At 45.6% G+C, this 54,631-nt stretch carries 74 protein-coding genes, 1 tRNA gene and 2 pseudogenes (1 of these 77 cut by a window edge); 9 read left to right on the plus strand and 68 right to left on the minus strand.

Annotated features, from left to right (window positions below; translation table 11 throughout):
- The first annotated feature begins 531 nt into the window (after positions 1–531).
- Positions 532–1,365 carry a septum site-determining protein MinD gene (gene minD / locus PQ479_RS14955; RefSeq protein WP_047988355.1) on the plus strand — a complete coding sequence of 278 codons (834 nt, stop codon included), beginning with the start codon at positions 532–534 and terminating at the stop codon, positions 1,363–1,365.
- A gap of 49 nt (positions 1,366–1,414) precedes the next feature.
- On the opposite strand, the gene wrbA is transcribed toward minD, so the two are convergent.
- The 3 genes from wrbA to PQ479_RS14970 form a co-directional block, all read right to left on the minus strand.
- Positions 1,415–2,029, minus strand: a complete 615-nt coding sequence (wrbA, locus tag PQ479_RS14960; RefSeq protein ID WP_047988354.1) for an NAD(P)H:quinone oxidoreductase — start codon at positions 2,027–2,029, stop codon at positions 1,415–1,417.
- A gap of 113 nt (positions 2,030–2,142) precedes the next feature.
- On the minus strand, positions 2,143–2,979 hold the full coding sequence (locus PQ479_RS14965; RefSeq protein WP_047988353.1) for a hypothetical protein: 837 nt from the start codon (positions 2,977–2,979) through the stop codon (positions 2,143–2,145).
- Positions 2,972–3,700: a hypothetical protein gene (locus tag PQ479_RS14970; RefSeq protein ID WP_047988352.1), complete on the minus strand. Its 729-nt coding sequence runs from the start codon at positions 3,698–3,700 to the stop codon at positions 2,972–2,974. Before PQ479_RS14970 ends, PQ479_RS14965 begins: the two co-directional genes overlap by 8 nt.
- 163 nt (positions 3,701–3,863) lie before the next feature.
- Between PQ479_RS14970 and PQ479_RS14975 the strand changes: the two genes are divergently transcribed.
- Positions 3,864–4,910 carry an FUSC family protein gene (locus tag PQ479_RS14975; protein WP_053070367.1) on the plus strand — a complete coding sequence of 349 codons (1,047 nt, stop codon included), beginning with the start codon at positions 3,864–3,866 and terminating at the stop codon, positions 4,908–4,910.
- A gap of 481 nt (positions 4,911–5,391) precedes the next feature.
- Positions 5,392–7,032, plus strand: coding sequence for a PAS domain-containing sensor histidine kinase (locus PQ479_RS14980; RefSeq protein WP_047988351.1), 1,641 nt, complete (start codon positions 5,392–5,394; stop codon positions 7,030–7,032).
- 68 nt (positions 7,033–7,100) lie between these two features.
- Here PQ479_RS14980 and PQ479_RS14985 read toward each other — a convergent pair whose 3' ends face one another.
- From PQ479_RS14985 to PQ479_RS15015, 7 genes are all read right to left on the minus strand, one after another.
- On the minus strand, positions 7,101–7,931 hold the full coding sequence (locus PQ479_RS14985; protein WP_047988350.1) for a MetQ/NlpA family ABC transporter substrate-binding protein: 831 nt from the start codon (positions 7,929–7,931) through the stop codon (positions 7,101–7,103).
- Positions 7,932–7,945: 14 nt separating this feature from the next.
- Positions 7,946–8,659 carry a methionine ABC transporter permease gene (locus PQ479_RS14990; RefSeq protein WP_047988349.1) on the minus strand — a complete coding sequence of 238 codons (714 nt, stop codon included), beginning with the start codon at positions 8,657–8,659 and terminating at the stop codon, positions 7,946–7,948.
- A complete protein-coding gene (locus tag PQ479_RS14995) occupies positions 8,649–9,398 on the minus strand; it encodes a methionine ABC transporter ATP-binding protein (RefSeq protein WP_083991287.1) in 750 nt (249 codons plus the stop codon). Before PQ479_RS14995 ends, PQ479_RS14990 begins: the two co-directional genes overlap by 11 nt.
- Before the next feature lie 474 nt (positions 9,399–9,872).
- The gene (locus PQ479_RS15000; protein WP_047988348.1) at positions 9,873–10,385 is read right to left on the minus strand and encodes an RDD family protein; all 513 of its coding nucleotides are present in this window, start codon (positions 10,383–10,385) and stop codon (positions 9,873–9,875) included.
- Positions 10,386–10,920: 535 nt separating this feature from the next.
- Positions 10,921–11,124 carry a hypothetical protein gene (locus tag PQ479_RS15005; protein ID WP_273717068.1) on the minus strand — a complete coding sequence of 68 codons (204 nt, stop codon included), beginning with the start codon at positions 11,122–11,124 and terminating at the stop codon, positions 10,921–10,923.
- Between the two features lie 101 nt (positions 11,125–11,225).
- Positions 11,226–11,307, minus strand: a tRNA-Leu gene (locus PQ479_RS15010).
- A 191-nt stretch (positions 11,308–11,498) separates the two neighbouring features.
- Positions 11,499–11,723, minus strand: a complete 225-nt coding sequence (locus PQ479_RS15015) for a hypothetical protein (RefSeq protein WP_047988347.1) — start codon at positions 11,721–11,723, stop codon at positions 11,499–11,501.
- A gap of 277 nt (positions 11,724–12,000) precedes the next feature.
- Between PQ479_RS15015 and PQ479_RS15020 the strand changes: the two genes are divergently transcribed.
- Genes PQ479_RS15020 through PQ479_RS15035 form a run of 4 tightly spaced genes read left to right on the plus strand, consistent with a single transcriptional unit; the run spans position 12,001 to position 14,388 of the window.
- Positions 12,001–12,264, plus strand: coding sequence for a hypothetical protein (locus tag PQ479_RS15020; RefSeq protein ID WP_273717069.1), 264 nt, complete (start codon positions 12,001–12,003; stop codon positions 12,262–12,264).
- A 13-nt stretch (positions 12,265–12,277) separates the two neighbouring features.
- The gene (locus PQ479_RS15025) at positions 12,278–13,420 is read left to right on the plus strand and encodes an FtsK/SpoIIIE domain-containing protein (RefSeq protein WP_047988345.1); all 1,143 of its coding nucleotides are present in this window, start codon (positions 12,278–12,280) and stop codon (positions 13,418–13,420) included.
- The gene (locus tag PQ479_RS15030) at positions 13,413–14,003 is read left to right on the plus strand and encodes a replication-relaxation family protein (protein ID WP_047988344.1); all 591 of its coding nucleotides are present in this window, start codon (positions 13,413–13,415) and stop codon (positions 14,001–14,003) included. Before PQ479_RS15025 ends, PQ479_RS15030 begins: the two co-directional genes overlap by 8 nt.
- 55 nt (positions 14,004–14,058) lie before the next feature.
- On the plus strand, positions 14,059–14,388 hold the full coding sequence (locus tag PQ479_RS15035) for a YolD-like family protein (protein WP_047988343.1): 330 nt from the start codon (positions 14,059–14,061) through the stop codon (positions 14,386–14,388).
- Between the two features lie 28 nt (positions 14,389–14,416).
- Here PQ479_RS15035 and PQ479_RS15040 read toward each other — a convergent pair whose 3' ends face one another.
- The 33 genes from PQ479_RS15040 to PQ479_RS15200 form a co-directional block, all read right to left on the minus strand.
- Positions 14,417–14,683 (minus strand): phage holin, encoded by a 267-nt coding sequence (locus tag PQ479_RS15040; protein ID WP_047988342.1) that lies wholly within the window; start codon positions 14,681–14,683, stop codon positions 14,417–14,419.
- A gap of 11 nt (positions 14,684–14,694) precedes the next feature.
- The gene (locus PQ479_RS15045) at positions 14,695–15,666 is read right to left on the minus strand and encodes an N-acetylmuramoyl-L-alanine amidase (RefSeq protein ID WP_053070365.1); all 972 of its coding nucleotides are present in this window, start codon (positions 15,664–15,666) and stop codon (positions 14,695–14,697) included.
- A gap of 17 nt (positions 15,667–15,683) precedes the next feature.
- Positions 15,684–16,019, minus strand: coding sequence for a hypothetical protein (locus tag PQ479_RS15050; RefSeq protein ID WP_047988341.1), 336 nt, complete (start codon positions 16,017–16,019; stop codon positions 15,684–15,686).
- Positions 16,020–16,097: 78 nt separating this feature from the next.
- Complete coding sequence (locus PQ479_RS15055) at positions 16,098–16,229, minus strand: hypothetical protein (protein ID WP_273717070.1); 132 nt, start codon at positions 16,227–16,229, stop codon at positions 16,098–16,100.
- 36 nt (positions 16,230–16,265) lie between these two features.
- Positions 16,266–16,457 carry a hypothetical protein gene (locus tag PQ479_RS15060; RefSeq protein ID WP_053070364.1) on the minus strand — a complete coding sequence of 64 codons (192 nt, stop codon included), beginning with the start codon at positions 16,455–16,457 and terminating at the stop codon, positions 16,266–16,268.
- Complete coding sequence (locus PQ479_RS15065) at positions 16,457–18,547, minus strand: phage tail spike protein (RefSeq protein WP_337957116.1); 2,091 nt, start codon at positions 18,545–18,547, stop codon at positions 16,457–16,459. The genes PQ479_RS15060 and PQ479_RS15065 overlap by 1 nt, the downstream gene beginning before the upstream one ends.
- On the minus strand, positions 18,495–20,312 hold the full coding sequence (locus PQ479_RS15070) for a metallophosphoesterase family protein (protein ID WP_047988339.1): 1,818 nt from the start codon (positions 20,310–20,312) through the stop codon (positions 18,495–18,497). The genes PQ479_RS15065 and PQ479_RS15070 overlap by 53 nt, the downstream gene beginning before the upstream one ends.
- A 10-nt stretch (positions 20,313–20,322) precedes the next feature.
- Positions 20,323–21,141: a phage tail domain-containing protein gene (locus tag PQ479_RS15075; RefSeq protein ID WP_047988338.1), complete on the minus strand. Its 819-nt coding sequence runs from the start codon at positions 21,139–21,141 to the stop codon at positions 20,323–20,325.
- A complete protein-coding gene (locus tag PQ479_RS15080; protein WP_047988337.1) occupies positions 21,134–23,422 on the minus strand; it encodes a phage tail protein in 2,289 nt (762 codons plus the stop codon). The genes PQ479_RS15075 and PQ479_RS15080 overlap by 8 nt, the downstream gene beginning before the upstream one ends.
- Positions 23,415–23,714, minus strand: coding sequence for a phage tail assembly chaperone (locus PQ479_RS15085; protein WP_047988336.1), 300 nt, complete (start codon positions 23,712–23,714; stop codon positions 23,415–23,417). The genes PQ479_RS15080 and PQ479_RS15085 overlap by 8 nt, the downstream gene beginning before the upstream one ends.
- Positions 23,715–23,740: 26 nt before the next feature.
- A complete protein-coding gene (locus PQ479_RS15090) occupies positions 23,741–24,112 on the minus strand; it encodes a tail assembly chaperone (protein WP_047988335.1) in 372 nt (123 codons plus the stop codon).
- A 60-nt stretch (positions 24,113–24,172) separates the two neighbouring features.
- Positions 24,173–24,616, minus strand: coding sequence for a phage major tail protein, TP901-1 family (locus tag PQ479_RS15095; protein WP_083991210.1), 444 nt, complete (start codon positions 24,614–24,616; stop codon positions 24,173–24,175).
- 2 nt (positions 24,617–24,618) lie between these two features.
- Positions 24,619–25,053: a hypothetical protein gene (locus PQ479_RS15100; RefSeq protein ID WP_047988333.1), complete on the minus strand. Its 435-nt coding sequence runs from the start codon at positions 25,051–25,053 to the stop codon at positions 24,619–24,621.
- Positions 25,053–25,400: an HK97 gp10 family phage protein gene (locus tag PQ479_RS15105; protein ID WP_053070363.1), complete on the minus strand. Its 348-nt coding sequence runs from the start codon at positions 25,398–25,400 to the stop codon at positions 25,053–25,055. The genes PQ479_RS15100 and PQ479_RS15105 overlap by 1 nt, the downstream gene beginning before the upstream one ends.
- A complete protein-coding gene (locus tag PQ479_RS15110) occupies positions 25,397–25,792 on the minus strand; it encodes a hypothetical protein (RefSeq protein WP_047988332.1) in 396 nt (131 codons plus the stop codon). The genes PQ479_RS15105 and PQ479_RS15110 overlap by 4 nt, the downstream gene beginning before the upstream one ends.
- On the minus strand, positions 25,792–26,592 hold the full coding sequence (locus tag PQ479_RS15115) for a hypothetical protein (RefSeq protein ID WP_273717071.1): 801 nt from the start codon (positions 26,590–26,592) through the stop codon (positions 25,792–25,794). Before PQ479_RS15115 ends, PQ479_RS15110 begins: the two co-directional genes overlap by 1 nt.
- Positions 26,589–26,963, minus strand: a complete 375-nt coding sequence (locus PQ479_RS15120; protein ID WP_273717072.1) for a hypothetical protein — start codon at positions 26,961–26,963, stop codon at positions 26,589–26,591. Before PQ479_RS15120 ends, PQ479_RS15115 begins: the two co-directional genes overlap by 4 nt.
- A 12-nt stretch (positions 26,964–26,975) precedes the next feature.
- Positions 26,976–27,155 carry a hypothetical protein gene (locus PQ479_RS15125; RefSeq protein ID WP_047988330.1) on the minus strand — a complete coding sequence of 60 codons (180 nt, stop codon included), beginning with the start codon at positions 27,153–27,155 and terminating at the stop codon, positions 26,976–26,978.
- On the minus strand, positions 27,155–28,168 hold the full coding sequence (locus tag PQ479_RS15130) for a major capsid protein (protein WP_047988329.1): 1,014 nt from the start codon (positions 28,166–28,168) through the stop codon (positions 27,155–27,157). Before PQ479_RS15130 ends, PQ479_RS15125 begins: the two co-directional genes overlap by 1 nt.
- A 68-nt stretch (positions 28,169–28,236) precedes the next feature.
- Positions 28,237–28,608 carry a hypothetical protein gene (locus PQ479_RS15135; RefSeq protein WP_047988328.1) on the minus strand — a complete coding sequence of 124 codons (372 nt, stop codon included), beginning with the start codon at positions 28,606–28,608 and terminating at the stop codon, positions 28,237–28,239.
- A 45-nt stretch (positions 28,609–28,653) separates the two neighbouring features.
- Entirely contained in the window at positions 28,654–29,229 is a 576-nt protein-coding gene (locus PQ479_RS15140; protein ID WP_047988327.1) for a hypothetical protein, read from the minus strand.
- 15 nt (positions 29,230–29,244) lie between these two features.
- Positions 29,245–30,819, minus strand: coding sequence for a phage portal protein (locus PQ479_RS15145; protein ID WP_047988326.1), 1,575 nt, complete (start codon positions 30,817–30,819; stop codon positions 29,245–29,247).
- Positions 30,820–30,833: 14 nt separating this feature from the next.
- Positions 30,834–32,546, minus strand: a complete 1,713-nt coding sequence (gene terL, locus PQ479_RS15150) for a phage terminase large subunit (protein ID WP_047988325.1) — start codon at positions 32,544–32,546, stop codon at positions 30,834–30,836.
- Complete coding sequence (locus PQ479_RS15155; RefSeq protein ID WP_053070361.1) at positions 32,547–32,999, minus strand: phBC6A51 family helix-turn-helix protein; 453 nt, start codon at positions 32,997–32,999, stop codon at positions 32,547–32,549.
- 766 nt (positions 33,000–33,765) lie between these two features.
- Entirely contained in the window at positions 33,766–33,957 is a 192-nt protein-coding gene (locus PQ479_RS15160; protein ID WP_047988324.1) for a hypothetical protein, read from the minus strand.
- A gap of 295 nt (positions 33,958–34,252) precedes the next feature.
- Positions 34,253–34,618 (minus strand): helix-turn-helix domain-containing protein, encoded by a 366-nt coding sequence (locus PQ479_RS15165; protein ID WP_047988323.1) that lies wholly within the window; start codon positions 34,616–34,618, stop codon positions 34,253–34,255.
- Positions 34,619–34,652: 34 nt separating this feature from the next.
- The gene (locus PQ479_RS15170; protein WP_047988322.1) at positions 34,653–34,853 is read right to left on the minus strand and encodes a hypothetical protein; all 201 of its coding nucleotides are present in this window, start codon (positions 34,851–34,853) and stop codon (positions 34,653–34,655) included.
- A gap of 54 nt (positions 34,854–34,907) precedes the next feature.
- Positions 34,908–35,099, minus strand: a complete 192-nt coding sequence (locus tag PQ479_RS15175) for a hypothetical protein (protein ID WP_047988321.1) — start codon at positions 35,097–35,099, stop codon at positions 34,908–34,910.
- A 217-nt stretch (positions 35,100–35,316) separates the two neighbouring features.
- Positions 35,317–35,835: a BC1881 family protein gene (locus PQ479_RS15180; RefSeq protein WP_053070360.1), complete on the minus strand. Its 519-nt coding sequence runs from the start codon at positions 35,833–35,835 to the stop codon at positions 35,317–35,319.
- 250 nt (positions 35,836–36,085) lie between these two features.
- Entirely contained in the window at positions 36,086–36,568 is a 483-nt protein-coding gene (locus PQ479_RS15185; RefSeq protein ID WP_053070359.1) for a hypothetical protein, read from the minus strand.
- On the minus strand, positions 36,565–37,029 hold the full coding sequence (locus PQ479_RS15190) for a hypothetical protein (protein ID WP_047988319.1): 465 nt from the start codon (positions 37,027–37,029) through the stop codon (positions 36,565–36,567). The genes PQ479_RS15185 and PQ479_RS15190 overlap by 4 nt, the downstream gene beginning before the upstream one ends.
- Entirely contained in the window at positions 37,026–37,418 is a 393-nt protein-coding gene (locus tag PQ479_RS15195; RefSeq protein ID WP_047988318.1) for a sigma factor-like helix-turn-helix DNA-binding protein, read from the minus strand. Before PQ479_RS15195 ends, PQ479_RS15190 begins: the two co-directional genes overlap by 4 nt.
- A 4-nt stretch (positions 37,419–37,422) precedes the next feature.
- Complete coding sequence (locus PQ479_RS15200) at positions 37,423–38,940, minus strand: DUF4942 domain-containing protein (RefSeq protein ID WP_273717073.1); 1,518 nt, start codon at positions 38,938–38,940, stop codon at positions 37,423–37,425.
- 169 nt (positions 38,941–39,109) lie between these two features.
- Here PQ479_RS15200 and PQ479_RS15205 point away from each other — a divergent pair, with 169 nt between their 5' ends.
- A complete protein-coding gene (locus PQ479_RS15205) occupies positions 39,110–39,346 on the plus strand; it encodes a hypothetical protein (protein WP_047988316.1) in 237 nt (78 codons plus the stop codon).
- A 190-nt stretch (positions 39,347–39,536) separates the two neighbouring features.
- A complete protein-coding gene (locus PQ479_RS15210; RefSeq protein ID WP_273717074.1) occupies positions 39,537–39,932 on the plus strand; it encodes a hypothetical protein in 396 nt (131 codons plus the stop codon).
- Here PQ479_RS15210 and PQ479_RS15215 read toward each other — a convergent pair.
- The 25 genes and pseudogenes from PQ479_RS15215 to PQ479_RS15335 all read right to left on the minus strand — a co-directional run.
- A complete protein-coding gene (locus PQ479_RS15215; protein ID WP_047988314.1) occupies positions 39,893–41,212 on the minus strand; it encodes a DNA cytosine methyltransferase in 1,320 nt (439 codons plus the stop codon). The genes PQ479_RS15210 and PQ479_RS15215 overlap by 40 nt on opposite strands.
- Positions 41,213–41,764, minus strand: a complete 552-nt coding sequence (locus PQ479_RS15220) for a nucleoside/nucleotide kinase family protein (protein WP_047988313.1) — start codon at positions 41,762–41,764, stop codon at positions 41,213–41,215.
- The gene (locus tag PQ479_RS15225) at positions 41,764–41,925 is read right to left on the minus strand and encodes a hypothetical protein (RefSeq protein ID WP_273717075.1); all 162 of its coding nucleotides are present in this window, start codon (positions 41,923–41,925) and stop codon (positions 41,764–41,766) included. Before PQ479_RS15225 ends, PQ479_RS15220 begins: the two co-directional genes overlap by 1 nt.
- Positions 41,922–42,329 (minus strand): hypothetical protein, encoded by a 408-nt coding sequence (locus tag PQ479_RS15230; RefSeq protein ID WP_053070358.1) that lies wholly within the window; start codon positions 42,327–42,329, stop codon positions 41,922–41,924. The genes PQ479_RS15225 and PQ479_RS15230 overlap by 4 nt, the downstream gene beginning before the upstream one ends.
- Positions 42,330–42,347: 18 nt before the next feature.
- Positions 42,348–42,836 carry a 3D domain-containing protein gene (locus PQ479_RS15235; protein WP_053070357.1) on the minus strand — a complete coding sequence of 163 codons (489 nt, stop codon included), beginning with the start codon at positions 42,834–42,836 and terminating at the stop codon, positions 42,348–42,350.
- A 51-nt stretch (positions 42,837–42,887) separates the two neighbouring features.
- Positions 42,888–43,145 carry a hypothetical protein gene (locus PQ479_RS15240; RefSeq protein WP_047988312.1) on the minus strand — a complete coding sequence of 86 codons (258 nt, stop codon included), beginning with the start codon at positions 43,143–43,145 and terminating at the stop codon, positions 42,888–42,890.
- Positions 43,145–43,456: a MazG-like family protein gene (locus PQ479_RS15245; RefSeq protein WP_047989487.1), complete on the minus strand. Its 312-nt coding sequence runs from the start codon at positions 43,454–43,456 to the stop codon at positions 43,145–43,147. The genes PQ479_RS15240 and PQ479_RS15245 overlap by 1 nt, the downstream gene beginning before the upstream one ends.
- 251 nt (positions 43,457–43,707) lie before the next feature.
- Complete coding sequence (locus PQ479_RS15250; RefSeq protein WP_047988310.1) at positions 43,708–44,127, minus strand: DNA N-6-adenine-methyltransferase; 420 nt, start codon at positions 44,125–44,127, stop codon at positions 43,708–43,710.
- Between the two features lie 8 nt (positions 44,128–44,135).
- Positions 44,136–44,789 carry a PhoH family protein gene (locus PQ479_RS15255; RefSeq protein WP_047988309.1) on the minus strand — a complete coding sequence of 218 codons (654 nt, stop codon included), beginning with the start codon at positions 44,787–44,789 and terminating at the stop codon, positions 44,136–44,138.
- 14 nt (positions 44,790–44,803) lie between these two features.
- Positions 44,804–45,781 carry a class 1b ribonucleoside-diphosphate reductase subunit beta gene (gene nrdF, locus PQ479_RS15260; RefSeq protein ID WP_047988308.1) on the minus strand — a complete coding sequence of 326 codons (978 nt, stop codon included), beginning with the start codon at positions 45,779–45,781 and terminating at the stop codon, positions 44,804–44,806.
- A gap of 18 nt (positions 45,782–45,799) precedes the next feature.
- Positions 45,800–46,180, minus strand: a pseudogene (locus tag PQ479_RS15265) (ribonucleoside-diphosphate reductase subunit alpha); the annotation flags it as partial.
- A 72-nt stretch (positions 46,181–46,252) separates the two neighbouring features.
- Entirely contained in the window at positions 46,253–46,804 is a 552-nt protein-coding gene (locus PQ479_RS15270) for an HNH endonuclease (RefSeq protein ID WP_273717076.1), read from the minus strand.
- Positions 46,805–47,288: 484 nt separating this feature from the next.
- A pseudogene (gene nrdE, locus PQ479_RS15275) lies at positions 47,289–48,962 on the minus strand (class 1b ribonucleoside-diphosphate reductase subunit alpha); the annotation flags it as partial.
- A 16-nt stretch (positions 48,963–48,978) separates the two neighbouring features.
- Positions 48,979–49,347, minus strand: coding sequence for a class Ib ribonucleoside-diphosphate reductase assembly flavoprotein NrdI (gene nrdI, locus PQ479_RS15280; RefSeq protein WP_047988305.1), 369 nt, complete (start codon positions 49,345–49,347; stop codon positions 48,979–48,981).
- Between the two features lie 169 nt (positions 49,348–49,516).
- Positions 49,517–49,900, minus strand: a complete 384-nt coding sequence (locus PQ479_RS15285) for a DUF7448 domain-containing protein (RefSeq protein WP_047988304.1) — start codon at positions 49,898–49,900, stop codon at positions 49,517–49,519.
- Entirely contained in the window at positions 49,897–50,058 is a 162-nt protein-coding gene (locus tag PQ479_RS15290; protein WP_273717078.1) for a hypothetical protein, read from the minus strand. The genes PQ479_RS15285 and PQ479_RS15290 overlap by 4 nt, the downstream gene beginning before the upstream one ends.
- Complete coding sequence (locus PQ479_RS15295) at positions 50,058–50,249, minus strand: hypothetical protein (RefSeq protein WP_047988303.1); 192 nt, start codon at positions 50,247–50,249, stop codon at positions 50,058–50,060. Before PQ479_RS15295 ends, PQ479_RS15290 begins: the two co-directional genes overlap by 1 nt.
- Positions 50,246–50,440 (minus strand): hypothetical protein, encoded by a 195-nt coding sequence (locus PQ479_RS15300; RefSeq protein WP_047988302.1) that lies wholly within the window; start codon positions 50,438–50,440, stop codon positions 50,246–50,248. Before PQ479_RS15300 ends, PQ479_RS15295 begins: the two co-directional genes overlap by 4 nt.
- Positions 50,437–50,661, minus strand: a complete 225-nt coding sequence (locus tag PQ479_RS15305) for a hypothetical protein (RefSeq protein WP_047988301.1) — start codon at positions 50,659–50,661, stop codon at positions 50,437–50,439. The genes PQ479_RS15300 and PQ479_RS15305 overlap by 4 nt, the downstream gene beginning before the upstream one ends.
- A 1-nt stretch (position 50,662) precedes the next feature.
- On the minus strand, positions 50,663–50,794 hold the full coding sequence (locus PQ479_RS15310) for a hypothetical protein (RefSeq protein ID WP_273717079.1): 132 nt from the start codon (positions 50,792–50,794) through the stop codon (positions 50,663–50,665).
- Positions 50,795–50,796: 2 nt separating this feature from the next.
- Complete coding sequence (locus PQ479_RS15315; RefSeq protein ID WP_053070356.1) at positions 50,797–51,312, minus strand: crossover junction endodeoxyribonuclease RuvC; 516 nt, start codon at positions 51,310–51,312, stop codon at positions 50,797–50,799.
- Entirely contained in the window at positions 51,309–51,485 is a 177-nt protein-coding gene (locus PQ479_RS15320; RefSeq protein ID WP_273717080.1) for a hypothetical protein, read from the minus strand. The genes PQ479_RS15315 and PQ479_RS15320 overlap by 4 nt, the downstream gene beginning before the upstream one ends.
- On the minus strand, positions 51,485–52,147 hold the full coding sequence (locus PQ479_RS15325; RefSeq protein ID WP_337957117.1) for a hypothetical protein: 663 nt from the start codon (positions 52,145–52,147) through the stop codon (positions 51,485–51,487). Before PQ479_RS15325 ends, PQ479_RS15320 begins: the two co-directional genes overlap by 1 nt.
- A 355-nt stretch (positions 52,148–52,502) precedes the next feature.
- Positions 52,503–53,555 (minus strand): DNA polymerase, encoded by a 1,053-nt coding sequence (locus tag PQ479_RS15330; protein ID WP_047988298.1) that lies wholly within the window; start codon positions 53,553–53,555, stop codon positions 52,503–52,505.
- Positions 53,552–54,631, minus strand: the 3' portion of a protein-coding gene (locus tag PQ479_RS15335) for a DNA polymerase (protein WP_047989485.1). The gene runs 471 nt beyond the window's last position; 1,080 of the gene's 1,551 nt are visible here — the last part of the coding sequence; the start codon falls outside the window, past its right edge; it ends in the stop codon at positions 53,552–53,554. The genes PQ479_RS15330 and PQ479_RS15335 overlap by 4 nt, the downstream gene beginning before the upstream one ends.

Here is a 54,631-nt window from a genome sequence, read left to right on the forward strand (position 1 = left end):
CATTAAACGCCTCTTTGTGCAGTTACTCGCTCTTCTTTCTTCCGTATCTGCACATTAACTGCCTCTTTGTACAGGTACTCTCCCTTTTCTCTTCCGTATCTGCACATTAAACGCTTCTTTATGCAGATACTCGCTCCTTCCTCTTCCTTATCTGAACTTTAAACTCTGACAGCTCCTATCTATCAATAAATACTATTGCTTAACCTTCTCTTATACCTCCCTAACTAAATTTTAAACTACACCACCAACTACCTATAAATCTCGCAGTCTTTTACCCAAATGTCCCGATTACTAAGTATCACTTACAGGATATTTTTTACATTAAATACAATTACTTATACACAAAAAGGACTTATGACCTGTGAATTTGTTGCAAATTACAGGCTGAATTGCTTTGTTCTTCTTTCAATTTGTCTTATATGCTTAATAACGATGAAGTTTTTATTACTCAATAACTATAGTCTCTGTAAATACTTCTGCCCTACGATAATGCTTATTTAACCATACATGATGTTGAAAGGAGACTGTATGATGACAAAAACAATTGCCATCACCTCTGGAAAAGGTGGTGTTGGAAAAACAACAACAACCGCTAACCTTGGAACAGCTTTAGCCTTAATGGGTCATAAAGTTTGTTTAGTTGATGCAGACTTTGGTTTACGGAATTTGGATATTCCCCTTGGTCTTACAAACAGAATTATCTTTGATGTAATCGATTATTTATCAGGAAAGTGTGAAAGTATACAGCAGGTTATCATCAAGGATAAGCAGCTTACACAATTATCACTCATACCAGGTAGTCGAACAGCAACAGAACAAGATTATGAAAAAGAACAATTTCAACAAGCTATTGAGGAGCTTCAAACTGCCGCTATATACGATTATATTCTGATTGACTCTCCAGCTGGAATTGAAAAAGGTTTTGAAGCTGCCATCTCTGTAGCATCGGAGGCTCTTATTATTACAACGCCCGATCGTGCTTCTGTACAAGACGCTGATCGTGTAATAGGTCTGATAGAAAAGCAATATCAAATTCCATATAAATTAATTCTTAACTATTATAACGAAGCACAAATAAAGAAAAATTATCGCTTATCAGAAACTCTAATTGAAGAGCAATTAAATATTCCAATTGTAGGAATGATACCCGAGGATGAAAGAATCATTAAAGCGACAAACGAGGGGAAAGCAATCGCCTTATATAGCCATATGGAAAGCGGATTAAGATTTAGACATATCGCACGCAATCTTGTTTTTAACCAAACGAAGGTATTCCGATTACCTCCTACTAACCACGATTATCGTCGAAAAACCAAATTATTTACGATTTTTCAACCAACAAAAAAACAATATATTCGCTCATAAAAAGCCGGCCTGAATGACTCAGATCGGCTTTTTTGTTTTAATTTAAAAATTAGGATTGATTGCCTTGCTTGACCCAATTAGCAACAGTCACGGTTCTTTTCGCTTGGTATTTCACTGCCTCTTGGACATCTTCTGCCATATTACCTTCTTGGTCAACTGTGACACTTACACCATAAGGGTTACCTCCAGAAGAGAATTGTATGGCATCTGTAAATCCTGGTGAAGCAATCAAAGCTCCCCAGTGATGCATGGTCGTATATAATGAAAGGATTGTTGCCTCTTGACCACCATGAGCATTGCTGGCTGATGACATGGCACTTACAACCTTGTTTGCAAGTTTGCCCTGCGCCCATAATCCGCCTGTCATATCCAAAAATTGCTTCATTTGTGATGGGACATTTCCAAAGCGCGTTGGCACACTAAAAATGATCGCGTCAGCCCATTCTAAATCATCATTAGTTGCAACTGGAACATTATGAGCTTGCTCATAATGAGCTTTCCAGGCAGGATTAGATTCAATCGCAGCCATAGGTGCCAACTCTTCCACCTTTAACACCTTTACGGTTGCTCCAGCATTTTTTGCACCTTCCTCAGCCCATTGCGCTAACTGATAGTTCGTCCCAGTTGAACTATAATAAATAACGGCTACATTAACATTTCCCACTTTTGTTCGACTCCTTTTAACTAAGTAGTATCTTTCTTTTCCTTTTATCAAATAAAACAGTTTTCGTACGTAGTTTAACCAACCCTTTAAAAAATATAAAAAAAAGAGAAGGTCTATTTCCTTCTCTCATAAATGCCACTTTCAAAATTGTTATCACGATGCCACTGCTCGATATCAATAAAATGAGTAAAGTTAATCTCAAAAAAGTGATAATCGGAATTCTTAATAAACGAAGGGTTTGTCTTAGACTCAATTAAGTCATAACCAATCGCTTGATCTCGCTCATTAAAGACAGTATAGGTGATCATTGAGTACAGTGAATCAAAACCAACGACTGACGAGAATTCATCTACTCCTTCATAGCCAATTTGGTTCATCATATATTGCCATTCAGTAGGCAATTCCAAGATACCTGTCGAGTCCTCTAACTCTAGTTCTACTAAAAGTTGTACGTGAGGATCATACGTAAAATAAGTATTATACGAGCTAGAATAATTCCGCTTTTGGATCAAATAAACTTCTAGTGATAACTCCCCACCCTCTTGCCATTGTTGATGTTCTTGATTAAAATTCCATATTAAAAAGTGATTTTCTCCATCCTTATCACCCCACACTATTGGGCTGTGTGTCGATGTTGCCTCAATCATATTCCAATCACCTTTTTCCCATACCCACAAGGTTTGGTAAATAGGGAGTTCCTTTCCCCCGTCCATATAAAAACGAATTAGTAAACGTTCCTCATCCAACCCCACGATTTCTAGTTCCTTTACATGTTCAAGAGGTACATGCTCTCTATAATCAACCTTGTTATACGCGGCAACCTTCTCATGAATTTCTCCTTCACTCAACTCAGTTGGTGCTTGATTACCTTGAACGAAGAGAACTAGAAATAAAGTTACTGCTACTAAAGATATAATTGCTCCAATGATTAGACCGTTTTTCTTATTCATTTGTATCACCTCCGACCAAAACAGGCGTCTCGCTACGGAAATACAAATGCTCACTTTCCAACTGAATCAATAAGCCCTGTCCGTCTCTCTCAACAAATACTTGTGGATATAATCCACTTCCCTCCTTAGACTTTACGCCTATTAAAAGGTAAGGAAATGCTTCTACTCTATCCTTTTCATCAATGAGATCACCATCACCATCTTCCCATATCGCCCCCGTATAGAAAGCAGCTCCATCTAAAGCCGTTCTACGCCAACCTGCTTCAAATAAGACATGACGCTCAAGTGAAACCTGCTCCCCAGAAGGGTGCGTAATAATTAACTCTAATTCAGAGTCAGCTTGAATATAGGTCTGTAACTCATCTTTTTGATAGATCCCCTCATACAAGGGTGGTTCTATTAATGACAGAGCTAAAAAGACGAAATTAACAGCAAAACCTGCCCATAAATAGCGACGATAACGAAGCCACTTCTCTCTCTTTTTCCATGTAACCAAATAAAAAATTCCTACCCCAAGTGGCAAAATAGGAAATGAATAACGGTTAAAGGCCGATGTTTCAATTTGAAAGTCAAAAGAAAATAAACCGATAAAACCGAGTAACCATGCAAACCATAAAGATGGCGAATCTTGATGCTTCATATAAACAACCGTTATAATAATTAAAAATAAAAGCCACCCTAAAATGGTTAAACCCCATTCTACAAAAAGAATATCCCCCACATATGTACCTCCCTACCACTCATATATTTATATACCCGGAAATATTACCATATATTATGAAAATTTAATATATTGATTTTTAAAAATATAAGGGTATATTGACTTTTAAATTTGATATTATTCCACTACAATTAGAGAATACGCAAGAAATAGGAGAATGCCCATGATCATTAGATGGTTAAAACCTTTAATTGGAAAAAGACTTTTAAAAACTGGCTTAGCTGTCTTTATCACAGCTTGGATTTGCCAAGCTCTTGGTTTTCCTGTTGTTTTCGCGGTCATTGCTGCTATTGTTACGGTGGAGCCAACCGTCTATGCTTCAATCAAAAAAGGCATGATCCGTTTACCTGCTGCCGCAATTGGTGCTGCTATTGCCATGAGTTTTGATTTTCTCTTCGGTCAGGTCCCCATTACATTTGCCTTATCCGCTTTTCTTACCATTTATATTTGTCATCGCCTAGGCTGGCATGATGCCATCATTGTTTCTACTTTAACGGCTGTTGCGATGATTCCGATGGCAGATGATCACTTTTTTATGGCTTTTTTAACTCGTGTTGCGACGACAACGATTGGCATTACCGTATCAACCTTAGTGAATCTCGTCATTTGGTCGCCTAACTTTATCAATGATATCCGTCAAACGCAGAAAGAGCTCATTTTTGATACAAAATTACTCATTGATAAAAGTTTAGCCAATCAAAATCTAACCAAAAAAACAACCGCTAAACTATTCAAGCAGCTTAAACTCATTGATGAAAAAATGGAGCAAATGAAGGAGTATCTCCTTCTGCAGCGTGATGTCCACCGCTATAAGAAAGATAACGATGACGATCTTGCCTTAAATGATATACAGAGGCAAGTTAATGTAATGAATCAAATTACGTCGCATACTAAAAATATCATTGCTTATGCCAACCGGGAAAACTTACATAAAGATGATGCTATAAAACTTCAAAATGCATGGTCACTTATCAAAGATAGCTTTTATGAAAACTCCTTACGTATACATGGTGAGAATGTTCAGCAAGTTCGAGAGATTTTATACCCGCTCATTTATGAGAGTAAAAACGATGAAGTTCTAATTTCAAAAAGAACCTCGATTGCTATTGAGCTTTTAGCTATTTATCATTTGCTCATTGAATACCAAGAAGCTAGGCAGGCAGAGCAAAATAAAAAAGCAAATAAAGGTAAAGTACTTACTAGTGGATGATGAATAGACGAAAGCATACAATGCTTTCGTCTTTTTATATGAAAGTTACTTATGGGCGATAGTTTGTGCCGTGTAGTTAGCTCGTCATCCATCTCGCGATCAATGACCTTAGTAGGACAGTACCACCTGTTTGTTCAGGCATACTCCTAATGGTGATCGCGTTGTAAACGTGCCAACAGTTTGAACGTCGCCACTACTTTCATCTTTGTTGGTGACGGAGCTAGTTTTGGCTCCACCATGTGGGTTTTATATGAAAGTTACTGCTGATACTCATATGCGGAGCTTTGATCTCCGCACATCGTTTTTAATTAACCTTCATACAAAATATTAGGAAGGAAAAGCTATCCATGTAATTTATAAAATAGAAATCCCTATTTCCGTAAAATAGATCGAAGTTTCTCTCAATTTTTAGAGAGTTCGTGCTAAAATAAGTAAGGAATTATGGATTGAGGGATTTTGGAAATGGAAAGGAAATTGGTAGATGTCTTATAAAAAGAAAATGTTGCTATTCTATATTACCTTCGGAGTACTTTGGATCGTGCTAACCGATTATCTCTTGTACTTTTTAAATATAGAGACGTACATCAATATACAAAAAGTGAAAGGGATTATTTTTGTCATATTAACAGTGATTTTCATTTATCACATTCTTGGAAAAAGAGAAGAAGTGAAGCTATTAAAAAACGAAAAAGAACGCTTAACAACTCTGATTAATTCGATGGTCGACTTTGTTAACTTTAAAGATGGTCAAGGACGTTGGATTGAAACGAATGAATTCGGATTAAAGCTTTTTCAACTTGAAGGTGTTGATTATCGGGGAAAAACAGATAAAGAGCTCGCTAAGTATACGGAATTCTATCACGATGCTTTAGTTAGCTGTGTTGAATCCGATGAACAAACATGGCAGTCAAAAAAAGTAACGTGCGTTGATGAAGCGATACCACAACCTGACGGATCCATTAAAACATTTGAAACAATTAAAGTCCCACTTTTTGAAAAGAATGGATCAAGAAAAGGACTTGTTGTTATAGGTAGGGACGTCACAGAGAGAAATAGGGCAAATCAACTAGTAAAAGAAAGTGAAATCAAGTATCGTTCCCTTTTCAAATATAACCCTGAGCTTGTTTTTATCATTAATGTCAAAGGTGAATTAACAGAAGTTAATCCACAATTTGAACCTTTAACTGGTTATAATGCTCACTATGCGATTGGGCAGCATATTTTACATTATGTCGAGAGTGAGGATCGTGAGCGGATTGAGTATGCACTCGATCTCGTTCAATCTCAAAAAAAATCTGAACATGTCCAAGAAATAAAAATAAGTCACAAGGATGGAAAGCCATTAATTGTTCACTGTACATTTGTTCCTATTCTAAATGGAAATGATATACGAGGAATTATTGGATATACCACAGATGTGACAGAACGCCTTGCAACAGAAGAAAAATTACGAACGACGGAAAAACTTGCCGTTGTTGGAGAACTTGCCGCAGGAATTGCTCATGAAATCCGTAATCCACTCACTTCTTTAAAAGGTTTTGTTCAGTTGTTCAAAATTGAAAGTAAGGATGACAATTATATACACAATGTCATGTTAGATGAGCTTGAGCGTATTAATACCATCGTTAGTGAATTACTTGTTTTAGCTCGTCCTCAGGAATTAACGTTTACTCACAAAAACATTCATGACATGATGGATAATGTTTTAATGCTGCTTCATTCTGAAATGAATTTGCATGGAGTTTCTGTAGAAGTTGATAAAGAAAACCCGTATTTATTACTAGAATGCGAACCGAATCAGCTAAAACAAGTTTTTCTAAACATCTTAAAAAATTCAATGGAGGCACATGCCTCATTCATTAAAATTAAATTGTACCGTGAAAATCAAGATATTATCGTCATTATTGAAGATAATGGTGTAGGGATTAATGAGGAACGTCTCAAGAAGATTGGTGAACCTTTTTATTCTCAAAAAGAAAAGGGAACTGGTCTGGGTTTGACCGTTAGCTTTAAAATTGTTGAGGCACATAAAGGAACCATCAACTATGAGAGCAAGATTCATGTAGGAACTAAAGTCACACTTCAATTCCCAATATCTAGAGAAACTCCTCCCTCCACTTAAATCTTTATCGAAATTTAAACAAATAAAGTCATGAGGCCTTCTATTTGGCTTCATGACTTTTTACTTTGTTATTCAAATGCAGGAATAGCCGTTTCGTCAAAATTCTCTACTAAAAACTCACGAACTTGTGGACTTGTCATTGCTTCTGCGAGCTTTTGAATAGCTTCTGAATCTTGATTATCTTCACGTGCAATAAGCGTAATTGCAAACTCATTATCAGTACCTTCTGTTAAAAGTGCATCACTTTTAGGTGTAAGACCAAGCGGTGCTGCATATGCAGGCGTCATCACGACAGCATCTGTATCATCATAAGCACGTGCAAGCATTAACAAGTCGATTTCCTCAAAATGAAGGTTCTTCGGATTCTCAATAATATCTGATTGTGTATAATAGACGTCTGTTTTTTCTTGTAATGTAATAACATCATGCTGTGCAAGTAAGGCTAGAGAACGATCGACATTAGATGGATCACCAGCGATAGCCACACTTGCACCTTCTGGAAGATCTTCAATCGCCCCAAATTCTTTGGCATACACCCCGTAATTTGCATAATAAATAGGGACAATTGGTGTTAGGTTTGAATCATGGTTACGATTATATTCCTCCATAAACGGGACGTGTTGGAAGAAATTTGCATCAACCTCACCAGAAGCTAACATCGAATTAGGTAAAACATTATCACTCAAAATTTGAATATCTAAATTCACACCTTGCTCTGCTAAAGCCGGCTCTACCATCTCTAAAATATCTGTCATTGGTGGAATAAGTGAAGCAACTTTTAACGTAACTTCTTCCTGTTCTTCACCCGTTCCTGCCGTATCATCCACCAATTCATTCTCTTGTCCACCACAAGCAGCTAATAAAAAAACAATGAAACTCATCATCAGTAATTTCTTCATGTTGTATCCTCCTACTAACGTTTATCAATTTTTCTTGCAACAGTTGTTCCTATAAACTGAATGAATTGTACTAGTATAATCATAATGACGATCACGTATAACATTAATTCGGTTTCAAAACGCTGATAACCATACCGAATCGCAAAGTCACCGATCCCTCCTCCACCAACAACACCCATAATTGTCGAATAAGAGATAAAACTAATTATCGAGGTCGTTAAGCCAAACACAAGACCAGACCTTGCTTCAACAAATAAAAATTTAACAATAATTTCTCGAGTAGAGGCCCCCATCGAAACAGCCGCTTCGATAACTCCCCGCGGTATATCCAGTAAAGCTTGTTCGACTAATCGCGAATAGTGAGCAATGGCAATAATTGATAAAGGTACCGTCGCAGCCGCTGTACCAAATGCCGTACCAATAATAAATCTCGTAAATGGAATAAGGAAAACAACGAGTAGCAAAAATGGAAATGAACGGATAATGTTAACTAACAAATTAAGAATGGAAAAAACGAACTTATTCTCTAATATTTGTCCTTTTCTACATAAATAAAGTAATGTCCCAACTGGTAAACCAACAAGAACCGCAGCAATAATCGATACTCCGACCATGATAAAAGTTTCTATTATCGCTTGCCAGATTTGTGATTGATTCGCCGCTATAATATCTGGGGTAATCGCATCCCATCCCCTTAAAAAAGGCTCAGAAATAAAATCAGGAATCATGGCTATCACCTTCCTTTGTTAAGCGTTCAACAAAGCTTTGCGGGTGATTATGTACCTTCGGAATACCTTTTGGTTTAATAGCAACGGTTTGATAAATAGTCCCTTCACTCATAACTGAAACCCGTCTACAAATACTTTCAACGACTTCTAACTCATGACTGACAATGACAATAGTGACGCCAAAATTATCATTGATGCTCTGCAGCACATGTAGTACCTCTGCTGTCGTATTTGTATCTAAGGCAGAGGTCGGTTCATCACATAATAGAACAGCTGGACGATTAGCCAATGCTCTAGCAATCGCGACACGTTGCTTTTGCCCGCCGCTTAACTGTGCTGGATATTGATTTTTTAAATGCTCTAAACCAACAAAGCTAAGACATTCAAGTACACGCTCTTTCCTCTCTTTTTTCGGATAGTTGGAAAGCTGTAACGAGACTAAGACATTCTCAAATATGGTTTTATTGGCAACTAAATTAAAATGTTGAAAAATCATCCCTATTTTCTTACGTGCCTCACGGAGCCCCTTCTTTGTGGAGGTTGTTAAATTTTGCTCATTAATCTCCACCGTTCCACTGTCAGGGACTTCTAATAAGTTCATGATCCTTAGTAATGTAGATTTCCCTGCACCACTAGAACCAACAATGCCATGTACCTCTCCTTTTTGGAGTTCTAAGCTCACATTGTCAACCGCTTGATATGTACCATATGTTTTGCAAACGTTATGTAACTTTAGCATAATCATTTAACCTTTCTACCATTACACTCGACACCGTCCTTTATTATAGACGATCCAACAGAAAATGTCATTTAACACCTCCCTATCTTCGTCACCGATGTATGTCACCGCAACCTCAGTCCCAACTCGCTTCTCTAACCATTTGTTTAATCGTTACAACTTCAACACACTCTTGATAATCCATATGAATCACTTCTTTATAATTGTTATTTGAATAAACATTACTCTTAATCCCACTCTGGTATGGGAACTACCTCTACAAATAGAATTGAATCGACTGAAACCTTCCAATTCTTATCCACTAAAGTTCATCGGCTTAATAAAAATAGAACACGAAAAAATGATTCTTAATTATACAGATATAACTTATAAAATAATCTTTAACAGCAATAGCAAAAGGTTGGTTTTGTTATAATTGCAGGATTACAAAGCCCTAATCAAGTCAAATTTGGATAAATCCAATAGGTATACGATTTAGATTTTAACCACATTTGTTTTTGCAACGATGTCGTATAGGGATTGTTTCTTTTTCGTAAAAATGACTGGCAATATATATGCAAAAATAAGTGCATAAATGAGTATACCCAGCAAATAGTAGGTAAACGGGACAACACCATCTCCTATATAAATCAGTCTATACATAAGAAAATGTGACAACTCCCAAGGCAAAAACTTTAGGAAAGTTCGAAACGTTAAATGCAGCACTGATAATGCTTCTCCATTGTATCCCACAACTCGTATACCTGTTTTCCTTTTTCCAAAAGACTGTTTTCCAATGCGCGAATCGCTAATAATAAAATAAAGTGACACTGGGAAAGTCACCATTAAAAAGCCTGTAAACTGAGCTATAATTAATGAACCCGTGAAAAAATTTTGCAACGATGGAAATAGAAATACATTAGAGATAAAGAGTACAACTAAATAAATGAGAATAAGTATGTAATCAATCATAAAAGCTTTAAATCGGAGTAGAAATGAAGCATTCATTAACATTACCCTCTTTCATTTTGAATTGTAAGTTTATAAACATTCTTTAAATATGGTTTGTAATGCTTCTCTATTATGTAATCCAGTAGTTCATTTATCGAAATATTGTTCATTCTCAACTCCCATACACCTATGATTTCCATATACATACAACAATATCTAAATAATCTGAAATTTAATATAACACAAAAAACTTCATTTTTCCGCTAACCTGCTCCTTTTGTCATATAAGAAAAAAGCTTTCTTAGTTAGGAACGCCCTTAGTTTAGGTTACATCATTGATATAGTTAACATCTTATGCTGTTATGACATCACTTAATTTTATGAATGCTCTTCAATTATTAATAAATCCTCCCATTCTTCAAGTGATAGTTTTGTTGTTATGTTTTTCAACGTCTCAGGTACATCCACAAAGCACATCAATTCAAGACTATTATTATCGTAATCTTCAAAATAAACTGGGGCATTTCCATGATTAGGCCCAACACCTGGGTCTACTGACTTACTTTTACCAAAGGGTACTGCTACAATATTATTAGAATGTAACCACTATCGCTTTCTTCATATTAGAATACTCTAAACGGAAAGCGACATGCTTAATTGAAGGTTGATACGGTATTTTACTTTCTTCACCTTCCCATAAACCTAACCAACTTCTCTTCTTTTCAATCCAAAAGAAAGCAGTATCTTCGTCTACCAAGCTAATTTGATTAATTGAGAAAAAAGGGCTAAAACCCACTCGTTTCTTATTCTAACTTACGAAAAATAAAAAAAGCCCAAAATGCTGATGTACCTACACTTTAGAGCTTTTTCTCAATATGATATTAACAAAATGTTTGATACCGATGGTCGGGGTCGAACCGACACTCCCGAAGGAACACGATTTTGAGTCGTGCGCGTCTGCCAATTCCGCCACATCGGCATAAATTCATTGATACAACGCCGTTGGCAGTATTTCTACGGCGCGTACTTTTCGCTTGACCGCATCCTACTCGTCCACTTTGGCGTTGAATCACCGCACTATCACTTACGGTAAATGTAAAACGCGTCTGAATAGTATGCGTCCTAAGACAAATAATAATATATCACGACAAATTACACGTGTCAACAATATTATATGTCGAAATAATCCTCCGCCTTTGCTCCCTCGTCATACTGGCGTATGAACCGCATCACCTTCCGCATAATCACCGAGCCTGGCACGTAATTCTTATCGTTACATAATCGCGAAGCCGTATCTTTATTAACGTTTATTTCGCGCTTAAATTCTTCCTGCGTGTAGCCGTAATGGTCGATTAGTTTGCCGACTTTTGTGCGAGATTTACCTATTCCTAACATGTCCGCGATACCTCCTACGAATCTATTATTATACTAGCCTCGCCATAGTCCGCGAAAAATATACAAGCCCACCTCGAAAGAATTCGGAAACATGGACGGGCATGTCGCGTAATAATCTAGTAGGGCAGCAACCGCGGTAATGACCACGGCTAATCTACGAAACTTACCGCGGTCGTAAGTGCGGTATTTAGTGCGGTTATGCTACCGCGGATGTACAAGAAATAAACGCAATATAATAGGAAACGGTAAATTTGTTTAAAACAGCAGTGAGAGAAGAATGAGCGAACGAGGAGGCGGTAAAATGATTACCATTGTAACGTTGGAGGGAATATTGCGAATGTCACCGGCTATTGTAAAAGCATACGGAATTGTTATCGGAGGTGGGGCAACTTTAATCGGAGCGGCGTTATTTGAACGGCACTTTGCTTCGCGGTCGGCGGTCATTATCGCGGAACGTATCGCAGCTATCGTCAAAGTGGCGTTACCTATCGCAGTGATTATCGCCCTAATTATCTTCGCGCTAAATAATCCGCTAATGTAAGGAGGTTGCGTCTATGTTTACGCAAAAATCGCAATTAAAACGCAAATTGACGAAAGCGTTTCGTGCTGGCGGTCTACACTTAACGTATAAAAACGGCACGAACACGCAATATATCATGCCGAAAATCCACGCGGTCGACGTACTCGACGCGGGCGTCCGCTACGTCTTTACGGTGCCGCTCGGCTTAAATCCGGCGGACATCGAGGCTAAACGGTGGCTATTCGAAGCCCAATTCGGCACAAATATCGAACTTGACCGCGATAATAAGACGTTTAAATTGTCGGTGTATTACGCGGACATCCCCGCCGAATTGTTATACGAATATAACGAAATAGCCTCCGCACTACAGCCGCATCGCTTGCCGATTATTTGCGGTAAAGGACGGACTGGCGGTTATGTCGCGTATGATATGACGGAGCATCCGCATTTATTAATCGCGGGCACGACAGGTAGCGGAAAGTCGACGCAACTGAGAGCCGTGCTGACTACGTTGATTAAGGCGTGTGAGCCGCTCGCCCTTGAGTTATACCTCGGCGACCTCAAACGCTCCGAATTCCATGCGTTTAGAAACGTTGAGCATGTAAAGACGGTAGCGACGCACGTTGACGAGTTAGCCACGATATTTGCGAAGATTGCCCGCGAACTACAGAAACGCGGCGACTTACTCGATAAATACGAAGAAACGCATACACACGACTTGCCGGCGAATGTCCGACCGCCTTATATCGTGTTATGTATCGATGAGGTCGTGCTACTCAAGAAAGAACGGAAGCTCATGCAAGTTGTCGAAGATATATCGTCCATTGGGCGGGCACTCGGCGTGTTTTTAATCTTATCGATGCAACGCGGAGATGCGCAAGTCCTTGATGGTAAGCTTAAAAATAATCTAACCGTACGAATGGGCTTTCGGCATACGGACGCAATTAACTCGCGAATCACGGGGACGGCGGGCGCGGAACAGATAAGCCGAGACACGCCGGGACGGTTCTTGCTAAAGCTCGACGAACTGACGGAACTGCAATCGCCCTACCTCACGTTGCCCGCCGCGAAAAAGTTGCTCGAACCGTATAAAGTTGACCCGAGTGAAGACGTAATTGACGCAGAGGTTACGGAAGTGCCCGAGGAGCCGATTTTCGGGGTGTTAGACGATGATTAGCCGAGATAAAGCGATTATTGCCGACTTAATGAAATTCCGCGTTATGAGCCGCGACGACATTTGTGCCATACATTTTCGCGGATTAAAGGACCCGATAAAAGCGACAAACAGCGTGCTTAAACGTCTAAGACGCGACGGGCACGTAAGGGCGATAACCGACCGCCACCAATATCTGTACACGCACGCCGACCAAACGCTAAAAAAAGACAGCGCCAAGATTCCGCACTTTCTCGCCATTGTGGCGGTTTATCGCGAAATGTGTGAGGTGGAAAAACCGAAGGTGTTCGAGGTCGAGCCGAAGGTGGGCGAGAAAGGTACGGTTGAGCCGGACGTGTTTGCGATTTGGCGCAAGGCTCCGTTTTATATCGAGGTGCAGCGAAATATTTACTCCGCGAAAGTTTTCAAGGCGAAACTAGACCGCTACGAGGCGTTTTACTACGGCGAAGAATGGGCGAAGTTAAGCTGGCAGCCTCGGGGTAAAAAGCCGATATTTCCGCGGATATGGGTGATTGGCGAAGGGAATTACGACTTACAAGGTCGCCCATTTAGCGTCCTCCATACGCAAAGGGCCCGAATAAATTAACGGTTGCATAGCGAACGTATATTCGTATATAATATCGGAAAAGGAGTTGGTAATTGTGGAGGATATCGTACATCTAAAACGCGGAAATAAGCTGTGGGAACAAAAGATCATGTTACCGGAACACGTCGAAGCTCTCGCGGAACTCAAACGGAATGAGCTAAAAATACCGCCGCCCGACCTCGCCGACCACGAACTAGCCGAAATAGCTGAAACTGCGATGACCTCGCTGAAACACGAGTTAGACGTAGTGGTGCGATACTGGGACGATGGGTTTACGCGTGACATAACCGGCGTGATTACACGGGTCGATCGGGACTTAAAAACGTTGCGGGTCAGTGATAAGCCCGTTAGGATTGACGCGTTGATTAGCGTTGTATATGTATAAGGCGCCGACCGCGGCGCCCTTTTCGTGATTACTTCGGCTGTTTCTTCGGCTCCTCGTATCCTTGCGCCTCGTCCGAATCCCCCACGCCATCGGTCGTAGGGTCGACGATAATGCCGAGCAGGACAAGCACGTAAAGCGCCGCCTCGACCACGTTTACCACGTTTTCTTCGAGCCCTAACGGCACCTCCACGCCAAATAACGTCGCCACATGATTCGCGACCACAAACAAAGCCGCCACCAATGCGATGATAAACGGCTTTTGCTTAAAACGTACTTTCCAGTTAATTCCGCCCATGTTACGTCCTCCTATCGTAGTAGTTGATTTACGCGCCTCTGTACGGCTGCCGCGTCATAGCCCGCCGCTTTTAACTTCGCCGACCTTTGCGGATTATTGCCCCATTTGCCGGCGATAACCTCGCGTGCAATTTGGTCGACGGACTTGCGGACGGGCGCGGGCTTGGCAGAGCTACTTGCGCCCAAGATGCGGTTGACTTCGGCTTGGACGGCTGAAGCGTTATGCCCCGCGTTAGTCAATCGTTGCGTGCGTTGCTGACCGTTGCCCCACTTTCCGTCGATGACTTCGCGTGCAAGTTGTGCGACGGTTTTCGGTTTAGCCGCGCCTAACTTTTCGTTGACGAGCGCTTGTACTGCCGCGAATTGTGCGCCGAGTGCCTTGCGTCTAGCTTCGCCTGTTCCGTGTTTGCCCGCGATAACTTCGTCAGCGAGTTGCTCGATGGACTTCGGTGCGGGCGGGGCTGGCGGCTTAGGTTCGGCGGTTTGCGTTGGGGCTGGGGATGCGGGCTTCTCAACTCCGACCACTTCCCCCTTAAACTCGTCCCATACGCGTAATAAATTCGTCGGACAGTTTTTTCCGCTCCAATGACGGTGGGGCACGACGTTACCCGCGGCAATGCCGAGGTCTTTCATGAGCTTGCGAATTAATTTAATCGCGTTAGCCCGCGCCTTCGCGAAATCTCCGTCGGCATTTACGCAGATTTCAATACCGATTGATTGACGATTGCCTACCCCGTTTCCGCCGTCGCCTGCGTGCCAGCCCGACTCATTAAGCGGCAAATGCTGATAAACGTCGTCGCCGTCGTCTACCGTATAATGCCATGAGGCGGAGGTCGTCGGATTCTTAACGTAACGTGCGTGCATTTCCGCGTTTGCTCCTAAGCGAGTATTAGCCGTTTCGTGGACGGTGATAAAGCGGGCAGTCATCGAGTGCCCCGGTCTGTTTCCGTTTGATTTCGGGATAAAATCTTGAATAATATTCATAGTATCGCTCCCTTTCGTTAGTTAAAGTAAAATCGCGTGATAATCGGCACCAATGCGAGTACAATCGGCACCATAATTCCGACGAACCATTTGCGGTCCGCTTTCCGGTCTTTGACCGCCTGTTTTGCGTCGTCTTCCGCTTTCTTAATTTTCGATATAGCCTGATTCGCGAGCACTAACGCTTGGTCGGCTTTGTCCTCCGCCGCGTCCGCTTGGCGTGCGGTTTGGGCAGCCTCTTTACGCCATTCTTCGATAAGTTTCGTCTGATGTTCGACCCCTTTCGTTACTTTTGCGAGTTCGACTTGCATCTCGCCGATTTTCTGCAAGAGATCGTAAATTGATGGCTCGGTCAATTACGCTCCTCCTTTCCGCGACAAAATAAAAAGCCCCGCTTAGTCCGCGAGACTTTTCGTTTATATAAAAATTTTACGTTATTTTGCGTTAGATTCCGTTGGTAAAGGTCCTATAAAATCATAATCACCCGGTAGTGGAATTGACTCTTCACTTGAGCACCCCATTAAAACTGATAAAAATAATATACCTCCGATAAATATTTTTTTCATATGAACCCCTCCTAGTTATGGTTTGTTAATCCTATTCTATTCAGATATTTGAGATTCGTCAAGCGGAATTATTCTCTTTATATCGATTCGAGATAAGATTAAGTCACCTATTACTATAGTTATACGATCGGGGTCGTTAATGGTTTCATTTATTTTTTCGGAATCGTAATTTTCTACTTCTGTTACGTAAGTTTCGTTGTCTTGCGTTATAACACTTAATTTTAGCATTAATACGTTCCTCCTATTCGACTTTGAATGAAATACCTTGCATCTATCTGCGCGTTTATACGTGCAAGACCGTTCGGACGAATTGTAACCTCATGACGTGTTCCTCTTGTGACTTTACCGCTACTATCTTTCGCGAGGTAAGGAATTAGATTAAGTTTATCTGCCCTAAGCTCTGTGTGTGGGACTAGATTTCCGTCAACTCGGATTTCTAACGCGGTAGGCATTGAATTTAGCGTATAAATACCGTGCTCGATTTCGTGGGTGTGATTAGGTAATGTAATTTGATGTGTGTGCGACGGTATATCAATTTCGTGAGTGTGCGCGGGTATAACCACATTATGGCTGTGATTCGGTATCGTCACATTATGGGTATGGTTTGGTACCGTAAAATCGTGCGAATGCGAAGGTACCGTAAAGTTATGCGAATGAGTAGGAACCGCCACAGAATGCGTGTGATTTCCGGAACTCCCCCACGTTTCGAGAACTTGATTCGCCGCTTCCAACCGCACCAAAGAACCGTTGGAAGCTTCGTACATATTTAGCGGCGGAGGACCTGAAACATCGTTATTACGCACAAACATAGTATGCTTATGATCTCCGCCCGCAGCACTAGTCTGCGTGCTACCTCCGCCATTTGACGTACTAGTAGATGTGCCGCCGCCGCTCGAAGTCGACGTACTAGTGCCGCCGCCGCTTGAACTACTCGCAGTTGTACCTCCTCCGCTCGTACTCGTTTGCGTTGAGCCGCCGCCACTTGACGTTGACTTAACGACAGCACCGCCTGCGGACGTAGACGATACGACCGCGCCTCCGCCTTCGATTGCCCGGCTATATGCGCGAAAATTAGACGTCTCTAGCGTTAGGTCAAGCGTATTTACGTTAATTAAGTCCTCGTCCAAGTAAAAACGAATAACCGCGGGGTGCTGGGCGTCGCAGTTATCTTGATATGGATACGAGTCGACGTTAGTTGACCCTTGCGAATAGGTGTCGTTAATTTGTTGTCGTCGCTCTAAGTCCGTTTGGCTGACGGCTAAATTGTCGCGCTTGTTGCCGATTTCAAGCGATACTGCCCACGGTTGTTCGCCAACGTCCGACTTTGCGTACTTCATTACGCGCACATCAACCACGCCTATGTCAGCGTCATGTATGCGGACTAGTTTGCCGACGTCGTACCGGCTATAGTCGCCGAGCAATTTCAATTCGACGAGGTCGAGCGTATATGACCGCAGCGGTCGCTTTAATTCTTCGAGCTTTATTTTTGCCGCGGAAAACAAAGAGTCGACATCCTCATAGCGGCGGTCGACCCAAATATAATTGATTACGCCATAGTCCGCCACCGTGTCCGCTTGAATGTACGGAAGCCCGGTCGGGTTTACAGCGCGAATATTTAGTTGATTGACGCCCTCGCCGTAGCCGAGCGGATAAATTCGTGTGGCGACGGGCAGCGGGTCCTCTTCCTTCGTAATGCCGACGATGTTTTTGCCCCAACGCGCCTCGCCGGAAATTTCGTCGGTCGCCGCTTTTAAGTGGAGAACCCACGGAAAGACCGTAGTGTCCCACGTCCATTGATACGCGACATCAAACGGTCGAGGCACGCTTAAAAGGACGGATAACACCGTTTCGTGTTCCGCCCCGTAATGGAAGTAACGCGTGAAGTCGCAGTCGCCGAGTATCCAGCGCGTGGATTCTTGATACGCGAGTACATCGGTAAGGACTGCGCGCGTCGTATAATTTGACCGCTGAAAATAGCCGAAAATTACGTCGTCAATAAGAGTCGCGAGTACATGTTCGCAGTTATACGTGATGGTTTCGGTCGATTCCGACTTTTCCGTTGCTTTCGGCATAATGCGGTAGAGGTCGACGCGTTCGCCGTTATCGTATAGTTCGACGAAATTAAATGGCGTGCATAGCGCGTTCTTTGGGTCGTCGAGTGGTAGCGTGAAGGTTGCCGAGCCTAGTCCGTTTAGTTCGATGGTGTAACCGACGTTGAAGGCGTTGGTTAGGCGTCCTAGGGGCGTCATATTGCGTGAGTACACCTTAATCATTTGACATATTCTCGGTTCCGTACTGATAACTTCGGTCTGATCCATCGCCTAACCTAGTTGCATGTACTTCTTTATCGTCTAAGTTAATAGTAATTACATCCATCGCCCCATTAGTAGATAACTGACACATCGTAGTGTTAAAGAATGGGATACCTAAATCGTTAGGCTTAGAAAAAAAATCTCTATGTGTATGTCCATAGAATATTCCGATTATGTCATGGGACCTATCAAATGTCACTTCTACCGACACCTCCCAATCCTCCGCATTCGAGTGGTAGGAGTAATTAGACCCCTCCTTAAACGCCTTCAAAATGCCCTCAATCGACTCACTATTTTTAGGAACTCCTTGCCATGTTTGTAATACACTTTTCCTAGTTCCTATATGAGTGAATATCAGTAGTTGATAATCTTCTTTACCTTGTAAATCTAATGCATTATTAACTAACCAATTAATCTGACTTTGACTATAACCTAGCCCGTTTGTGTTCCCTGAATATTTTAAGGTTCCATCATCTAGGGGTATATACGGGTAATCACAGGCATCCAAGAAAATGGCTCGTACCTTTTGGTCTGTAAAGTCTCTGTAAAAATACCTAGATAGAGGATTATTTAGATCTAAACATACCTCGTGTTCGAAATTTTTAATAACAAAGTTAGCCCATTCCCGCCTAGTAACCGTTAGATGTGCTTGGTTGTTATTGTTGATCGAATAAGAGTTATCATCATGATTACCATTCACTAGATAAACAGGGACATAGCTTCCCATAGACTTCATACTTTCCATAAAATTCCTTAAAGCTTCATCTTTATCCGAGTAATAGCCGCTATGCAAATCCCCCCCATGTACAACAAAATCAATTTTACCGTACGACGTCATTTGCGATAAACTTTGGAAGTTATCGTTCATTACCCTATAGGAGTTCCCCCAATCTCCATGCGTGTCTGTCAAAAAAACAAAACTAATATTTCTACCTGGGGACCGCGTCTTTGTAGCTCTAAACAAAACACTAGACGCATCATCAATTTTTGTTTCAATATCCACATCAAAAAATGGAGAGTTTAAACGTACTCCGTCATTTATTTCGCGAATAGTAACCAATGCTATCCGACTATTACCTATAGGCCCATATGCGCTTGTAAACAAAAAATCTTGTGTTCTAGTGTCAAACACTAACCTTGAATGAGTCTGCGTACGAGTATTAATTATTGTTAGATTGTCGGGGATAGTATAAAAAGAATTTCCGTAAATTATCCTAGATGTTCCATCGCTATTAAAGCTAAATACTTTACTATCAGGGTTATATGTGGGCTTCTTTAGGTTAGACGGAGGTAAGTATCCTAAATTTGAAGCGTTCGCGGTTAGTTTGTCTGAATGTATAGAGTTGTTAAAAATCTGCTGCTCCCCTCTAAGAGTTATCTCAAATAAATCTGAGTAAGCTCTAGTACCTCCTGCGGACGATGACCTAACCATCGCTAGGGTTAATTCATCTAAACTGGTAGGAGAATATGAATAAATAAAATAAAATTGTTTTGTTGATGTGTTGAATAGTAATTTCGCATGGGATCCTTCGGTTTCATTTATAACTCTTGTATTGGCAGGAACCTCGTACCATTCATCCTCCCAAATTATTCTAGCTGTGCCATCCCCTTTAAAGTCGAAAATACCTGTAACTCCGTCATAGTCAGGAATTTCGGTATTATATGGGAGTGAATAGTATACTAAGGACCTTTTAATATTATCAATAGTCTGGTTTACTTTTATTCTCCCAGTGTTTAAAGAGTCGTTGGAGTTAATATGTGAGACAGCCATCGTCAACCTCCTATAAGAAAATATCTCGAGCTTTGACTATAAAGTCAAAATTCAGTCCTGAACCTGCTATTGACAGGACGTTATTACCCGGCAATAGCTCGATAAAATCACCGTTTAATGCGTCGAACCTAGCCACTCCGTTTCTCGTCACTGTTTCCGATTCACAGTCCACGATCCATGTCGCCCCTCCAAGCGAAGCCAACGTGAACGCCCGACCATTCGCGGCTACCCTTACGTTTGTGCCCGCACCACTTAACGTAATGACCGGCTTAACCGCCTGTCCGCTTATGGTCACGGATTGTGTAGTAGGAGCGACCACACGAACAACTCCGCCTCCGCTTTCGTGTCCGAGCAGGTAATTCCAGTCAAACGTAATAATTTCGCTTCCCCACGTAATCTCGTCCGCAGAAACTACGGAATAAGCGTGCGGGTCCGACGCGGTCAACGGTACTTTAATAATCGCGAGGTTAGCAACGCGTTCCACCGTTAGTGCCCCGCTTAAACGCACGTTAAAGTAGCGGTCAACTGCGTCGCCGAATCGAAGCTTGCGCGTTTTAGGACGCCCTTGCGCGTCGAGTAGTTCCGCCTTTAACTCGTCAAGTTTTCGATTAATGTCCGCATAAGTCGGCTGGCGTTCGAGCACGGCGTCGAGCATAAATTCCCGCGCACCAAAATAGGCGCCAAAGTCGTAATGACCGTGACGCCCCGGCACTGTGACCGTTCGGTTACGCAATTCCGGCAAGCCCGGCTCCTCGGACGAAAGGCGGAAGCGCCAGCCGCGGTCTTGTAGTCGCGTGTCGTCTAAAAATACGTCTGCCTCATTAGCCATAGCGTAATCCCGCCCCTCTCGCTACATTGCGTTGATCTTTTTGTAATTCGCGGCTGACCGTGTCTTTTACCGCGGCGCCGACTAGTTTGCCGTCGATATATACGTCTTGACCCGCTTCCATTGCGTTGGCTATGCGTGCTAAATACGGTACAGCGGTGTCGTCACGGTGATTAACGTCCAGCGACGAGCTTAACTTCGACGACGACGTTAGCGACGGCGATAATTCCGCCGACGTGACCGGTACAATGGCGGCTTGCGCTAGTTTAGCGGCAGATTTGCCTACAGACCCGACCATATCATCCATACCCATCGCCAAGCCTTCGCCTGTCCATTTACCGATTTTTTTCATTAGTCGCGAAGGTGAGTGCGTATCAAGCGTACCGGTAATTGCTCCAATAACGTTGTTTGCGATCCCTTTCGCCGTTTCCCAAACAGCCGAAGCCATCTCGCCTATTCCGTTTATCAGCCCTTGTATAATATCCTTACCGATTTGGAATAAGTCGACGCCTTCGAAAAAACCGACGATGTTATCCCAAATATTAGTAACGATGCCCCATATCGCATCCCAAGCACTCTCCCAATCGCCTTTTATGACCGACATTACAAAGTCGATGATGCCCGCCACAACGTCAATCGCGGTCGATATGATCGTTTTAATTAAGTTCCACGCTACCTCTACAATCCCGGAAATGACTGGCCAAATTACTTCGAATAGCCCCTTAATAAATCCGAGTGCCCCGCCGATTACTGCCTTAACTACCCCCAATACAGCTTCAATAGCCGTCTTGATGCTATTCCACGCAGTAGACGCCGACTCTAAAATTGCCTCGCCGTGTTTCGCCCAAAACTGTTGGATGTGTCCGAAAACTTGCTGAATAATACCGCTAATAAAGCCGACCACTTCTTCAATTACGGTTAGAATCGTTTCCCAAACAGCCTTTGCCGCGTTGATAATCGTCTCGCCGTGTTCTTCCCACAGACCGCGGACAAAGTCAAGCGCAATTCCGATTACCTCTAAGAGCAAACCGAACGCTATTTGTGCCGCATCAACAATAGCCTGCCACGCCACATTAACCATGTCGCGGAACCATTCGACGTTGTTATACGCGTATATAAGCCCGCCGACAACCGCCGCAATAGCCCCGACAATCAGCCAAACTTTAGCGGTAGCAATGCCAAAGACCGCCCCTAACGCCTTAACTCCGTTAGATATTAATTTGATAACCGGTGCGAAAATGCTAAATGCTGATATAAGTTTGCCCATGATCATTAGTATCGGACCGAACGCAACGGCACCGACCACGATATTTGCGAGTAATTGCTGCGTAGATTCATTTAAGCCGACAAACCAATTTACCGCACCCATGACGATATCTACGACGTTTTTAATAGCCCCTGCGATTGCCTTTGCCGCAGGAACGAAAGCCTCCGCTGTATTGTCGAACGCGTCCGTAATCCCTTCGAGCGTGGTTTTAAGTCCGTCAAATGCGCCCGAATCCTTCCAAACGGTTTCGCCCGCACGCGCCATCGCCGCTTTCATATTCGCCCATTTACCGGCAAGCGTTTGACCTTCCGCGTCAATCATTCCGCCCATTGCTACCGTTTCGCCGGCGATTCCTTTTGAACCGTTCAATACGCCTTCGGAGATAATATTCATGATTTCCTCTACGTCGTATGCGCCACTCGATAAAAAATCTCGTGTTTCTGCTCGCGTCTTTCCTAACGCGTTACCGACAATAAGTGGTACATCAACAAAAGCTGATGCAAATTGATTAATTAACGTACCGTCCATCCGACCCATTGCGAGCGCCGATTGTTGTAAACGCGTTAAACGTTGTACTAACTCCGTATCACCTTTCATAGACGCTAAGTTCATATTCGCGAGTATCGCCATTTGTGCAGTCGCGTCCTCAACGCCAGTTGATTTCAACTGCGCGAACGGGTCAGCAATTTCATTTAATCCGTACCGCGTTCCTTTAACGATTTCAAGTACGCTTTCCATCGCTTTTTCTGCGTCCGTGGCGGAATCGTAAATGGTGTCAAACATAATCGCGACTCGCTCACCTTCCATTAAACGCTTAAGTCCCAGCGTGCCGACCGCTGCGCCTAGTGCTGTGATCGGGGCAGTTGCTTTCGTAGCTTTTGATCCGAGATTGTACATAGAGTCTCCGACATTTTTTATCTGACTACTTAATCCTTGTGATTCCTTAACGACCTGCCCCATCTTACGCGTAAAATCCGATATGTCAGCGCCAACCCTCACGAGTATGTCGTTAATCATACGCTTCCTCCTTTCCGTTAAAGTTAAATTGCGAAAGCCAGTCGGCATTGTTACGCGACTCTTCGGCTTTGTTTCCGAGTTCCGCTTCGATGTCCGGATGTGTATATAAGTCGGTGGGCTTTGGCTGTTTTTCACGGTCAGCTTTTGTAAGCCATATAATGTACGTGGCTGTTTCGTGCCTTTCGTCTTGCTTCCGTTTCTCTTGCGCCTTGATTAGCAATGTAAACTCTCGCGGAGTCATATCGTAAATCTTGTCAGGCGTAAGCTTTAGGTACCGCCACCCCGCAAACAACGCTTGCTCTACCGACGTTAATTCGCCTATTCCGTCAATTTCGCTAATGCTTCCGTCGCCTTCGGATCTCCGCTCAGTTTCATGAACTTGTCGACGGTTTTCTTGTAGAAAAAAGATTTCGTCACGACCTCGTTAGAGAGCTTAATGATTCCGTCTAGGTCGAGCTTTTCGGCTTCGAACGCTTTTTCGATTTCCGCTTCAATATGCGCGAGTGTAAAGTTTTGTTTAGCGTGGAATAGCCCTGCGTGTACGATATGCGGAAAAATGTCTAAGTCACCCATCATCGCAAGTCCGACTAGTCCCATTTGCCCGTTTTCGGAATGTTTGTCGAGATATTTAACCGACGCGTAAGTAAGCTTTAATTCGTATTCTTTTCCTTCAATTTCAAATGTCGCCATGTATAATCAACCGCCCTTTTCGGTAATTTTCGATAATAAAAAGACGCCCGTTAGGACGCCTTATGGATTTACGTCTTGCGCACCTTCCGGAATTTCCGTGATAGTTTCTTTCGTGACTACCCCGTTAAGTTTCGCGGAAAGGTTATAGTTAGCGAACTCCCCGTTAGAGTAGGTTTTCTCAAACGACTGAATCATGTATTCGCCTTTTTCCGCTTCTAGCGTGCGCTTATTGATTTCGTAGATTTCGATGAATTTCTTTCCGCGGATAGCTTCTTTCGCGAAGTCAACGAAAGGATCTCCTTCGGTTACGATACCATCAAGCGAGACTTCTTCCGTTACTTTTCCGTAGTCTGCGCCTGCGCCGTCTTTCGTGTCTAGCTCGATTTCGTCCGCGCTGATATTACGCGATCCGTCTGTTTGGTTAAACGGTCTTACTAACGTATCCTCGTTCGCTATGATTTTTACCGCGAAAATTATCTCTTCGCCTTTATACGCTCTGCCCAAATTTATCGCCTCCTGTTATATGTGCGGTCTACCTCGATATCGAAGTAAACGCGATGATAATTTGTCACGTCCGCCACATTTTCAGGCGATATCGGTGTGACAGCCGTTAAATCACATAAAAAAGACCCGATAATCGGCGCGGGTAATTGCGTCGTATCGAGTAAGTCAAATTCGTCAAATTTAAAAATGTCCGTCAGTTCGCTCTGCTTAAAGGCGCGGTCGCTCGCGGTCGACGCGTGATAGCCGACCTGGAATCGGTGTATTGTGCGTGCCGTTTCGCGACCTTTCGATATAAATGACTCGCCGTTTTGCATTTGCTCGACCGTGATAAACGGCTTTTCTGCCGGCAACTTAACGCCGTCAAATAACCATATCGCATTGATTCCGGTCGCCACCCGCAAATAATTAACGATTGAAAACGTAATAGCGTGCTGCATTATTTACCGAACTCCTTTACGCGACGTTCAATCGCATCTCGGTAATCTTGGCGGTGTTCCCATACCGCTTTACGAATAAAGCCTTTACGTGCGACATGTTCGTATTCTTGGCGTCGAGCATACGGTAAGTTCGACCCCCACGTCCAAAGCATCAACTTTTCGCGCCGCACACTCGCGATAATAGAGTTACGTAAAAAGCCGCGGTAGACCGGAGCCATTTCCGCGGATGAGTTCGCCATTTTTGTCGCGTAGGCTTCGGTGATGCGGTCGATGTCGCGGTCAAGAGTGCCGCTGTCTAATTTTTTAATGAGTTCGCTAACTCCGTGTATGCTGACGTTCATCTTCATACGCGTCGCCTCGCTAAAAATTCAACGCGATTTCGAACGCCGATACCTTTTTTGTCCTGCGCGATTAACTCGTAATCTTTGTCGTCATGTTCGACGTATCTTAGCGCGGCATAAATGTCGATAATTAAGTCGATATCTACGCTAAACCAAAGATCGCCGACTACCGCCTCTATTCCGCCGACTAAAATTCGCTCGGCTTTTGATAGCGATGACACTTCCGTCACAACTGCGTTAACATTACGAGTACCTCCACCTGTTCCCTGTATCGGCTCGTTAGTGAACGGGTCGCGGTCGGGCTTTCCTTCGTAAGTGACCGTAATTAATCTTTCGCGTCCGGCGACCACTTCCCGCCTAGTGGCGCGTATAAATTCGATATCCTCTTGCGTTAACATTACAACCACCTCGAATCTATTTCGTATGTCACGTATGAGGTGCAGTTTGGATGCGGATTGTAAACGTCGGAATCGCCCGGCAAGAATACGCCCTTACCGAGTCCATACCGATCCTCATTCGCGAGGTCTACGCAACCTTTTGAACGTTTTATTCCGGGGTGAAGGCGCAAGCCCGTTACGACTTCGGAGGCTTTCGCGTTAAAGTCGGCAGCCGCTCGATACGCCGTATTCCCTTCCGTGACGACTAGGCGCTCTATCTTCCACGTATCATTATCGTGTACGCGACGGACATTTCGTATCATAGTGCCGACCGATTCTCCGCGTAAAATGTCCGTACGTAAGACGGACGCTATCTTGTCCCGTTCATCGCCTGCCAAGCGCCAAACACGGTCAGATAGCACAAGTCCATCCGACTCAAAGCGCCGAGCTACGTAATTAACGACTTGGCGGTTAATTTGCTCCATATTCGCGGTCACGCCGGCTGACCCGATTGCCCGCTCTAATCCGTTGTTAATTCGGGTCGTCGTCCAGTCCGCCGTTTCCGTGATTATCCCGCTCATAGCTGCGTCGCCGTATCTACGTATGTTCCGCTCCACTTCGTCAAGCTCGCGTAGTAACCGGTTAAGTCTCCGCCTCTCAATCGAGCCGTCAGCGCCCGCAAAGTCCGCAAGCAAGTCGGCTATGTCGCCCCGCACACGACCAATTTCTCGAATCGCATATGCTTGTTGTTTCGCGTTAAGCTTTCCGTGTTGGTCGCTTACCCGGCGGAGTATAGCGTCGAGCCGTTCCTGATTCGTCATCGGTCTTGTCTCCGCGGTGCTTTAAACGTACTAAACCTCGCACGATCCTCCGCTATTTTACGCCTGTGCTCAATTCGTAATTCACGCGCTAGCTTTCGATAATTGTCCGAGATCATCGACTTATTGACCGCTTCCTCGCCGTCCGTATACTGGAAATAATGCCCGACTTGCGCCGCGATTTGAAAACATCCGTCACCTTGCGCGTATAGTAAGATTTTAGCCGTATCTATTTCGGGGACGTCGGACGTGTCGCTATAGCCGTGATAAATCATCGACTCTATAACCCACGTAGCCACGTCCTCGTCCGTTACCCCCGGAACCGCTCGAAAGCGAGCGAGCAAACGCGTTTTTAAGTCGTCTATAGTCGCCATCCGACCGCCTCCTTATTCTTCGTCTTTTTTCGTTGCTTTAGGCTTACGTTTAGGGGTCGCTTTAACAACGACCTCCTTCGCGTAGCCAATTCCGATTAAATAAGCCGCGTCTTTTGACTCGACCGTTAATTGCTCGCCTTTACGCTTGCCGTCGATAACAGCGTCAAGGACTTCGATTTTAACTTGCGCCATTATACGCTATATACGTCCGCGTGGAAGATTAGCGCAGGGTCCTCGACGGCAGGGAAGCCCGCAGCTACAGCACGTAAAATTGATTGGATCGGCTCGTCAACGTCTTTCGCCTCTAATACGATGCCCGGCTGGAATCCGTTTTCTACCGTTGGTCCGACTAAGAAGTTACCTACGCCTTCGCTTAGGAATACTATGCGATTTTCCGGCATGAACTCGATTACTTCTTGCTCGCCTGTGTAGATGTCTTTTACCGTTACCTTGCGGTCGTCAACGATTTGGATAGTCGGTAAGCCGTAGCCTTGTAATACTTCGTTTAATTGCGCTTGATTTACGCGTGTTACTCCGTCAGGACGACCGGCTTCAACTACGATGTTAAGGTTACGTAAAAGCTTTGCGTTAGCTTCGCGCGACATCAAGATTACGCTTGGACGTTGACCAGTCGAATCAACATACGTGTCAACCCACGATAAAAGGTCGCCTACTACGTCACGGTTAACGTCGTTCCACCCTTCGCCCGTTAGCGCTACTTTGTGCTCGGCAGGGATTCCGAAATCTACGGCAACTTTTACGCCGTTTTTGTTATACGCGAAAGTACCTTTCGTTAATGCCTCCATTTTGATTACGTCAATACGACGACTAATAGCTTCGACCAGATCAAGTCCTTTTACTGTTAAACGTTCAACCATTGCGGACTTCTCACCGTTGTTACGAGCTTGGTGTAACGCAAGTAATTCGGACTCCGTTGCGATGTACTTTAACCCCATTTTCGCGATTTCACCGGACATGCTTGCTACTGCGTCACGGTCAACTACCGGCGGCTCTGAACCGTAACCGATCATCGCGCCGATGTGCTTAGATTTTTTGATAACGTCATACGCGAAAGTATTCGAATACGTATTCTCGTTCGGTAAGAAACGGTCGCCTAAAGTTTCTGTGCGGTCTTGAATTGATTCGTCGATTAATCCTTTAAGATAAGGTTTTTGAAATTGCTCTAAATGTGTGATACCAGCCATGATATAAAATTCCCCCTAATATTGTTTTTGGTCAAAGAAAAAAGACGCCCGATTTACGGTGCGTCCGATTAAACGTGATTTACATAACGAATTAGTGGTTTTGTCGCTTCTTTAAATTCCGCAGTTACATTACTCGGTAACTTAGCTTCGTATACTGATCCGCGAACAATTACCTCGCCAACGATTTCGTCGTTAACACCGTCAACGTTTACGTCAATGTTCAAAATTCCTAACTCGCTGTACTCGCCTACCGCGTCGAAGATTTCCCATTTCCCGTTAGCTTTCTTGCCGATTGCAGAACCTAACTCGACGTAAGTGGCTCCGATTGCAGCAGCGTCTAAAGTTGCGCCAGCTTCCACGAATTGTAAATGCTGAGACGCGAGAATGTTTTTACCGCCAACGAAATCCGTGCGGCTAGTTTGTAAATTATAAGAACCCATTACTTAATTCCCCCTGTTATTTAATATTTAAAGTCAACGAACCGCCTACTTACGTAAACGACCCGACGCTTTCAATTGTTGGTAATATGATTTCGCTTTCGTTTCCGGTTCTAAGATCGTCGACTCCTGACGTGAGTTTCCATTTAATATCGGGTCAACTCCACCTTGTTTCGGCGCGATATCCGCCTTTAATTCCGCTAATGATGCTCTTAGTTCCTCGTCCGTTTCGCCTTCGAGATACTTTCCATACTTAGCGATTTGCTCGTCTGTGTAACCGGCTTTAGCAAGCATAGCTTCTTTCTTCGCGTTAAATGCCGATTGCTTAATTTCAGCGAGCTGTTCTTGCGACTTATCGTAAAGCTCTTTCCATTGCTGCTTGTCCGCTAAGTCTTTCGTTTCCTCCGCCTGCTTCGCTTCTTCGAACTCTTTTAACTGACGCTTTAAGTCGTTTACTTCGTCAATCTTCTCTTTAAAGCGATCATACGGAACTTTTTGCTTCTTAGTAGGACTTTCTCCTTCCGGAGTCTCTTCCGGTTGTTCATTCACGTTCTGCTCCGTTGGTTCTTCGTTTGGTTCCGCGAAATACTGCAAATTAATCGGTAATAGCATACGTTTTTTCATTTGTTCCTCCTATTTTTACGTCAACTCGGACGAGGGTTCTTCGCCTTCTAATCCTGCGTATGGGTCGATTCTTTCTCGACGTGACGCGCGTTCGTTGGCGATTTCTTGCTTTTTGGCGCTGACGTTTTCGACGCCAAGTCGGTTCATTGCGCCTGCTTGCGATTCTAGTTCAGCATCCATTTCGAGAGTTAGTAAGTTTACGAGTTCTTGGCGATTATCCGGTAAAGGTAAGACAAAACGCATCTCATTCGCATAGTTCGTTCCAATAGATTTAACGACATTTCGGTCGTACGCGAAGTTAGGTCGAGCTGACCGCGCCTGCATATAACGGATAGTCTTTTCGTGTAGCTCCGATAATCTCGGCCCCCATACGAGCCAATGTTCCTCGGTTTCTTGGATAATGTCTTGAAATAATACGTGTAAAGCGTCCGCGTTCAGCCCGCCGAAGTTTAGCTCTTGCGGGACAATTTGCGGTAATGACGTGATTTCATGTAAAGCGCCTTTTACTCGCGAATACTGATCCTTAAACGCTTCTTTCCAACGGAAACCGCCTTCGATTTTTTCGACTTGGGGAGCTGCTCCGTCAAATGTTCCGCGTAACTCTAAAATAGAGCCGGGCGCTACTTTAATACCGTCGCTCGTACCTTCAGCCGCGTTTATTAGCGCGGTCATCGAAAACATTTCGAATTTTAACGAGTCGATTGCGTCCTCATTCATCGCGTTAAGGACGTCGGTTTGCGACTTCATGTCCTCGATTTCGCTCACGTCGCCGTGCTCGCCCGTTAAGTCTGTAACCGGAAATAGTACTACCGGAATAAAATCTAGCTGTAAACTCTCTTTCTTGGTAACGGTTTTATAGACAGATAAGTCTTGACGATAGATTTTCTCTTCGAGATAACAAAAGCCGTCGTCCTCCATCGTGTACGATTGCTTTTGGATTAACGGCTCCTCGTCGACCATTTTCGTTTTAATAAAGTGAACCGCGAGCAAGTCCTCGAAATCATCCTCGGAAAATACCGGCACCACTTTATCGTCCGATTCGAATATCCAGCGCATTTTACCATTACGAGGATTAAACGCGATTTTACATGCGACACGTCCCGCGATTAAACGATCTCTCGCCGCCTGTAATAATCGTTCGCGCATCTTGTTTTCGCGCCATAAATCGTATAATAAACGCTCATACTTTTCGGCACGCTCGTTTTCGGATTTCTGAGCGGTTGACGGCTCATATTCAGGCTTGGCGGCTTCGGCTACGTCGTCTATTTGCGTCGGCGGTACGCTTATTCCATGCTGACCGCCCATTTGCCAGCGAGCTTTACGTTTGATAAACGACTTAAAATAGTTCGTCGTGTAACGCGTGGGATCGTAATCCATTCCGAAAGGTCGCGGTAAATCTTTCGCGGGGACAAGTGCGCCCGTTTCCGGGTCTACGTGTTGCTTTCCGTCATAGTAATCGTAGTTCCGTAGTTGCTGTTGTATTCGTGCCCACGTCTGCTTACCTAGCGCTTGCTGAAACGGCGAAAATAACAAATCGTCCATCTCCGGCGGCGACATAATGTTATAGTCGGGCTGTATTCGGATTGCCATACGCTACCTCCTTTCTAACGTGTTCTTGTTTTAAGCGTGCGTACAACGGATTTGCTGGACTTAGCAATTTTATACGCGTCTGCTAAAGCGTCCGGTCCGTCGTCGTGATTATGGTTCGGGTACAATTCGAGCATTTCGAGCAATAGTCGCTGGCTACGCATAAACCGAATACGCCCCGACTTAATTTCCGGTTCCAGCGCTTCAATACGTAATTGCTTACGGATTTTCTGCTTCACTTGCTTTAAACGCGTATGAGCGGGGTATCCGTGTTTTTGCAGCTCTTCGCCTAACTTTTCCGCGAACCATTCTTGAAATTGCTGTGACTCGACTGCGATGGCTTCGTATTGATACTTAAGCGCCCGCTTGACGATTTCTTGCATAAACGCGTCCGGCTTCTGTTTCGCGATATACGTATCAACGACATAACAAACCGGCGAATCCGGGCGCTTTGCCAACGTAATAATGGCGGAATAGTCCCCGCGTTCTTTACCCATCGCTAAGTCGACGGCGGCGTAAAAGTCGTAGTGGAAACGCGTAAAATCGATGTCCGATTCGACGAAGTAAACGAAATCCTCGGCACGAAAAACCTGCGATTCTTCATCGACCGGATTTCCGAGGTATTCCTGATTGAACGCCCTTGCGCCCATATCTTCGCGTTTTTCCATAAAGTATTTGTACGAGTACATTTCCGGCCATAAGACCTCGGCGCCTCTGTCCATCTCTTTCCGGTGCTTTTCGTAAAAGGCGTCGGAGTTTTCTTTAGCCTTCGGGTCATCTGCGTTATATAGCGCTTGCCATTCGTCCCATAAATCCTCGCGTTCAGACCACGACAAAATAGCGGGGAATTTGCGCGATACAAAGTCTTTCCGCTTGTTGAGTACGTGATTCAGTAAACTATCGTAATGGACAATCGTTCCCATGTAGATACAACGCCCGCCAAAGCCGAGCGCTTCGAGCATTTCTGACCGGAACCAATGTAAATTCTTCGCGCGTAATTCCGGCGTGTTCGTGTTCTCGCCCGATTCGAGGTCATCGAGTATAAATAAGCCGGGTCGCTCCGACAAATGACGTAGTCCGCGCATTTGCGTGCCGATACCCTTCGCCTCAACCTTCGTGCCTGTCGCGGTAATAAATTCGTACTTGTTATCGACTTCGTTCATCGACGGTTTTTCGTGCAACAACGCGCCAAAATCTTCGCGCAGCTTGTCGTTAAATTTAAGCTGATTGACCGTCCATTTAATAAAGTCGCCCGCTACGTCGGTCGTTTCCGATACTTCTACGATGTACTTCTGCATCCGGTAGACGATTTGATGGCACAGATACGCGTTAGATAAATACGCCGTCTTTGCGTGCCGTCTACCTACCGACCACCCTACGTTAGAGTCGATGTCGCCCGCCGCTATTTGGTCGAGCAAGCCACATAGCTCGCGGTGGAAATTAGCCGCGCCCGCTAACGTCTGCCCCGCCGGGATTAAGTTCGATAGATTATCTGGGTTGCGGTCGTCGCTAAAGTATTCGTACGTAAAAAAGAGCACATCGCGTTCGGCACGGTGCACTCGGTTCAAGCGTATTAATTCCTTTTTGTCCGCGATTAATAAATCGACGTGCGAGTCGCGAGCTGCGCCTTGTTTCCGCAGTTGTTCGAGTTTGACCACACGTTGGGCGAGCAATTCGATACGGGCTTCGCGTGCTGGGCGGTCGAGCCATTCTCCGTTGACTAGCGCCAATTAAGCGTCGTCCTTGCGCGTTAATTCTTCGAGTTCTTTGTCGAGCGCCGCCACGTCCGCCTCGATTTCTTCCGCAGTACGCGCCCCGCCCGTATTGATTTCGATTGCGTGCTCGGACTTGATAAAGCCCATCATTTTCGCGAATAAATCCAGTCCTTTTTGCGATGGTACTCCGTTGGTGCCTTCCATCGACTTAATTAGCTGTCTCGCGAATATGCCTACAGCGTCACCTAAGTAATCCTTCGCAACTTCCTTTTTGTACTCGATAAATACTTGATTTTCTTTGCGCCATTTGTAAACGGTCGTACGGTCGTGTCCGACGGCTGCCGCGATTTCTTCCTGCGTTAACCGTTCCTCCTTCGGCTTTAGTTCGTTATCTAACAGCAAATAGACCGCTTTTTGTTGGGCGGCCGTTAATTGTTCCGCGAGTTTATCGCGTCTAGTTTTCGCCATGTGTCTGGCTCCTTTCGTTTTAGCGTGTAATTAGCGTTTTTAAGTCCGCCGAGGGTTATCGGTCTAGGGAACGCGAAAAACGCCTAAATCACCGTAGTTAGGACGGCAAAATCTAGGCGTGCTATGTTCGGCGAGGGCGAGAGTCCCCGAGATTTAAAAATTTGGCGGAAATGATTACGGGTCAGTCCGCCATAAAATGTCGAATGATGCCCCCGGGGTAACTTAATTGTCAGAATTGTTTCAATTTTTCACACAATTACGACAATTAGAGTGCATATCATATTCATTAATATACATCATTTGCTTCCGATAATCTTTATTATGTCAACTTACATTCAATCGAATCCCTTGCGTGCCAACGGTTTCGCCCGTCAAATCGGTGCAAGTTTCGTTATGCAAATATACACGCGTATAAGTCCGCATTATACCGTTACACTACGTATAACTATGCACGCGACCGATGTATAGAATCGTGCATAAACGGAATGGCATATTCGGCTTGCGACCGGCTGACCCCGTGAGTTTTCGAAGGGCTTCCGCGGTGAATCGCTAGCCTAGTAAATAACGCCATATCACCGCGCATATAGCGACTTTACATCGCCCTTATACCGAAACCCTTACGTAGCCTATAACGCCTTAAAATGCCCGCAAATACAACGCCTATAGCGAAGCCCTTCCGTTGACCTTCGTGTATAACCGCAACCTACACGCTTCTTTATTATATACGCGCCAATATAGCGACACAACAAAGGGCTATAGCGACGTCCTATTTCGTCCATCCCGGCTCATACGTATATACGACGTCTCCGCCGATTTGTGCGTTCCCTCGAAAACTCTGCGCATCCTCCTGCGCCAATAATACGACGCGGAACGCAAGAAAGTCCGCTTTAGCAACGCGGTACTCATCGATAGTGCCTTCGCGTAATTCCGCTAGTGCCTGCGCATATTGCTCGTCCATAACCGCCACCTCCAACGGCTATTATAGCACGATGGCGCGGCGCGTGGCTGGCTCGGCTTGCCTTCTTCGAATAATCTAAAGATCTTCTTCTCTTTTAGTTAAAACCTTTCGCGGACAGATATATTTACAAGTATGAACGTTAGTGAATGCTTGTTGAGGAACGTAGTGACGAATGATCTCTTTCTTTTGCCCCGCCATCTTTTCAATCTTCTTAAGATCAATATACTTAAGTTCAATCTTCTTAATAGGGTTCAGATCGTCCTTTGCAAAGGGCTAGATCGTCCTTTGCGAAGGGCTAGATCGTACTTCGATCCGCTAAAGCGCCCTTCCACTCGTCACTCAGCCGGTACTCTTTCAACGGCTTCCCTCCGTACTTATTCGCCACCTCACGCGCCTTAATCAACCCTTCCGCCTCCAGCACGTCAAGCGACCGGTTCAGCTTCGTCTTACCTATCGCGAGTTCCCCTTGCATTCTCGCCTTAGTCGTGTACGCGTAGCCTTGCTTTCCGTTAGGCGTACCCTTGCCGGCATCCTCGCTAACTTGTACGTGCATCGCGAGGTACAAATACACGGCGATTTCCGCATACCCGACGGCAGGATTCGCGAACAAGACCGGCTTAAGGTCGTTGCTTACCGCGGTAAAATTGCTTAGCTTCGTCATATTTACTAATACCTCCGTTAACTATTGACGCCGTTTATTCCGCGCCTATTTTCGCTTTGTAGTCCGCCTTGCGTGCGTCGTATTCGTCGAGCAGCGCTTTTACGCGGTCAGTTTTCGCGAATACCCACATGCGGTTGCCCGTCCGTTTATGGAGCGTTGTATACTCGTAGCGGACACCGTTTGAGCGCAGGAAATACATAAGCGTAGTTGAATAGCAAAATAGTTTATCGTTCACTAGCGACACCTCCGTTAAACTTTTAAACGCAAAAAAAAACGCCCGTTAAGGCGCTTAGTATGTTTTCGGAACTTCTACAAAGTGCGTAACAGGCGGAAGCTCAATCGCCTCAATGAACGGCACGTACTCGTCATCCGACGTTACCTTTACGCCACTAACCGTAATCTCAACGGCCGTGTGCGGGTTCTTATTTTCGCGTAACCATTCCGAAATAGCTTTCGCATGTGCGATAATTTCTTCGTTCATTTTGCCGCCGCCTTCCATAATTTCGTTCTATCAATCGCTTCTATCCGCGAATATCCATTACCGAAGTCTATCTCGCGCCAATTATCTCGCATATCTACGGCGCCCGACGCTTCTAATCGTTGCTCGTAACAGCCGGAACAAAACGGATTCGCCACGAAAGCACGACCGGCTCGTTCCGTTTCTTTTCCGCAGAAAGAGCACGTCTCTCTAACGCCCATCAGTCCGTCACCACTAATACGCGAGCGGACCCGCTTTCCTCGTCCGTAACCTTACCGAACGGTGGCTCTACCCGGCTAATCTCAAACGGCTGATGCGGCTGAATTGCGATTTCCTTTACGCCTTCCCTGCGCGCCAATTCCGCAACTAGGTCCGCAGTTGGTACTTGATATAGGTGGAAGTCGGATGTGTGCGGCGTTTCTTTAAACTCAGGAACCCTGCCGTCAACTTGAGCGACCAACATCTCAAACGCGTTATACATTCCGCGCATATAGTCGTCATGATTCCAATTTCCGTCATAACCTTGTATTCGGTGATACTCGCGCAACGTTTCGACAATGCCTTCGCTCTTTGTCGACTCCAGTTCCCGTAGCTCTTGCGTCGCCTTGCGTGCTTCACGTTGGACCGCTTTCAGTCCGCTGATTGCTTCCGAACAGTCTACGGACACCTTTGCTGTAATTTCGCCGATACTTCTCGACTTTGTCACTTCGTCACTTACTCCGCGGTTTGATTCCGCCATGTACATCGACTCCCTTTTCGGTTTATATTACCGCGGCGCTCCGTAAGCATTCCGCGGACGTTCCCGTTTCAATGTTTCGCCATTTTCACGCCAGCCTTATTCGCGCGTCACCGTTTATCCGCCGAAGCGGGGCTGTAAAATTGCGCGAGCTTAGCCGTCTATGCGACCGCTTTTACGCGTTAAATGTGCGTCACGGTGTCCCGCGACAAGATTTCAACCTCTATACCAGCTAATCGCGGAAATTGCAGGGTTATTTTAGCTTGCGACCGTACTTTTCGCGTAAATATTCGACGATTTCTTGCGGGTCTATAACGTACTTCTCTACCGGTTGTACTTTCGTGAAGGACACGTACTGTTCACGCCTTTCCTTATTCCGTGCTTTTGCGTGTTGATTAACGGACCAATTTTCGTAGTCGTTACGCTTTCTACGTGTGGGCGGCGCGTGTCTGCGACCGTCTGTGGCTACGTCATAAACCGCCTTTAAGGACGTTTCCTTTTTGGCGCGTCTTTCCGCCTGCCTAGCGGTCATGACGGGGTATTCGATTAGTGTCATCTTGTCCGCGTGGTTATAGCGTAAGTCCTCACGTAATACGTAGCTGTTAATGCGGTCAATTTCTCCGGAAGTTAACTCGCGACAATTTAATCGCGCGGTTAAGTAGAACGTCTCTACTGCGTCCATTCTCGAGTTTACGTCCGTAATATCTTCCGCGATTAGTTCGTCGAGTGATTTCATTCGGCGCCCTCCGCCCATTTCTTATAATCTTGCACCATTTCACGAGTATTCTCGACTACTTCGAATAACTCGTCAGAAAGTCGCTTCTTAGCCCATTTCGGAATGATGATATAACTAGTCCCCATCCCTAAGCCTATCTCCAACTTTAATTTGTCTTTGTCCTCTGTTAGTAATTTAGCGATTCTTTCCGCCTCTGAGAAATCAATTTTATTAAATAAACTAGTACAATTTCCTTTTTCTATAACATAAATGTTGAAACTGTCAGGGAATTTGGTTTTTTTCTGGTCTCCTACTTGACCGTAGTAACAATATTGAACCTCAATAAACGCATCTCTTTTAAAGTAGTTCTTTATGAAAGTAAAGGCGCATTGTAGTTTGTATATACATAACAACAAGACATATCCTGCCTTATTTTCAGCGACTTTTTCTAGGAATTTATACAATTTACCGTTCTCGTTCATACCGCATCCCCTCCACTAATTGAATATCCTTCGCCATGTCCCGCCCAATAGTAGTAGATTTCCGATATCTTTTCCTCCGCCCGCTCAAGGTACTCGTACATAGATTGCCGACTAACCCCCATCGCTCTCCCTGCGTCCTCTTGCGTCATATCGCGTAAATAGACGTTCTCGACCGCCTCCCACTGTCTCGCCGTCAGCCCCGCCCGTGTGACCGCCGTAGTTAAGTCGGCGAGCACGTCCACCGCCGCAAAGTCGCCCTGCTCGGCACGTATTCGTAAGGCGTGTATGTCGCGTAAGAGTAGGCGGACTTGCTTGCCGGTCGTTAAGCCGGCGTAGCGCGTTTCGTACCGTTTGTGTGCCGCTGACTTGTCGAATTTGCTGACGCCCATTCGTTCACGCTCCTAATAATCGATTTACGTCCGTTTGAATATCGCCGAATTCTTTCGCAATATAATCGCGAGCTTTCACGTCGGTCCGCAACTCTTCTTCCGTAGGGAGCCAATTAAAGCTACGCCCGCAAACATAGTTGATCTTATTCAACGTTTCCAAGTCTTTAAACCAAATATGCACGGTGCCTTTTCGAAACATCTTAAACCGGAGAACGTCATTTTCGAACTCCCCTTTTCCTATCCGCGTAAAATCATGCTCAACCGATCGGAACGGTTCAAATGCCTTTAACAAGTCGAGAACAAAGCCTTTAATTCGATAGTCTACGCTAGCAAAACTTTTATCTCGCTCGCCCATGTCCCAATCTCCGAAATTAGAGAAGAACGGATAAATGATCTTTTTCCCGATTTTATAGGAGTCATTAGTACGCCAACCATTGTAGTAGTGTATATTTGTCGAAAAATCCCTACGGCTAAATGATGTTATTTTCTCGAATATACTAACTACGCTACTTAGCAACATATCGGAGGAGTTCGCCACTATCGCGTGTAATAGCATGTATATATTAGTTAAGTTAATTTCTAGGTCGGACGCGGAATCCAACTGACGACTTAATTTTTCTCTCGCCTGTGTTGTTAACCTTTGCATAAATTTATCCGTTCTTAGAATCAAGCCCCAATATGCCGAACGCATTTTCTGTATATCGTCCTCGTAATTAGCGGAATTATTGTCATAAGGGGCATGAATCTTCCCGCCGTTCAGATTTGATATATAATTTAAGAAGTCTGTCTTCTTTTTGTTAATTTCATAATCTTCACGAATCAATTTAACGGCTTGGTCGTATTCACTAACAAGTCTCGTAATATCATCAACGCGCTCTTGCACTTCTTGACGCTCGACAAACGTACTTAGTGCCGATGAAATTGCCTCGTCCGCACTACCGTCTCTCGCTTCCTTCACCGCGTCGATGGCACTTCGATATAAATCCTCGCTCGCGTCGTCTCGGCGTATTTTCGCGTAAATTAACGCAACTTCTACGTCAGTTTTCCGTTCCGCCGAACTAAATGCACCTTTTACGAATTCTATTTTAGCTCTGTGAACATCGAGCAAACGCGCTAACTCTTTCCGCGAATTACTGAACGGATTTCGTATCGTTTCTGCGTTTATTATCGCGTAAATTTCGCAGTCTTTCGTTATTTGACTACTTGCGAGATTGATCGCGTAGAGTAGGTGTTTGTCGCCGGCACTAAATGGCGGATTCATAACGATTGCATCGTATTCTCGGTAAGTCTTAAACGTGAGAAAGTCCGACCAAACAACCGTATTGCCTGCACCCGTTAAGAGACTTGAAAGTTCCGGATCATTTTCAATCACATCGATTTTCACGGCACTTCTTCTACATTTTTCCCGAATGTAATTAACGATGTTTCCTTTACCCGCGGAAGGCTCTAGTACACGACCGCGTAGAGTAACCGCATCATCTTTTTTAATTCCTAGCCGGCTTATATTACCCCCAATACTCATCGCGAGCAATTCTTTTATTAGCTCGTCGGGCGTTGGGTAAAAATCCGCATTAAACAATTTACCGCCTCCTTGCTATTTGTCGAAACTTTTCGTTAACTCCCGCTTTACATCCGTCGATTATCCGCGTACAATAATTATAATTAAACGAAATCAAACGGAGGTTGACGTAATGAATAAAAATAATGAATTTTATCGCCATGCAGTACGGGCGGCTAAAAAGCGCTTCAAGGCGGACGCAGTAGACTATATTCGCAGTCAATATGGGATGTGCGTCCAAGTTTGCGTAGAGTGTTTTGTCGAGGATAATCCTGACCGAGAATACCTCAACGGACGCGTGCTCGCTCTTACCCGCCACCTAGACGAAGCCCTCGCGTACATTGACAAGCAATTTGCCGAGAGGGAGTGACGTATTTGTTAACGCCCGCCCAACTCGCCGTTGTGCTCACCGCCATACAGGCGGAAATAGACGCACTCGAACGCTATGCCACGCCGGAGCCAAGACCCGAACTAGAGCGTTACTACGACGAACTTATTGCGGCACGTACGCAATTACGCTATACTTATCGTAAACTAAACGAAAGTGAGCGTGTTCCCTAATGCCGCCAATCGATTGGATTTCGAGCCAAGCGCCCGAATTTATTACGTTCGACGCGCAAAAACGCCTTTGCGTCAGTTCCGGCGCCACCGCCATTCTAAACGTGCCCAAGACGGGCGACTTTACGCTACATGTCGGCTATGACTCCGTGAATCAGCGTCTCGTGCTCGCCAAGCCGGACGTGGTGAAGCTTCCGAATGTGATACCGTTTAAGTTCGATAAGCGCCGCTATTGCCACGTGCGCGAACTTGTCCGCAAGATTAACGTGCCCGAGGAAGAGCTACCGGTCCGCTTCGAATACGTCGGTAAGGATTACGCGGACAGCCCGCAAGGTAGCCACGTGTTTCAGCTCGCGGATTATTCGGCGCCCGATGATGCGGGAAGAGCCGATAAGTAACGTAGCAAGCCGGGCATTAACGCGTCGATTACGTTGACCGTGACGGCGTTGCCCGCTTGTTTATATCGTTGGCTGTCCGATACGCCCGCCGCTTTGACCGTTTCGTGGGCGAGGTCGGAAAATCCCTGGAGTCGCCAGCATTCGAGGGGCGTTAGCTTGCGGATGCGGTAACGTGGATAAGCACCCAATGCAACGCCGTGTTTATCCTGTGCGGTTAAAGTGAACGACTTCTCGCCGTCATCTTTAAATCTGCGTCCATTTTGGCGCTTTTCTGCGCGGTCGGGCGTGAGGACAGGACGGGTTTCCATAACTCCCGTCATATCTTGATTACCGAATCCTTTATAATCTCGGGCCATCAAACAATGCGACAATTCCGTCTCTCTTCCGATTTCGTGTCGATTCATTTGCACGGCGACTTTCGGCTCGCGATGACCTCCGCCCATAGCCGTTAACGTCGGCGTGTCGCCGACCGGAGAATAAACGCGTTTAATCGAATCATTGCCCCGTAGTTCCGCATGACCAACCATTGTAGGCGAATCTGAATCGGAGTCTTCTTCGCGTTCTTCTAATTGCGCCACCAATTTCGCCGTCTTCTCCTCCGACAAGTAGTACCGCTCGTCCACGTTATCTTCCAGGATATCGAGTAACCTTACCGTCACATCACTCTGCGTCGGGTACTCGAAGTTAAACGTCTTTACTCCGTCTATTTGCGCGATTCTACGCTTACCCTTTGCGACAACGTTCGTCCCTTCTATGCGCCAAGCCTCCGGGGTTACGAGGTCATCCCGCACAGCAACGATAAAAATACGCTCGCGATTCTGCGGTACGCCGAAATATTTCGAGTTTAATACCGAAAAGTCTACGGTGTAGCCGATTTCGTTAAGCGCGGTGACTACGATGTCCAGCGTTTTACCTTTATCGTGACCAACGAGTCCCTTTACGTTCTCTAAGACGGCTATCTTCGGCTGTTTCTCACGCATAATACGGACAATTTCGAAGAATAACGTTCCGCGCGTTTCATCCGCGAAGCCTAAGCGCTTGCCTGCGACACTGAACGCCTGGCACGGAAAACCGCCCACAAGTACGTCATGGTCCGGTACGTCTTTTTCGTCAATTTGCGTTATGTCTCCGTGTAAATGGTCATCGCCATATAGCGCGGAGTACGCCTGTTGTGCGAATTTATCGATTTCTGACGCGAATACACACTCTCCGCCCGCATTGTCGAGCGCTTGCCTAAACCCGCCAATTCCGGCGAATAATTCGATATATTTAAACGTCACCTAACCACGCACCTTTCGAATAATCTCGTCCACTTGCGCCTCTAACTCCGCCAGCGTGATACCTGCCCCGTTATCGACGTAATAGTCGGCGGGCAATTCGTCTAACTGCGTTTCCGTTATGTGCCTTAGCGCTGCGGGGTCGAAGTCGTCTCCGGTTGCCTTTGCGCGCTCTAGCCGTGTAACCTCGTCCGCGACCACGTGTATGACCGTAAATCCTTCCGCTTGACACCGTGCGACCTCGTTCGCTTGGCGAGCGTCCGTAATGACCGGCGCGATTGGCGCAAACCCTGCCCGTTGTCGCCCGGCTTGGTCGGCGGCTAATCGGTCGAATAGATGGCGCACCCATACGTCGGGGTCATAGTCGCGCATGACGTTCATAAATTGATATAACGCGCGAGGCTTCGGTTCAGCCGGCACCCACGGAAATAGGGCGTGAGCTTGCCGTTTGAGCGCGTCGCCGAATGCATAGCGGGTAAAGCCGTACTTGCTGACGAGAATTTCGGCGACCGTGTCCTTTCCACTGCGGAGCTTGCCGGTTAAAACGAATTTCATTACTCCTCAATCCTTTCGATAAATCCGGATTCCTCCAAGTAGTCAACGTTAACTTGATCGGTTATTTCGTCAATTTCGCGAATGTCCCCAGCCCACCAAACCTCGTGCTTACCGCCTTCTTTATAATAGTCCTTTAACATACGAACTTTAATTTTCGTCATCGTAAACCGCCTCCTCTACTTTCGCGCTCTAATGCCCCCGCGACTAACCTCGATACCAACTTCGCGTCTAGCTCGACCGTCACCTTTCCGCGTTTTTCCGCTTCGTCAACGCGTTTCTCTAATTCGCTCACTCTAGCCGCGAGATTGGCGAGTAAGTCGTAAACGTCCGGGGAAGATTCCGCTTGTTCAACTGGTTCGAGTACGCGATATTCGCTTGATGACGCCCACCCTTTCGGAGTTGATGCGTCTCCATCTTCGTCCTCAATCATCTCGTAGATTTCTCCGTTTTTATAGTCCTCGTAATCCCATGCGTCAACGATGATAACCTTCTCGCCAACCTTCGCCTCACGTTCGACCTCTACGTATTCCACTCCGTCAATTACGTGCGTTTTACCCTTCGCCATTCAAATCGCCCCTTTTCGCTAATTATTTTCGTCAATCACGCGTATTTCTACGTCCTGCCTGCCAAACTCAATCGCCTTACCGTAGCTTGACCGCAGTATGTCGATTTTGTTTCCGCGAATGGTCCCGCCAATATCTTCCGCCGTTGCCCGCTCGGTCGTGCCATCTGCGTAACGGATTTCCACCGTCGAGCCAAGCGGTATAACCGCCGTGTCGACCGCGATAACTCGTAGCCCGCGGTAATGCGTAGTGTCCCGCACGTCTACGCCCGATTTCGTTATTCCGATGCATCCGTGGCAGTCGGCGGTATATGCGGTGGCTTCAAACGTTTGCCAGCCTTCGCTTTCGCGGTTAAGTACAACGCCCTCATCATCGCCACTTCGTACATTACCGTTTTCCCCGACCGTCTCGGAATGTTTGCTAGTGTCGTGCTCAGCTCCCGAAGATCTTCCCGTTCCGTACCCGTCAACATCAGATGTCACCTCCGCGAATAATAAGTTTGTCGTCATAGCTGCGAATGCTAACGCTGTTACGATGTGGTTTGCGATAAAACCGTCCTCCTATTCGTCTCCTATAAGCAACTCCGCGTCTGCATAACCTTCGGAATAACCGGCATTGTGCCCGTCCTCGTAAGCAGCGTCGATCTCTGATTCTGAAAACATCTTTTCGCCTAGATTTTCGTCAAACTCTTTCGCGAGGTCTAGTAACGATGACCTTGTGGTAGCGTCGTCCGTAGATTCGTAGATTTCTTCAATTCTTCGCGCGAGCAAATTCGCAAATGGTTCCGGTCGGTTACGTAAACGAATGAAATCTAGCATTAATCGCCCTCCTTCGGCAAGTCCGCTTCCTTTACGAAAACCCCGTCAATCATGCGTCCTTTGCGGTCTTTTATTTCGTCGTAAGCCAACGCGATACATTCTTCGATATCTATGCCGAGTTGCGTTGATAGAATCGTAAGCACGACGTAAATGTCGCCAATTGAGTCCGCCACTTGCTCCGGCTTTCCTTTCGCCATACCTTCGGCTAATTCGCCTAATTCTTCGACCAATTTCAGCATTTGTTTATCGGGGCTAGCCGTGTGTAAATTGCGGTCGACCGCCCATTGTACGATTTTCTCTGTTTGCGTCATATTATCCGCTCCTTTTAGCGCGTAGCTTTCGGTAATGTAATCGATTGGTCGCATTTACTCGACCTCCTCGTAATCTGTGACGCGGATTACTTTTACGTTAGCTGGCGCGAAGTTTAAACGGCTTGCCGACCTTTTCGCGCTAGACTTAGATTCGAAGGCTCGTATAAATGAAGGCGAGGACGACCCGCCACCTTTTGGAAAGCCTTCGACGTTTCCGTTATCATCAACTAAAGCAACGATATATAATTCCATTAAATCGTCTCCCCTCGGTATATTACGACTATGGACGGAAAAGGCGCACCACTCTTCGAGCCTCCGAACTTTAGCCTCCCTTTAACGAATCTAATTTCGGATTTACCTAGCACGTAATCGTGAAACCACCGCGTATCTGTGCGGGCGGGAACGAGGCACACGACCGTTGCCCCTTTCCGCGATTCCTCGTAGGCTTTACGCATCCACTTGCCGGTAATTCCGCGACCATAAGGCGGATTGAGCCATACCGTTTCGCCCGCCCAGTCTTGCGTCAAGCCGTCGTCCTCGGCGGTAAAATAGCGGGCACACTTTGCGTTGGTTGCGTCGGCGGCTGCGTCTAACATGAAGTTAAATTCTGCGTCTAGTTTCGCGAAAAAGTCGGGCGGTGTCGCCCATTTGTCGGTGGCGGACGAAAACATTACCGGACTCACCACGTTAACTCGTCCGCCTTTTGTGCCAACTTACCGCGGAAATTAACCGTTAGCTCACATACCTTTGCGTAAGGCTCGTCGCGGAAATGGTCGAGATAAGGCACGAACCCCGACTTGCTCGCGTTAGGTAGGTCGCATTGACCGTCGTGTCCGATCATGATTACGGTACATGAATCGTGAATGCGCGTTAGTAGCTTCTTTAATTCGCCGCGCGTAAAGTTCTGCGATTCCTCGATAATGACCGTCGAGTCCTTTATGTTCGTGCCACGCGCAAATACGTGCGACTTCGGATATACCCAAACGTGGCCCGCCTTCAATTGGTCGATATTTGATTCGTCGAAAATGACTTGCGACGGGTTTTCGTTGATTTCGAGCAAGGCGTCCTTTAGCGGCTGGCAATATTCCGCCTCTTTTTCCTGCTGCGTGCCCGGTCGGAATCCCATCTTGCCCTCCTCGACCGGCGAGAATACGTAAACCAACGGTTTGCCGATGATCTTCGCCGATCCTACCGCCAATGTCGTCTTACCGGTGCCCGAGCGCGCGTTTACGATAGTCAAGCGGTTATCGAATATAGAGTCGATGTAAATTCGTTGCTCGTCCGTTAACTTTTCCGCGAATCCATAGAATAGCGAATCTTTTGGTAATGGCATAATGTCATCGCTCCTTATTCGAATATGAAGTCGTCGTCTCGTAACTCTTCCGCAATAGCTTTTTTATACGCGGAACCTTTCAGCGAGAAAAAGTCCCACGAATTTGTTTGCGTACTCAACCCGTTCATAACGATAGGGTTCGGCTTAACTTCCGAAAAATGTGGCTGAAATCCTAAGTTGGCGAGAGCCTTATTCGCGTTATACTGTAGAAACTTGCGGACGTCGTGTTCTAGTCCGATGTCTGCGTAAAGCTCGTTAGTGTACGTTACCTCATTCACGTATAGTTCATCTAACAATTGCGTCGTAAAATCTTGTAATTCCGCTTTTTTAACGTCTGATTGACGATTGTGAATTTCCTGCGCCAGTAGGCCCACGTATACCGAGTGAATCGACTCGTCGCGAATTATAAGTGAGATAATCTCCCCACTATTCATGAGCTTACCTTGCCCCGCGAGTAGAAGCGGGTAATAAAATCCGGAGTAGAACAGAAAGCCTTCGAGCATAACAGAAGCAACTAAAGCCTTGTATAAGGTAATCTCATCCGTTCCCTCCCCTTCCAATGCTTCGTAATAGTCCGCGACAATGTGGGCTTTACGTTGTAAGTGCGGATTGTCCTCGACCCAGCGGAATATCTCGTCTATTTCTTCTCGACTAGCAAGCGTGAGGAAAATATTCGAATAAGATTTCGCATGGACCGCGTTTTCCATCATCGCCATAAAGTTAAGCACGGCTTTTCGTTGGTGTCCGCTAACCGCTTCGGAAATCCTCGTCATGCCGACATTTCCTTGAATCGTGTCAAGTAGCGTAAGCCCGCCAAGCACGCGGTTATACGTCTGCTTCTCTGCCTCGGATAAAGACTTCCACGTAAGGAGGTCGCCGTTAAGCGAAATCTCCTCCGGTAGCCAAAATTGGCGAACGTTTTGCTCGTAAAACATCTGCGTGAAACTATCGTCTGATTGCGCCCAGTTGGCGGCAGTAAATGTCTGCGTCAAATAATCGACTCCTTTTCGTTAAACTACACAACTTAAACAAGTTTCCTGTGTCGTATCTTTCGTTCTCGCGTAATAGAGCGTCTTAATGCCTTTATGGTGGGCGTACAGGTCAATTCGATTAAGGTCGCGAGTCGTCATGGTGTCGCGAAGGAACAACGTAAAACTAATGCCCTGGTCGACATGCTTTTGAATGGTCGCGATAAGGTCGACGACTTTGAACATATCCATATCGTAAGCCTCTTTATATAGAAACCACGTTTGTGGCGAAAGTCCGGGCATTGGGTAGTACGTTTTACTGTTGCCGTATGTCCGCTCCTCAACGCGTTCCATTATTGGCATGACTGACGCGGTTGCTGACTGAACGTAACTTATCGATCCCGTAGGTGCGATTGCAGTTCTATCCTCGATACCCCGCCTTTCGGCGTATTTTTAAGGGAGTAGACTATACCATAACCCTCCGAAAGATTTTAGTTAGTCTCTTAGACAACGTCGTCTGTTTGTGATATTAGCAGGCACTTTATATAAAGTTTTCCATCGCTTTCCACAATAAATTCTCCTAACACCTGAATAGGACATTCCAGTTTCCCGGGATATTTCAGCAAGTGTTTTGTCGGTATTTATTAAAAGACTATAAACTTCTTGGGCTTTCTCTTTCTGTTGCATCTTGACTGTAGGAGTATAATGAGTTACAATTTTATTTACATTGAATTTTGATGGATGTCCTTCACCGCTGTGTCTAACTCTGTGACAGTCCTCGCATACTGAAACTAAGTTAGAAAGTTTATTCGCCTCTTTATAGTCGCTGAAATAAACAAAAGGTATAACATGGTGGACGGACATCTCTTTTTCATACTCATTTTCAGTAATTCCACAGTCTACACATCTATAATTATCCCTATCGCGACATCTTCTTCTTTGTTCTAACCAATTTGAACCATAGTATTTTTTACCTATACCTCTTCTAATTGATAAGTGTTTCCAACCTAAGTTGGCACATGTTTTACTACAATAAACTCTCTCCACATTACTCACCTTATTAGGAGTTCTAAATATAGCTTTGTCGCACATAGAACATAGATAATAACTCCCTTTTACTTTCCTTAAGGTAATAGCAACTGATGAGCAATATGCGCAACATGTAATAATTTGTCCTTTATTGGTTTTAGGAATTTTAAAATCTCTCAAACAAATAATACAAGTTGTGTTTATAAGTTTAATAGACTTTCTATGAGAATAATCCCTTACTTCGAACATCGGAGCCTTTCTACTTTCGGAGGGTTCGGGTATTATAGTCGTTGAACGTTCGCCTATTAGGCGTTTCGCTGCTGATTTCCCATTGCTTTAGCGGTTAGCTTTTGACATACGCCATACTATAGATTTTTTCTGTCTTTCGACCGCTATCACGCTTGTCGTTTCCGACTACGTTGTAGCTCTATAGTCTTTAGGGAGTCCCAGCAATTTAACCCGTTTTCGACCTACATTACTATAGGAAGTCGCTAGTAACTAACGAATGATAAAGTCCGTACTTCTTCACGTTCTCGGAAAGCTCCGCCCAATCGTAAACGGTAGGTAAGTTGATAGCTGCGAATAATTTCGCTACTTTTTCCGTTTGAGGATTAAATTCCGTATCATAATCGTAATAGTCGCGGAAGTATGAGCCGTCCGCATATTTAGAACGCTCGAACCCGTCAAAAGTCGAATCTGTCTCACGCGCTAGCTCCATAGAGCGTCTTAATGTCCAGTAGTTTACCGCTGCAAAGAACGTGTTTGCGAAATCTAAAGCCTCGTCGGACTCATACGCAATTCCATTTTGCGCCAAGTAACCGTGCAGATTCATCGCGCCAAGTCCTACGGAACGCATCGTGCGATTCGCATTGGCAACCGCCGGAGCATTAACGATATTTGTTTCATTAACTACGCGAGTTAAGGCGTCAATAGCAAGGCTTACGGTGTTGCCGATAGTTCCGTGTTTCATAACGTTGGCAATGTTCAAAGAGCCGAGATTACACGAAATATCCTTACGGATTACGTCTTCTTCCCCGTAATCGTTATACTCGCTGACTTCCGATAAATTGAGGACCTCTGAACACAAATTGGAAAACTTTACCTTCCCGTCAAGTGCGTGAGCTTCGTTCACATTTCCGCTAAACATCATGTAGGGATATCCGGACTCAGTACGAATGACCGCCATCTTTTGAAGTAGCTTTCGCGGATTAATTTGGTCTTTACGAACTCGCGAATCATTAACGAGCGTGTCGTACATCTCGTCCATATCAAGTTCATCGAGATACTCTCCGTAAGCTTTGTGGACGGTATGCGGATAAAATACGTAAGCAGGCTTATCTTCACAAGCCAATTCGATAAATTTGTCGGGTATCACTACGCCAATCGAAAGCGTTTTGACTCGGACGTCCTCGTCCGCGGAAATCTTCTTCGTATCAAGAAAGTCGTTAATATCCGCGTGGAATACGTTAAGGTAAGCCGCCCCCGAACCTCTACGTTGTCCCATTTGGTCGGCGTAACGGAACGAGTGGTCAAGTAACTTCATCACGCCAACAACGCCTTTAGTCGCCCCTTCTACACCTTTTATCGCTTCCCCTTTCGCGCGGATCTTCGATAAATTAAGAGATACCCCGCCGCCCACTTTCGATAGTTGCATCGACATATCTATCGCGCGGCTAATATCGTTAAGGGAGTCGCCGACCTCTAATAAGAAACACGATACTAACTCTCCTCGACGCTTACGCCCTGCGTTCAAGAAAGTCGGAGTTGCTGGCTGGTATTCTTGACGCATCATTAATCGGACAAATTCGAGAGCTTTTGCCGTGTCCCCATTGCCGAAGAACAACGCATTAATACTCACGCGGTCCTCATATCGCTCGAGAATCTTCGAGCCGTCATTTGTCTTGAGTGCGTAATCATTATAGAATTTGAACGCGGACATAAACGAAGGGAATCGGAATTTAAATTCGTATGCGGCTTGGTAAACGGATTTAATATCGTTGAACGTGTATGAGTCGAGAAGTTCTGTTTCGTAGTAATCATTTTCGTGCAGGTAATCAAGCTTTTCGCGTAGGGAGTGAAAGAAAACGGTATTTTGATTTACGTAATCGAGGAAATAAGATCGGGCAGCTTCCGAATCCTTTTCGAATTGAAGTGCTCCGTGGTCATTGCGTTGCATAATTTCGTTGTTAAGCTCAATGTATTTCGTCAAGTAATCGCATCCTTTCGATTAAGGTTCGATAATCTTCCGGAGTTCCTGCAAGCTCTACGGTGCCTATTAGCGGAACTCCGTACCTAGTCGCGACTTTTCGCCCTGCTATGGCGAAGTTATCCGCCCAATTGCGATTCCCCGTGCCGATAACCGCGACTAAATATTCGTTGTTACTTTCGAGAAATTCGGCTACAACTTGCGGAATCTCACCGAAATTATACGTAGGCGTCACGAGCACAAACGGCTCAGTCAGCGTTGTGTCGCGCGTTAATTCTACACGTTCACCTGGCGGGGCAAGTCGGGCGACGAGCCGGCGGGTATTTCCAGTCAGCGAATAATAAGCGACGATCATAGGCGGTCGATGAGTAGCCCGCAGATTACGGCGAATGGTATGCCCGTCATGATAAGAGCGACGACAATCGGGCCTGTGCTGTATTTTCGCTGGCTACGTGATGCCTCCGAGATTGTCGCGATAAAGAATAATCCGCTACAAAGTGCCGCGAAGATTAGTAATAACGTGGTCATTCGCCCGCCTCCTTCGGAACTTTGACGAAATCGACCGCCTCCGAGTAGTAACCATTAGACTCGCCAAACCATCGAATAGTTACCGAACCCTTAATTGTCGCGAGTTTATAAAACGTCCATGTCGACGTGCCCCATTCGGACTCACCTTCTTCAGATACTTCCTCCGCGAGTAGAATCGGGCTATTCAGTAAATCGGTAATATCTCCGATTATTTCCTCGATTGTTACGTCCTCACAGCAGTCTTGTTCGTGATACATTACGTACTCTTGTCCGTCCGAAGACGTGAATTTAATCTCGTCGTTCTCTACGGAAATACCCGTAAATATTGCGCCCTTTACACTCGAAAATTCTACGCGGTGTTCCCACGGATTTAACCTCATTCTGCGTCCTCCTTCGTCACTTTCGTCAACTCAACGCGTGCCACCGTTTTATGTGTCGCGAGCAAGTGGTCGGCAACTCCGCCCGCTATTTCCGCCAAGCGTGCCTCGGTCGGCTTGCCTTCGATTTTTACCGTTAATGTTAGCGTAGTTTGCGTCATTATAACGTCACCTCCGATAATTTTTCGACGATACTCTGAATTTCTTTTTCAGAATCTAGGATAACTTCGTATAATACGGTACGATTTTCGAAAAAGCCCTGCTCATTCTCTATGAACGAAAGGATTTCCTTTACGGATTTTATACGATTCCTCAGCTCGAACAGTCTCTCCACTAGTTCTAATACGCTCATTCCGCGTCCTCCTTCACGTAAGCTTTTAAGCTAATCAACGCGTTCATCACTTCGGCTTTTTCGCGCAATAATTCCGCTTCCTTTGCGGGCAGGCGCGCCAAGTCCCGGTCGATTTCGACTAGGTCGCGCTCATAGCCCTCGATAACTTTCGGCAACCATTCCGGCGGGTTTTCGATATAAGCGTCGGTCATTTGCTATTCGCCCTCTTAACCATATGAACGATTTTTAATAGCGTTTGAAACTCTCCTGTGGCTTCTCCATGTTCGATACCTAATTCGTACGCATCGTCAAAATTACCGCCCGACCAACTAGAAGGATCGTATTCATCGTTTGGGTACTGTTCATCAATTTCGGTTATTTTCGCTTCAGCTTCCTCTAACATTACCGTTAATTCCGCTAATAATTTTTCCATATTATCGCGCCTCCTCTGTACTAATTGTGAGTAATACTACGCCTATAAATGTAGTCAACCAATCGGACGTAACCGAGAAAATTAATATCGTACCAATTACGGTCGTGAATGCGTTGAATACGAAGTTAATCACGGCTACGCCTCCCTTTCGATGTGTCCTTCGCGAATCAGCCACGCCAGCCCGACCGCCACCGCGTCGCTTTCATCGTCCGTCTCAAACACGTAATCATCGCTCAATCCTAGCCATTTACGGACACCAATCTCGACCTCCTCTTTCGAAGCCGTGCCGGAGCCAGTCGCCGCCTTCTTTACTTCTGAGGGCGGAATTTCGTTAGCCGGCTCGATAACGTAACCGTATTGTCCTAACGCAACGTCAGCCGTACCCCATACGCCGAATATCGTTTGTGTAGCGCGTTTGTTACGCCCCTTCGTAAAGTGCTCGCGAGTGACGACATCAAACGGTCCATATTCATGTATAATCGCGGTTAATTTAGCGGCTAAATAGGCGTACCGTTGAGCGTCGGGATGGTCGGTCGACGTCTTAGCCGACGAACAATGTACGAGTGTTAATTTTACTCCGGATTTAAGTTTCTTCGCGTCGAGTACGGCAAAGCCTGGCTTAGTCGAAAGGTCAAGCGCAAGGACTCTCAATCGAGCACCTCGCGTTTGAACCACTGCTTCTTAGGAATATCGCGAAGATCCCAATTGTATTGACTATGACTTCTTAACTCTTTATTAGAGGTCTTGAAGTATAAATCAGACAAATCATTGGTTAAAATACACTGACAAACATCCGCAATAGATAACTCCACGTACCTCTCCATCACTTCGCCTCCCCTTCGCGAACTTTTTCGATAAACTCTAACGCTTCCACGTACTGGCGTTTCTTAAACTCCGGCAGGCTCGACCGCTTCATTCGCGACACTTTCCGGTTTAATTCGTCCACTTCCTCGTCGGTTACCGATAAAGCACACGCGGTCTTGAAATTGTTAAACGTCCAATTTTCGAGGTCAAGCGGCGGCGGCACTTCCGACTTAATCGCGTCATTAATTTCGGCTAGTCGCGCAAACAGTTCCGTCCTCGCGTCCTCCGTAATCGTCACGCCAAACGCTCGTATGTCGGGGTTCTTGGCGTAATCACCCTCCGCATAGACCCAAGCCTTCTTTGACGCGTTAACGTACAAGATAACGTAGTGGTCGACTTCGTACATTTTCGAATAGGCGACGCATTGCTTGACGTGCTTTTCCTCCGGCTCGCGCATCGAGTGTAGCGACGTACGGGCAGAGGTTGTCTGCTTCGACTTGACCTCGAGTCCTACGCGAATCAGCTCGCCGTCTTGCGTGACGTATTCGAGTATGCCGTCGCATGTTCCGTAGAGGTAATAATCGCCCACCTTAACGTTACGTTTTGCGAAGTCCTCGAAAACAGGCGTGCCGTCGGGGTTGCGCTCAAAGCGGAAAGGACAGCCGGGCAAGTTACGCTCCATTGCGAGTATATCTCGTTGGATTACGTCGCCGATCGCTGTTCCAATCGAAGTCCAGCGCCCCTGGTACGGTGGCTTGCGGAAGCCGTCTTTCTTGGCGCGCTTAGCTTTAACGTATAGTTCGCGCGGGCAGGCGGTTGCCGAGCTGGGCGAGAAGTACGGGCGCTTGGGCCAAACTTGCGGGGCGTTGGCGTACCATTCGTGAATCGTGCGGTCGAGTTCGTTATCCCACGTCTCGGGCTGCGAGTACCATTCGTCGAGCCAATATACGAGGTCAGCGGCGATTTGGTCGGCAACCCCTCCGCCAAGTCCGTTGATTGCGTCTAGTCCTTTTATGATTGCGATATAGCAACGCCTCCTATTCGTTTTTAGCGAACCATTCTTCCGGCGAATACTCCTCCATCCACCGCGGCTCGATTACGGTATCTGTTACGAGCGGCACCGACAATTCCACCGTATTCGTCATTACATCGCGTACTAGTTCGATAGTTCCCGGCGTAACATCTTCGTCAGGCACGGCAATTTTCAGCTCATCGTGTATTGACGCGCTTAATTCCCAGCCGCGCTCCATACAAATACGAGCCATACGATTACCGTTCATCTTCAGTATGTCGGCGCCCGTTCCTTGAATAACCGCGTTAAAGGCTGCGCGTTCCCAATAATTAACTAGACCGCGTTTGCTCGCTAATGGTGCGATTAATTCCTGCAACTTATCGAGTCTAGCCTGCTCTTTCGAGGTCAGTGACGTCTTATTTAGTAGCGGCTTCCGTTCGATGTAATACTGCGTCAATTTGCGCTCGTTACGCCTTACTTCTTCCGCTACGCGCTGGTAGTCGGGGAATCTCCGCTTTCTTCCGTAGAGCGTTTCAACGAACCCTTTCGCCCTCATTCCTTCGCGAATATCTTTAACCATTAACGTAAACGCGGGGAATTGTTCGTCGAATCCGGAAAAGAACCGTTCAGCGACCGTCATCGGTACTTTCATTTTCTTCGAGAAAGATTGAACGGACTGGTCGTAAGACTTGGCGAGTACGCCCGTTTTCATCATCGCACGTGGCGAAAATGTTCCGGTCGGGTCGAGTGCTTTGTCCTCGCAGTTTTCGCGCGGTAAGTCGAATGTTCTCATCGCCATTGTTTCGTAATAGCCAGTACCGTCGATAAATATCTGACGCATAGAGTTGTCGCCGTATTTCTCGTACATGATATGCGCTTGAATACGAGGCTCTATTTGCCCTAAGTCGGAGCCGATGAATTTGTAGCCCGGCGGCGGTACGAAACATTTACGCACTCTTTTACCCGCGTCAGTCCTAGACGGGATATTTTGTAGATTCGTGCCTCGTTTTACCTTTCGCTCGTCCGCGACTAACCGCTTAACAATCGCGAGATAATTCGAATCGGTTACGTCTATCAAGCGATCACCTCTTTCAAAATGTCGATGGGTCTACCGCTGTATTGCGAACTACTATAACGCCCTGTCGAGGTTCCTCCCGCCTTGAAATTCGAGTGTAATCGTCCGTCGATCTCTAGCGAGGAATTGGTACCTATACCGAGCATTGGTCGTAAGTAAGTCGATAATAGTTTCGTATACATAGACACAGTGGCTAACGGCTCTAAAGTCGGCTCGTCCTCGAAGTAAATCTCCATTACGTCAACCGCCGTACTACGCGACTTATTCTTGTCGATTACCTTCGTTTTGTCCTCGATTTCTAGGTGGTCGTAAATGAGATACGCGATATGATTTCCGTTTGTAAGTTCGAATGAGTCAACGAATTGTGGCGCGTTATCTCGCTTAGCTGCAGGTAATTCCGCAAGCTCTTTCCGATACTTTTCGAGCATAGCGACTTCTTTTTCGTAGCCTTTCGTATGCGTTTTGTTTGCGGCTTCTAACTCGGTAATTTTCTGCGTCTTAGCTTCGATTCGTTTCTGTAGAGTTGCGCGTTTCATTCGTTGAGCTTCGACCCATTTATCGATTTTATTGACGCTAATTGTGCGATCCATTTTACGAATAAACGCGTCGTCTATTCCGTAAGTTTCGAACACTTGGCGACGTGCCTTTTCGAGTTCTTCGCTATATTCGCGTTCAAGTTGGGCGGCCATGTCGAGGTCGATTAAAAATCCGCAACGCTCCATAAATACGTCTGTTTCCGGAAGTTTCGAATCTACTCGCGAATAACACGTCATAAGGTTGTCAGTTCGTTTAATTAACTCGAATTGCCACTCGAACAATCGCCATCCGAAGTAAACGTCCTTTATCGCGTAAATCCCTACGATTAATGTACCGAACGGAGCTGGCGACCGATTTCCGAATAAGTCCTCGAAAGTAAACACGTCGCCTTCAACGCCCATGTTCTTCTTATATCTGTCCGTGAGGGGCTTTAATCCGTAAGATTGCTCGTGCTCATTTAACGTCTGCATGGCGTCAAGCGTGTCCCAAACGCAGCCCCGAATAGTATAGCCGTCATTCTTCGCGACATGTAAATCGTAACG

Source organism: Alkalihalobacillus pseudalcaliphilus, from assembly GCF_028610675.1.
GTDB classification, from domain to species: Bacteria; Bacillota; Bacilli; order Bacillales; family Bacillaceae_D; genus Alkalihalobacillus; species Alkalihalobacillus pseudalcaliphilus.

Excerpts from the sequence above, each read along its gene's own strand:
- minD (WP_047988355.1), top strand. The coding sequence starts at position 532 with ATGACAAAAACAATTGCCATCACCTCTGGAAAAGGTGGTGTTGGAAAA.
- PQ479_RS14965 (WP_047988353.1), bottom strand. The coding sequence starts at position 2,979 with ATGAATAAGAAAAACGGTCTAATCATTGGAGCAATTATATCTTTAGTA.
- PQ479_RS14975 (WP_053070367.1), top strand. The coding sequence starts at position 3,864 with ATGATCATTAGATGGTTAAAACCTTTAATTGGAAAAAGACTTTTAAAA.
- PQ479_RS14980 (WP_047988351.1), top strand. The coding sequence starts at position 5,392 with ATGTCTTATAAAAAGAAAATGTTGCTATTCTATATTACCTTCGGAGTA.
- PQ479_RS14985 (WP_047988350.1), bottom strand. The coding sequence starts at position 7,931 with ATGAAGAAATTACTGATGATGAGTTTCATTGTTTTTTTATTAGCTGCT.
- PQ479_RS14990 (WP_047988349.1), bottom strand. The coding sequence starts at position 8,659 with ATGATTCCTGATTTTATTTCTGAGCCTTTTTTAAGGGGATGGGATGCG.
- PQ479_RS14995 (WP_083991287.1), bottom strand. The coding sequence starts at position 9,398 with ATGCTAAAGTTACATAACGTTTGCAAAACATATGGTACATATCAAGCG.
- PQ479_RS15000 (WP_047988348.1), bottom strand. The coding sequence starts at position 10,385 with ATGAATGCTTCATTTCTACTCCGATTTAAAGCTTTTATGATTGATTAC.
- PQ479_RS15015 (WP_047988347.1), bottom strand. The coding sequence starts at position 11,723 with ATGTTAGGAATAGGTAAATCTCGCACAAAAGTCGGCAAACTAATCGAC.
- PQ479_RS15020 (WP_273717069.1), top strand. The coding sequence starts at position 12,001 with ATGAGCGAACGAGGAGGCGGTAAAATGATTACCATTGTAACGTTGGAG.
- PQ479_RS15025 (WP_047988345.1), top strand. The coding sequence starts at position 12,278 with ATGTTTACGCAAAAATCGCAATTAAAACGCAAATTGACGAAAGCGTTT.
- PQ479_RS15030 (WP_047988344.1), top strand. The coding sequence starts at position 13,413 with ATGATTAGCCGAGATAAAGCGATTATTGCCGACTTAATGAAATTCCGC.
- PQ479_RS15040 (WP_047988342.1), bottom strand. The coding sequence starts at position 14,683 with ATGGGCGGAATTAACTGGAAAGTACGTTTTAAGCAAAAGCCGTTTATC.
- PQ479_RS15045 (WP_053070365.1), bottom strand. The coding sequence starts at position 15,666 with ATGAATATTATTCAAGATTTTATCCCGAAATCAAACGGAAACAGACCG.
- PQ479_RS15055 (WP_273717070.1), bottom strand. The coding sequence starts at position 16,229 with ATGAAAAAAATATTTATCGGAGGTATATTATTTTTATCAGTTTTAATG.
- PQ479_RS15060 (WP_053070364.1), bottom strand. The coding sequence starts at position 16,457 with ATGCTAAAATTAAGTGTTATAACGCAAGACAACGAAACTTACGTAACA.
- PQ479_RS15065 (WP_337957116.1), bottom strand. The coding sequence starts at position 18,547 with ATGGATCAGACCGAAGTTATCAGTACGGAACCGAGAATATGTCAAATG.
- PQ479_RS15070 (WP_047988339.1), bottom strand. The coding sequence starts at position 20,312 with ATGGCTGTCTCACATATTAACTCCAACGACTCTTTAAACACTGGGAGA.
- PQ479_RS15075 (WP_047988338.1), bottom strand. The coding sequence starts at position 21,141 with ATGGCTAATGAGGCAGACGTATTTTTAGACGACACGCGACTACAAGAC.
- PQ479_RS15080 (WP_047988337.1), bottom strand. The coding sequence starts at position 23,422 with ATGATTAACGACATACTCGTGAGGGTTGGCGCTGACATATCGGATTTT.
- PQ479_RS15090 (WP_047988335.1), bottom strand. The coding sequence starts at position 24,112 with ATGGCGACATTTGAAATTGAAGGAAAAGAATACGAATTAAAGCTTACT.
- PQ479_RS15100 (WP_047988333.1), bottom strand. The coding sequence starts at position 25,053 with ATGCAGCACGCTATTACGTTTTCAATCGTTAATTATTTGCGGGTGGCG.
- PQ479_RS15105 (WP_053070363.1), bottom strand. The coding sequence starts at position 25,400 with ATGAAGATGAACGTCAGCATACACGGAGTTAGCGAACTCATTAAAAAA.
- PQ479_RS15110 (WP_047988332.1), bottom strand. The coding sequence starts at position 25,792 with ATGTTAACGCAAGAGGATATCGAATTTATACGCGCCACTAGGCGGGAA.
- PQ479_RS15115 (WP_273717071.1), bottom strand. The coding sequence starts at position 26,592 with ATGACGAATCAGGAACGGCTCGACGCTATACTCCGCCGGGTAAGCGAC.
- PQ479_RS15120 (WP_273717072.1), bottom strand. The coding sequence starts at position 26,963 with ATGGCGACTATAGACGACTTAAAAACGCGTTTGCTCGCTCGCTTTCGA.
- PQ479_RS15125 (WP_047988330.1), bottom strand. The coding sequence starts at position 27,155 with ATGGCGCAAGTTAAAATCGAAGTCCTTGACGCTGTTATCGACGGCAAG.
- PQ479_RS15130 (WP_047988329.1), bottom strand. The coding sequence starts at position 28,168 with ATGGCTGGTATCACACATTTAGAGCAATTTCAAAAACCTTATCTTAAA.
- PQ479_RS15135 (WP_047988328.1), bottom strand. The coding sequence starts at position 28,608 with ATGGGTTCTTATAATTTACAAACTAGCCGCACGGATTTCGTTGGCGGT.
- PQ479_RS15140 (WP_047988327.1), bottom strand. The coding sequence starts at position 29,229 with ATGAAAAAACGTATGCTATTACCGATTAATTTGCAGTATTTCGCGGAA.
- PQ479_RS15145 (WP_047988326.1), bottom strand. The coding sequence starts at position 30,819 with ATGGCAATCCGAATACAGCCCGACTATAACATTATGTCGCCGCCGGAG.
- PQ479_RS15155 (WP_053070361.1), bottom strand. The coding sequence starts at position 32,999 with ATGGCGAAAACTAGACGCGATAAACTCGCGGAACAATTAACGGCCGCC.
- PQ479_RS15160 (WP_047988324.1), bottom strand. The coding sequence starts at position 33,957 with ATGGACGAGCAATATGCGCAGGCACTAGCGGAATTACGCGAAGGCACT.
- PQ479_RS15165 (WP_047988323.1), bottom strand. The coding sequence starts at position 34,618 with ATGACGAAGCTAAGCAATTTTACCGCGGTAAGCAACGACCTTAAGCCG.
- PQ479_RS15175 (WP_047988321.1), bottom strand. The coding sequence starts at position 35,099 with ATGAACGAAGAAATTATCGCACATGCGAAAGCTATTTCGGAATGGTTA.
- PQ479_RS15180 (WP_053070360.1), bottom strand. The coding sequence starts at position 35,835 with ATGGCGGAATCAAACCGCGGAGTAAGTGACGAAGTGACAAAGTCGAGA.
- PQ479_RS15185 (WP_053070359.1), bottom strand. The coding sequence starts at position 36,568 with ATGAAATCACTCGACGAACTAATCGCGGAAGATATTACGGACGTAAAC.
- PQ479_RS15190 (WP_047988319.1), bottom strand. The coding sequence starts at position 37,029 with ATGAACGAGAACGGTAAATTGTATAAATTCCTAGAAAAAGTCGCTGAA.
- PQ479_RS15195 (WP_047988318.1), bottom strand. The coding sequence starts at position 37,418 with ATGGGCGTCAGCAAATTCGACAAGTCAGCGGCACACAAACGGTACGAA.
- PQ479_RS15200 (WP_273717073.1), bottom strand. The coding sequence starts at position 38,940 with ATGAGTATTGGGGGTAATATAAGCCGGCTAGGAATTAAAAAAGATGAT.
- PQ479_RS15205 (WP_047988316.1), top strand. The coding sequence starts at position 39,110 with ATGAATAAAAATAATGAATTTTATCGCCATGCAGTACGGGCGGCTAAA.
- PQ479_RS15210 (WP_273717074.1), top strand. The coding sequence starts at position 39,537 with ATGCCGCCAATCGATTGGATTTCGAGCCAAGCGCCCGAATTTATTACG.
- PQ479_RS15220 (WP_047988313.1), bottom strand. The coding sequence starts at position 41,764 with ATGAAATTCGTTTTAACCGGCAAGCTCCGCAGTGGAAAGGACACGGTC.
- PQ479_RS15225 (WP_273717075.1), bottom strand. The coding sequence starts at position 41,925 with ATGACGAAAATTAAAGTTCGTATGTTAAAGGACTATTATAAAGAAGGC.
- PQ479_RS15230 (WP_053070358.1), bottom strand. The coding sequence starts at position 42,329 with ATGGCGAAGGGTAAAACGCACGTAATTGACGGAGTGGAATACGTAGAG.
- PQ479_RS15235 (WP_053070357.1), bottom strand. The coding sequence starts at position 42,836 with ATGACGACAAACTTATTATTCGCGGAGGTGACATCTGATGTTGACGGG.
- PQ479_RS15240 (WP_047988312.1), bottom strand. The coding sequence starts at position 43,145 with ATGCTAGATTTCATTCGTTTACGTAACCGACCGGAACCATTTGCGAAT.
- PQ479_RS15245 (WP_047989487.1), bottom strand. The coding sequence starts at position 43,456 with ATGACGCAAACAGAGAAAATCGTACAATGGGCGGTCGACCGCAATTTA.
- PQ479_RS15250 (WP_047988310.1), bottom strand. The coding sequence starts at position 44,127 with ATGTTTTCGTCCGCCACCGACAAATGGGCGACACCGCCCGACTTTTTC.
- PQ479_RS15255 (WP_047988309.1), bottom strand. The coding sequence starts at position 44,789 with ATGCCATTACCAAAAGATTCGCTATTCTATGGATTCGCGGAAAAGTTA.
- nrdI (WP_047988305.1), bottom strand. The coding sequence starts at position 49,347 with ATGATCGTCGCTTATTATTCGCTGACTGGAAATACCCGCCGGCTCGTC.
- PQ479_RS15285 (WP_047988304.1), bottom strand. The coding sequence starts at position 49,900 with ATGAGGTTAAATCCGTGGGAACACCGCGTAGAATTTTCGAGTGTAAAG.
- PQ479_RS15290 (WP_273717078.1), bottom strand. The coding sequence starts at position 50,058 with ATGACGCAAACTACGCTAACATTAACGGTAAAAATCGAAGGCAAGCCG.
- PQ479_RS15295 (WP_047988303.1), bottom strand. The coding sequence starts at position 50,249 with ATGAGCGTATTAGAACTAGTGGAGAGACTGTTCGAGCTGAGGAATCGT.
- PQ479_RS15300 (WP_047988302.1), bottom strand. The coding sequence starts at position 50,440 with ATGACCGACGCTTATATCGAAAACCCGCCGGAATGGTTGCCGAAAGTT.
- PQ479_RS15305 (WP_047988301.1), bottom strand. The coding sequence starts at position 50,661 with ATGGAAAAATTATTAGCGGAATTAACGGTAATGTTAGAGGAAGCTGAA.
- PQ479_RS15320 (WP_273717080.1), bottom strand. The coding sequence starts at position 51,485 with ATGGAGAGGTACGTGGAGTTATCTATTGCGGATGTTTGTCAGTGTATT.
- PQ479_RS15325 (WP_337957117.1), bottom strand. The coding sequence starts at position 52,147 with ATGGAGCGTAACTTGCCCGGCTGTCCTTTCCGCTTTGAGCGCAACCCC.